At 64.6% G+C, this 44,809-nt stretch carries 44 protein-coding genes, 1 tRNA gene and 1 pseudogene (1 of these 46 running past the window's edge); 32 read left to right on the top strand and 14 right to left on the bottom strand.

The window, feature by feature from the left end:
- The 8 genes from AC5W54_RS13525 to cuyA all read right to left on the bottom strand — a co-directional run.
- Positions 1-244 carry the 5' end (the start) of a YeiH family protein gene (locus tag AC5W54_RS13525; RefSeq protein ID WP_495962607.1) on the bottom strand. It extends 812 nt beyond the left edge of the window, so the window shows 244 of its 1,056 coding nt (coding positions 1-244); the start codon lies at positions 242-244; its stop codon lies beyond the left edge, outside the window.
- A 126-nt stretch (positions 245-370) separates the two neighbouring features.
- The gene (cuyB, locus tag AC5W54_RS13530; RefSeq protein ID WP_495962608.1) at positions 371-1,123 is read right to left on the bottom strand and encodes a cysteate racemase; all 753 of its coding nucleotides are present in this window, start codon (positions 1,121-1,123) and stop codon (positions 371-373) included.
- 22 nt (positions 1,124-1,145) lie between these two features.
- Positions 1,146-2,429, bottom strand: coding sequence for a TRAP transporter large permease (locus AC5W54_RS13535; RefSeq protein ID WP_495962609.1), 1,284 nt, complete (start codon positions 2,427-2,429; stop codon positions 1,146-1,148).
- Positions 2,426-2,986, bottom strand: coding sequence for a TRAP transporter small permease (locus tag AC5W54_RS13540; RefSeq protein WP_495962610.1), 561 nt, complete (start codon positions 2,984-2,986; stop codon positions 2,426-2,428). The genes AC5W54_RS13535 and AC5W54_RS13540 overlap by 4 nt, the downstream gene beginning before the upstream one ends.
- 68 nt (positions 2,987-3,054) lie before the next feature.
- The gene (locus AC5W54_RS13545; RefSeq protein WP_495962611.1) at positions 3,055-4,038 is read right to left on the bottom strand and encodes a TRAP transporter substrate-binding protein; all 984 of its coding nucleotides are present in this window, start codon (positions 4,036-4,038) and stop codon (positions 3,055-3,057) included.
- A gap of 39 nt (positions 4,039-4,077) precedes the next feature.
- Positions 4,078-5,277, bottom strand: a complete 1,200-nt coding sequence (locus AC5W54_RS13550; RefSeq protein ID WP_495962612.1) for a DegT/DnrJ/EryC1/StrS family aminotransferase — start codon at positions 5,275-5,277, stop codon at positions 4,078-4,080.
- A gap of 10 nt (positions 5,278-5,287) precedes the next feature.
- Positions 5,288-6,604, bottom strand: a complete 1,317-nt coding sequence (hisD, locus tag AC5W54_RS13555) for a histidinol dehydrogenase (RefSeq protein ID WP_495962613.1) — start codon at positions 6,602-6,604, stop codon at positions 5,288-5,290.
- Positions 6,605-6,671: 67 nt separating this feature from the next.
- Complete coding sequence (gene cuyA / locus AC5W54_RS13560) at positions 6,672-7,715, bottom strand: D-cysteate sulfo-lyase (RefSeq protein WP_495962614.1); 1,044 nt, start codon at positions 7,713-7,715, stop codon at positions 6,672-6,674.
- Positions 7,716-7,903: 188 nt separating this feature from the next.
- On the opposite strand from cuyA, the gene AC5W54_RS13565 reads away from it, so the two are divergent.
- The gene (locus AC5W54_RS13565) at positions 7,904-8,809 is read left to right on the top strand and encodes a LysR family transcriptional regulator (protein WP_495962615.1); all 906 of its coding nucleotides are present in this window, start codon (positions 7,904-7,906) and stop codon (positions 8,807-8,809) included.
- A gap of 216 nt (positions 8,810-9,025) precedes the next feature.
- The gene (locus AC5W54_RS13570; RefSeq protein ID WP_495962616.1) at positions 9,026-9,478 is read left to right on the top strand and encodes a universal stress protein; all 453 of its coding nucleotides are present in this window, start codon (positions 9,026-9,028) and stop codon (positions 9,476-9,478) included.
- Between the two features lie 59 nt (positions 9,479-9,537).
- On the opposite strand, the gene AC5W54_RS13575 is transcribed toward AC5W54_RS13570, so the two are convergent.
- Together AC5W54_RS13575 and ispB are read right to left on the bottom strand one after the other, a co-directional pair.
- Positions 9,538-9,614, bottom strand: a tRNA-Pro gene (locus AC5W54_RS13575).
- A 92-nt stretch (positions 9,615-9,706) separates the two neighbouring features.
- Entirely contained in the window at positions 9,707-10,708 is a 1,002-nt protein-coding gene (gene ispB / locus AC5W54_RS13580; protein WP_495962617.1) for an octaprenyl diphosphate synthase, read from the bottom strand.
- 257 nt (positions 10,709-10,965) lie between these two features.
- Here ispB and rplU point away from each other — a divergent pair, with 257 nt between their 5' ends.
- The 21 genes and pseudogenes from rplU to AC5W54_RS13685 all read left to right on the top strand — a co-directional run bounded on the left by rplU (position 10,966) and on the right by AC5W54_RS13685 (position 29,087).
- Positions 10,966-11,277, top strand: a complete 312-nt coding sequence (gene rplU, locus AC5W54_RS13585) for a 50S ribosomal protein L21 (RefSeq protein WP_102626716.1) — start codon at positions 10,966-10,968, stop codon at positions 11,275-11,277.
- 34 nt (positions 11,278-11,311) lie between these two features.
- Complete coding sequence (gene rpmA, locus AC5W54_RS13590) at positions 11,312-11,569, top strand: 50S ribosomal protein L27 (RefSeq protein WP_110285334.1); 258 nt, start codon at positions 11,312-11,314, stop codon at positions 11,567-11,569.
- Positions 11,570-11,655: 86 nt separating this feature from the next.
- Positions 11,656-12,843: an Obg family GTPase CgtA gene (gene cgtA / locus AC5W54_RS13595; protein ID WP_495962618.1), complete on the top strand. Its 1,188-nt coding sequence runs from the start codon at positions 11,656-11,658 to the stop codon at positions 12,841-12,843.
- Between the two features lie 193 nt (positions 12,844-13,036).
- Positions 13,037-14,176 (top strand): glutamate 5-kinase, encoded by a 1,140-nt coding sequence (gene proB, locus AC5W54_RS13600; protein ID WP_495962619.1) that lies wholly within the window; start codon positions 13,037-13,039, stop codon positions 14,174-14,176.
- A 249-nt stretch (positions 14,177-14,425) separates the two neighbouring features.
- Entirely contained in the window at positions 14,426-14,692 is a 267-nt protein-coding gene (gene rpsT / locus AC5W54_RS13605; protein WP_495962620.1) for a 30S ribosomal protein S20, read from the top strand.
- A 180-nt stretch (positions 14,693-14,872) separates the two neighbouring features.
- Positions 14,873-16,444: a murein biosynthesis integral membrane protein MurJ gene (murJ, locus tag AC5W54_RS13610; protein WP_495962647.1), complete on the top strand. Its 1,572-nt coding sequence runs from the start codon at positions 14,873-14,875 to the stop codon at positions 16,442-16,444.
- Positions 16,445-16,514: 70 nt separating this feature from the next.
- Positions 16,515-17,126, top strand: coding sequence for a LemA family protein (locus AC5W54_RS13615; RefSeq protein WP_495962621.1), 612 nt, complete (start codon positions 16,515-16,517; stop codon positions 17,124-17,126).
- Between the two features lie 2 nt (positions 17,127-17,128).
- On the top strand, positions 17,129-18,196 hold the full coding sequence (locus AC5W54_RS13620; protein WP_495962622.1) for a TPM domain-containing protein: 1,068 nt from the start codon (positions 17,129-17,131) through the stop codon (positions 18,194-18,196).
- Positions 18,197-18,304: 108 nt separating this feature from the next.
- Complete coding sequence (gene ribF, locus AC5W54_RS13625; protein WP_495962623.1) at positions 18,305-19,432, top strand: bifunctional riboflavin kinase/FAD synthetase; 1,128 nt, start codon at positions 18,305-18,307, stop codon at positions 19,430-19,432.
- A 9-nt stretch (positions 19,433-19,441) separates the two neighbouring features.
- A complete protein-coding gene (gene ileS, locus AC5W54_RS13630) occupies positions 19,442-22,276 on the top strand; it encodes an isoleucine--tRNA ligase (protein WP_495962624.1) in 2,835 nt (944 codons plus the stop codon).
- Positions 22,277-22,355: 79 nt separating this feature from the next.
- Positions 22,356-22,853 carry a signal peptidase II gene (lspA, locus tag AC5W54_RS13635; RefSeq protein WP_495962648.1) on the top strand — a complete coding sequence of 166 codons (498 nt, stop codon included), beginning with the start codon at positions 22,356-22,358 and terminating at the stop codon, positions 22,851-22,853.
- Positions 22,854-22,932: 79 nt separating this feature from the next.
- Positions 22,933-23,394, top strand: a complete 462-nt coding sequence (fkpB, locus tag AC5W54_RS13640) for an FKBP-type peptidyl-prolyl cis-trans isomerase (RefSeq protein ID WP_495962625.1) — start codon at positions 22,933-22,935, stop codon at positions 23,392-23,394.
- A gap of 245 nt (positions 23,395-23,639) precedes the next feature.
- Positions 23,640-24,608 carry a 4-hydroxy-3-methylbut-2-enyl diphosphate reductase gene (gene ispH, locus AC5W54_RS13645; RefSeq protein WP_495962626.1) on the top strand — a complete coding sequence of 323 codons (969 nt, stop codon included), beginning with the start codon at positions 23,640-23,642 and terminating at the stop codon, positions 24,606-24,608.
- An 83-nt stretch (positions 24,609-24,691) separates the two neighbouring features.
- Entirely contained in the window at positions 24,692-24,967 is a 276-nt protein-coding gene (locus AC5W54_RS13650) for a BrnT family toxin (protein ID WP_495962627.1), read from the top strand.
- A complete protein-coding gene (locus tag AC5W54_RS13655; RefSeq protein ID WP_495962628.1) occupies positions 24,945-25,214 on the top strand; it encodes a BrnA antitoxin family protein in 270 nt (89 codons plus the stop codon). Before AC5W54_RS13650 ends, AC5W54_RS13655 begins: the two co-directional genes overlap by 23 nt.
- Positions 25,214-25,408 (top strand): annotated as a pseudogene (gene ispH, locus AC5W54_RS13660) (4-hydroxy-3-methylbut-2-enyl diphosphate reductase); the annotation flags it as partial. The gene AC5W54_RS13655 and the pseudogene ispH (AC5W54_RS13660), both read left to right, overlap by 1 nt.
- Positions 25,409-25,715: 307 nt before the next feature.
- Positions 25,716-26,135: a type IV pilin protein gene (locus tag AC5W54_RS13665; RefSeq protein WP_495962629.1), complete on the top strand. Its 420-nt coding sequence runs from the start codon at positions 25,716-25,718 to the stop codon at positions 26,133-26,135.
- The gene (locus AC5W54_RS13670) at positions 26,122-26,601 is read left to right on the top strand and encodes a GspH/FimT family pseudopilin (protein WP_495962630.1); all 480 of its coding nucleotides are present in this window, start codon (positions 26,122-26,124) and stop codon (positions 26,599-26,601) included. The genes AC5W54_RS13665 and AC5W54_RS13670 overlap by 14 nt, the downstream gene beginning before the upstream one ends.
- 7 nt (positions 26,602-26,608) lie before the next feature.
- Positions 26,609-27,061, top strand: coding sequence for a type IV pilus modification protein PilV (gene pilV, locus AC5W54_RS13675; RefSeq protein ID WP_495962631.1), 453 nt, complete (start codon positions 26,609-26,611; stop codon positions 27,059-27,061).
- Positions 27,058-27,600 carry a PilW family protein gene (locus tag AC5W54_RS13680; protein ID WP_495962632.1) on the top strand — a complete coding sequence of 181 codons (543 nt, stop codon included), beginning with the start codon at positions 27,058-27,060 and terminating at the stop codon, positions 27,598-27,600. Before pilV ends, AC5W54_RS13680 begins: the two co-directional genes overlap by 4 nt.
- Positions 27,601-27,638: 38 nt before the next feature.
- Positions 27,639-29,087, top strand: a complete 1,449-nt coding sequence (locus AC5W54_RS13685) for a PilX N-terminal domain-containing pilus assembly protein (RefSeq protein ID WP_495962633.1) — start codon at positions 27,639-27,641, stop codon at positions 29,085-29,087.
- A 14-nt stretch (positions 29,088-29,101) separates the two neighbouring features.
- Here the strand turns inward: AC5W54_RS13685 and AC5W54_RS13690 are convergent, their stop codons facing one another.
- Entirely contained in the window at positions 29,102-29,668 is a 567-nt protein-coding gene (locus tag AC5W54_RS13690) for a GspH/FimT family pseudopilin (RefSeq protein ID WP_495962634.1), read from the bottom strand.
- A gap of 80 nt (positions 29,669-29,748) precedes the next feature.
- Here AC5W54_RS13690 and thiO point away from each other — a divergent pair, with 80 nt between their 5' ends.
- A complete protein-coding gene (thiO, locus tag AC5W54_RS13695; protein WP_495962635.1) occupies positions 29,749-30,834 on the top strand; it encodes a glycine oxidase ThiO in 1,086 nt (361 codons plus the stop codon).
- 25 nt (positions 30,835-30,859) lie between these two features.
- Here the strand turns inward: thiO and AC5W54_RS13700 are convergent, their stop codons facing one another.
- Positions 30,860-31,126: a PP0621 family protein gene (locus AC5W54_RS13700; protein ID WP_495962636.1), complete on the bottom strand. Its 267-nt coding sequence runs from the start codon at positions 31,124-31,126 to the stop codon at positions 30,860-30,862.
- Positions 31,127-31,227: 101 nt separating this feature from the next.
- Here AC5W54_RS13700 and AC5W54_RS13705 point away from each other — a divergent pair, with 101 nt between their 5' ends.
- Positions 31,228-32,859: an NAD+ synthase gene (locus tag AC5W54_RS13705; RefSeq protein ID WP_495962637.1), complete on the top strand. Its 1,632-nt coding sequence runs from the start codon at positions 31,228-31,230 to the stop codon at positions 32,857-32,859.
- 88 nt (positions 32,860-32,947) lie between these two features.
- Here the strand turns inward: AC5W54_RS13705 and AC5W54_RS13710 are convergent, their stop codons facing one another.
- Positions 32,948-33,769 carry an outer membrane protein assembly factor BamD gene (locus AC5W54_RS13710; protein WP_495962638.1) on the bottom strand — a complete coding sequence of 274 codons (822 nt, stop codon included), beginning with the start codon at positions 33,767-33,769 and terminating at the stop codon, positions 32,948-32,950.
- A gap of 155 nt (positions 33,770-33,924) precedes the next feature.
- Here AC5W54_RS13710 and rluD point away from each other — a divergent pair, with 155 nt between their 5' ends.
- The 5 genes from rluD to ilvN all read left to right on the top strand — a co-directional run bounded on the left by rluD (position 33,925) and on the right by ilvN (position 41,217).
- Entirely contained in the window at positions 33,925-34,884 is a 960-nt protein-coding gene (gene rluD / locus AC5W54_RS13715) for a 23S rRNA pseudouridine(1911/1915/1917) synthase RluD (protein ID WP_495962639.1), read from the top strand.
- Between the two features lie 10 nt (positions 34,885-34,894).
- On the top strand, positions 34,895-35,650 hold the full coding sequence (pgeF, locus tag AC5W54_RS13720; RefSeq protein ID WP_495962640.1) for a peptidoglycan editing factor PgeF: 756 nt from the start codon (positions 34,895-34,897) through the stop codon (positions 35,648-35,650).
- 198 nt (positions 35,651-35,848) lie between these two features.
- A complete protein-coding gene (clpB, locus tag AC5W54_RS13725) occupies positions 35,849-38,446 on the top strand; it encodes an ATP-dependent chaperone ClpB (protein ID WP_495962641.1) in 2,598 nt (865 codons plus the stop codon).
- Between the two features lie 555 nt (positions 38,447-39,001).
- Positions 39,002-40,726, top strand: a complete 1,725-nt coding sequence (locus tag AC5W54_RS13730; protein WP_495962642.1) for an acetolactate synthase 3 large subunit — start codon at positions 39,002-39,004, stop codon at positions 40,724-40,726.
- Complete coding sequence (ilvN, locus tag AC5W54_RS13735) at positions 40,726-41,217, top strand: acetolactate synthase small subunit (RefSeq protein ID WP_495962643.1); 492 nt, start codon at positions 40,726-40,728, stop codon at positions 41,215-41,217. The genes AC5W54_RS13730 and ilvN overlap by 1 nt, the downstream gene beginning before the upstream one ends.
- Positions 41,218-41,293: 76 nt before the next feature.
- Here ilvN and ilvY read toward each other — a convergent pair whose 3' ends face one another.
- Complete coding sequence (ilvY, locus tag AC5W54_RS13740) at positions 41,294-42,184, bottom strand: HTH-type transcriptional activator IlvY (RefSeq protein WP_495962644.1); 891 nt, start codon at positions 42,182-42,184, stop codon at positions 41,294-41,296.
- A 175-nt stretch (positions 42,185-42,359) separates the two neighbouring features.
- On the opposite strand from ilvY, the gene ilvC reads away from it, so the two are divergent.
- Together ilvC and pssA are read left to right on the top strand one after the other, a co-directional pair.
- The gene (gene ilvC / locus AC5W54_RS13745; RefSeq protein ID WP_495962645.1) at positions 42,360-43,376 is read left to right on the top strand and encodes a ketol-acid reductoisomerase; all 1,017 of its coding nucleotides are present in this window, start codon (positions 42,360-42,362) and stop codon (positions 43,374-43,376) included.
- Positions 43,377-43,528: 152 nt separating this feature from the next.
- The gene (gene pssA / locus AC5W54_RS13750) at positions 43,529-44,422 is read left to right on the top strand and encodes a CDP-diacylglycerol--serine O-phosphatidyltransferase (RefSeq protein ID WP_495962646.1); all 894 of its coding nucleotides are present in this window, start codon (positions 43,529-43,531) and stop codon (positions 44,420-44,422) included.
- The last annotated feature ends 387 nt before the right edge of the window (positions 44,423-44,809 follow it).

A 44,809-nucleotide genomic window follows, 5' to 3' on the forward strand; every position in this document is an offset into this window, starting at 1 on the left:
TACGCGCCGCGAATTCGATCCCCTCTCGGCAACGCCCTTCCTCGCTCAGGAAATGCAGCGACATGCCGAACAGCAACGCATAGAGCAGTGTCGGCCCTCCATAGTGGTCGGCAATGAACGTGGTGGCCAGGGCGATGGTGATGCACACCAGCAGGCCGCGACCGATGGCACGATAATACCCGAGCGAGCCATGAAGGAGCGCCCGCAAGGTCGCAAGCCGAGCGGAAAAGGTACGTGGTTTCATCGATGAGTCTCCGGTCGCATCCCTTGATGCCGCGCGAACGATGCCATGGCTCGGCAGCAGCCGAACCAGGCAGACATGCGTGAAGGGAAAATGGACAAGACGGGCGGGTGATAACCGCGCCGAGGGTCACGGTGATCGGAAGGCGTCAGCGTTGGCTGCCGCGACGACGTCATCGGCCAGCACTTGCAGGGTATCGACCACGGGGATGGCCGCCTCCAGCTCATCCCCGATCACGGAAAGCTCGGTGCAAGCCAGCACCAGGACATCTGCCTGTTGCTCAGCAAGCTCGGCGCCCGCTCGGGCAAACGCCGCCAGCGTGTCGGGGGCACGCCCTTGGCCGCGCTTGACCGCACGAATCACCTCGAGCACCGACGCCTCATCATCGGGATAAAGCAGTGACAGGCCACGCGTTCCGGCAAACCCCTCGTATAGCCCAATCTTGCGCAAGGCGGGCGAGCACAGCATGCCAACCCGAGCGCCGGGTAAGCGCCGTACGATGGCGTCCAATGTCCGCTCGACGATATGCCACACGGGAATGCTCACCGCGTCCTGCGCATCCCGCCAGTAATAGTGTGCGGTGTTGCATGGCATCACCAGGAAGTCGGCGCCAGCCTTTTCGAGTCGCTGCGCCATGGCGGCAATCGCGGGACCCGGATTTTCGCCGTCACCATCGATCAGCGCCTTGATCCGAGAGGGCACTTTCGGGTTGTTATCCACTAGCAGATGCACGTGATCGATGTCGTCCTGTGCGGGGGTGGCGTCGATGACTCGCTGCATGAATGCCACCGTGGCGTCGGGGCCCATGCCGCCCAGCACCCCGACAATGACATGGCTGTCTATGGTGGACGGGATAGTGGCGTCGCTTTTATGTGTCGTCATCGGTTTTCCTGTCAATTCGTTTTCAGAAGCCCATCAGTCGCGGCAGCCACAGCGTAATCTGAGGGAAGAATGCCAGCAGGAGTGCAATCACTATCATGGAACCGACCAGTGGCAGGGCCCTTACTGAAATGCGCTCAATGGATACATTGGCAATGCTAGAGCTTATGAACATGTTCTCGCCCAGTGGAGGGGTCGAGAATCCGATGCCGAGGCTGACTACCAGGACGATACCAAAGTGAATGGGGTCGACGCCAAGCTCAACCATTACTGGCAAAAGAACAGGAGTTACGATCATGATGACAGCAAGGATTTCGATAAACATGCCGACGAAAAGCAAAAACATGATGACCAATATCCACACCATCCAAAGGTTGGTGGTGATGTCGAGGATGCCCTGGGCAATCATGGCCGGTATATGATTTTCCACCAGTACGCGGCCGAAGGCAGTCGCTGTAAACATGATGATCAAGACGCGGCCAGTCAGCCAGGTAGCACTCTCGAATGAACTGCCTATTCCCCGTAAAGAGGATTCCTTGTGGATGAAGATGCCAACAAAAAGAGCATAAAAAATCGACACTACAGCGGCTTCAGTCGGTGTGAAGGTGCCAGAGTAAATGCCGCCAAGAATTACGACTGGAGCCATCAAGGACCAAAAGCCTTCTTTCAGTACTTTTAGAATGCGCCGCCAATCATAGCGATCTCCTTGCGTCTGGTAGCCATTGCGCTTGGCAACGATATAGTTGGCAAGCATCAAGCCCAAACCCAGGATGATTCCAGGTATGGCCCCGGCTAAAAAAAGCGCAGTTATGGATTGTCCGCCCGTAACACCATAAATTATCAACGGCATGCTTGGGGGTATGACAACACCTAAACCGCCAGCAGTCGCTGTGATCGCAGCGGGATAGCTTCGTCCATAACCTCTTTCGATCATGGCTGGAATGACTAACATCCCGACTGCAGCAGTGGTTGCCGGGCCAGACCCTGATATGGCCCCGAAAAACATGCAAGCTATAACTGCAGCGGCACCCAGGCCGCCAGCAGCGGGACCAGCAAGCTCTTCTGCAATTTTGATAAGTCGTCGTGCTATGCCAGAGTCACCCATCAGTGCCCCTGCGAGAATGAATGCAGGCAATGCCATCAAGGGGAATGAATTCAAGGCAGAAAAACCGAGCTCCACCATGGAGCTGATATCTCTGCCACTCAGTACATAGACCGACATCGATGAAATGCCTAGGGCTACTACAATAGGTGCTCCAAGCAAAAGCAAGCCACCAAAAACCGAGAACAAGAGGAGAGCCGCGGTCATGATTTTTCATCTCCCTTATTGTCTGAAGGCTTGCTGCTGCTTAGCTCGCCCTCGATCATCAAGTCCACTTGTTCCTGATCAACGTTTCCGATTTCAATGCCCTTGACAAGCTTCAGGTATTGTACTTGCAAGACACGAAAAGCCATCAGGACGAAAGCGGCCGGGAATACCATGTAAACGTATGCCAGTGACCAACCCATAGCAGGCGTGATGTAGGGGAACTGAATCAGAAGTTCAATGAGGGAAAGGCTCTTCCATGCCAGTGTCAAGCAGAATCCAACCCATATCAGGTCAACGAATAGCAACAAGCTGTTCGCAATGTGTTTGGGAAGAAGGTTGATGTGTACCTGCAAGCGGTTATGAGCACCCAGGTGCGCTGCATGTGCAGCACCCAGGAAGACAAACCAGACAAAGGAGTAGCGAGCCAATTCCTCTATCCATGCCATGCCTATGCCAAGTGTGGCTCGCATTACTACTTGAGCAAAAATCAGGACCACAAAAAGGCCAAGCAGGAAGCGGCAGGCATAATCTTCGATATTGTTGATAAATTTAAACACGAGCGCCACCCTATCAAGCCAAGAGTGCAGGTAAGGCCGGGAGGTAACAGCCCCCGGCCTAGCGCGGATCAGTAGCCCAGAATGGACAGCATCTCTTCGAAAGCTTCTTGGCCACCGATTTTGTCGTAGAATTCCGGCCACACTTGCTCCTGCACGATGCGAATCCACTCTTCCTCATCTTCCAGAGTCATCACTTCGACCCCCTCGGCCTCCATGGCGGCGCGAGCCTCGACAGCCCCTGTCAGCTGAAACTGAAGTGCATAGAGCTGTGCATCCTTTCCTGCTTTGTCAATGATCGCTCGCTCCTCTTCCGATAGTGCATCGTAAGTCCTCACTCCCATAACGAGAGGTTGAAGAGAGTATTGATGGTGAACTTCGGTCAGGTAATCCTGAACCTCGTGAAACTTCATGGTGTGATTGACAATGTAGGGATTGTCCTGGCCGTCGACCACACCCTGTTGAAGAGCAGTGAATACCTCTGGCCATGACATGCTGATAGGGTTGGCCCCCCATGCCTCATAGGTGGCCAGCATCATTTCATTTTGGGGTACGCGTACTTTCAGCCCTTGAAGATCGTCAAGGTTTCGTACCGGGCGGGCTGAGTTGGTCAGGAAGCGGAAGTTGGAGTACAACCAACTGACGATTTTTACACCAGCTTGTTCCTTTGCAATCTCGTCCCAGCGCTCAGCCAGAGGGCCAGTGGTTGCTTTGACGGCATCGGCATGGCTTCGCAATGAATAAGGCATGGTCAGTGCGCCAAGCCTGGATGCATAAGGCGTCAAGTTGCCGACACCAATAAATGCCATGTCAAGTGAGCCGATTCGGGTATCCTGGATCATCCCGGTTTCAGGACCAAGCTGGCCACCAGGAAACAGGTCAACGGTCATTTCACCATCGGAGTACTGCTCGACCAATTCGGCGAAGCGCTGTGCCAGGGCTCCCATATCAGAGTCCATCGGGTCGCCCATTCCCACCTGGAAGGTTCTGGCCTGAGCGGTGTGGGCAGTCAATGTAGCCAGGATAGCGGTTGCGATAAGTGTCTTCTTTAACATTGTTATTACTCCAGTCTGCTGAAAAGTGGTGCTGCTCGGTTATGCTTGATTCGTTGCCTGTTCCATGGCATCGCCCATCAGGTGGACAATGTCATCACACTCCTGCTCGTTAAATGTCAGAGGAAGCCGAAGGTCGCAGAGAGTAGCCAACACACGGTCCGCGTTCGGCAATGGTCGCGTGGCTGGGAGATAGCCCCAGCTGTCGTAGCGGCTGGTGTACTCTTCTGGTTGTGCTTTCCCGTACCACTTGAGGGGGATGCCGCGCGCTTCACAGCCAGAGATGAATTGCGCTATCTGGTCATGAGTCAACGATGGCAGACGGAACTGGATCGAACTGCCAACGAAATCTTCTTTCTCGTGACGGGGGATGGGTTGGACCAGCGCCATGTCAGCCAGGCGAGCCTCCAGGCGACGATAGAGCGCGTTCCAGCGTTCCTTGCGCGACGCGAGCTCGGCCAACTGCGGGCGCAGGATCGCCGCACGCAGGTTGTCCATGCGGCCACTCATATTGGGCGTCACCAGTCGCGTCTCGCTGAAGGACTCGGCCTCCGGCACCACCAGATGGCGGTCATAGAGCATGTAGGACCCCGACATGATCACCGCCCGGCGCATCACCTCGGGATCGTTCGTGGTCAGCAGGCCGCCCTCTCCCGAATTGAGATGCTTGTAGGTCTGGGTGCTGAAGCAACCTACCTTGCCGAAGGTGCCGCTTGGCTTTCCGGAATAACTGGCGCCCATGGTGTGGGCACAGTCTTCGATCAAGGTAATGTCATGCTCGTCACATACCGCCATGATGGCATCCATGTCACCGATGTGGCCGCGCATATGCGACAGCATGAAGAGGCGAGCCCCGGTTTCCTGCGCGGCTGCGGCCAGGTCATGGGGATCCACTGTGGTGTCATCCAGGATATCCACCAGCACGGCTTCACCACCGGCCGCGTGTATGCTGCCCGGCACAGGGGACAGGGTGAAGGCATTGCACAGCACCGGCTCACCCGGCGCGAGCCCGCAGGCGCGCAGTGCCAGTTGCAGGGCATAGCCCCCCGATGCGCAGGCAAGCGCATAGGGAACGCCCAGGCTGGCGGCGAACTCCCGCTCCAGCAGCGCGGTTTCACCCTGCTCCCCTTCGACCAGGTTGTAGCGATGCAGCCGCCCCGACCGCATCACCGCCACCGCTGCCTCGATCGAGGCCTCGGAGAGTGGCTCCTGCTGGGTGAAGGATTTCGAGAAACGACGCATGTCAGTTACCTCAATGGCGCTGCTGCTGGTAGACGGGGAATTCCCACTGCTCACCGGGGAAGTACTTGGTCAATCGCCAGTCACAGGCGCGGGCGTGTCCTTCCATGCCCTCGACGCGTGAAATCCGCGAGCCCACCGCGCTGAACGTGCGATTGGCTTCCTGACTGAGCTGCTGGGTGGTCAACACCTTCATGAACTTGTGCACATTGAGGCCGCCGCTGTAGCGGCCGGCACGCTTTGTCGGCAGGATGTGGTTGGTTCCCGAGCACTTGTCGCCGTGGGTGACGGTGCTGCCTTCGCCGAGGAACAGCGAGCCGTAGTTGCTCAGGTGCTCCTTCCACCAGTCGAGGTCCTCGCACAGGACCTGAAGGTGCTCGCAGGCGTATCGATCGCTGACGTCGACGATCTCTTCTCGGCTGTCACCCGCGATCACTTCACCGAAATCCCGCCATGCGGCATGAATCACCTCGGCGTTGGGCATGTCATCGGCAACCTTGGGCATCAACTCGATGACCTTCTGCGCCAGGCGTTCACTGGTAGTGAACAGCCATACCGGGGAGTTGGGGCCATGCTCTGCCTGAGAGGCCAGATCGACGGCGATGGTCATCGGATCAGCCGAGTCATCGGCGATGATGGCGGACTCGGTCGGCCCGGCGAAGACGTCGATACCGACCTGCCCGAACAGCAGCCGCTTGGCCTCGGCCACATAGGCATTGCCCGGCCCGACCAGGATATCGGCCTCGCGGCCGCCGAACAGGCCAAAGGCCATGCTGGCCATGGCGTGCACGCCCCCCATCTCCAGGATCACGTCCGCCCCGGCCACCTCGAGGGCATACGCCACCGCCGGATCGATGCTGTCTCCACGTGGTGGCGAACAGGCCACCACATGCGGCACCCCGGCCGCCTTGGCGGTGGCAACACTCATCAGTGCCGAAGCGACATGGGCGTAGCGACCGCCCGGTATGTAGCAGCCGGCGCATCCCACCGGCAGCACCCGCTGCCCAAGCACGACGCCGGGCTCGGTCTCGATCTCGAAGGAGACGAGGCTGTCGCGTTGGGCGTCGGCGAAGCGCCGGATCTGACGGTGAGCGAAGTCGATGTCGTCCTTGATGGATTGAGGCACCGTGGCGATGAGCCGCTGGCGCTTCTCGTCGCTGAGGATGAAATCTCCCGTCCAACCATCGAACTTCTCGGCATACTCTCGAACCGCGTGCTCACCCCGCGCCCGGATATCGTCGAGCATGGCTTGCACCGATGAGGTGATCCGCTGATCTTCGGCGGCAACCGTGTCGGCGGCCTCGGCCGACTTGAGGTGTCGAATTGTCATTGTGCTCTCCGCAGTGGTGCTGAATTCCTGAACCTGGCCGGGGGCGATCAGCCTGGCCCGGGCGTCGTCACGCCATGTAGTCGGGAAAATGGAAGGCCCCGGGGTAGCCGAACAGGGCGACGCTGCCACCGGTGTGCAGGAACACCACGTTCTCGCCTTCCTTGAAGTGACCCTTGCGAATCAGGTCGATCAGACCGGCCATGCCTTTGCCGGAATAGACCGGGTCGAGCAGGATGCCTTCATGGCGTGCCAGCAGGGTGACCGCTTCCACCATGCTCGGCGTGGGAATGCCATAGCCCTCGCCGACATAGTCGCAGTTGGCCACCACGTCCTCCCTGGCCACCACCCCCGACAGCCCCAGCTTGGCCTCGGTCTTCTGGGCCAGGGCGAACACGTTGGCTTCCTGCTTGTCCCTGGGCGCTCGCACGCCGATGCCGAGCACCGGAATGCCCGCATGGCAGGCGGCAAGCCCCGTTACCAGTCCTGCCTGAGTGCCGGCGCTGCCGGTGGCGTGCACGAGGTGGTCGACCTGCAGCCCCATGTCATTGGCCTGCGCCAGCAGTTCGAGGGCGGCATTGACGTAACCCAGTGCCCCTATCTCGTTGGAGCCCCCGCCGGGGATGATGTAGGGCCGCTTGCCATCTTCCTTCAGCCTGTCGGCCAGCAAGGCCATCTCGGCCGCCATATCGGCGCCACCGGCACGCTTGCTGACCGTTGCGCCGTGCAACTGGTCGAGGAACACATTGCCGTTGTAGTTGTAGGCGGGATCGTCACTGCCGGTGCGATCCTCGAGCAGGATGTGGCACTCGAGTCCCAGCTTGCAGGCCGCCGCAACGGTCTGGCGCGCATGGTTCGACTGGGTGGCACCCTGGGTGATGATGGTATCGGCCCCGTTCTCCAGGGCGTCGGCCATCAGAAACTCCAGTTTGCGCGTCTTGTTGCCACCCGTGGACAGGCCAGTGCAATCATCGCGCTTGATCCATAGGCGTGGTCCACCCAGCAGGCGGCTCAGGTTATCCATCGGCTCCAGCGGTGTCGGCAAATGGCCAAGACGGATGCGGGGGAAACGGGACAGATGCATGCGGGCCTCCAGGCGAGTAATTTTCTGCATGAGCGTGCTCTCTTGATGACCAGCGTCCAGGGAGCGGGCGGCGAACCACTGTCCGCCATTGCTAGGTCTGCTCGTAAAATTAGTGCCTACCGGCTTGCCCCGACTAATGCCAAGATACTGGCAAGCGATTAATTTTTTGCATACTTAGAGCTTGCGTCTACTTAACTCATGTTTTTTAGAGAGTCATCATGAAAATCGAGTGGATTGAGGATTTTCTTTCGCTCATCGAGGCGGGCACCTTTTCGCAGGCAGCAGAGCGCCGCCATGTCACCCAGCCCGCGTTCTCGCGCCGCATCCGTCAACTGGAGGACTGGCTGGGGGTGGAGCTGATCGACCGCCACTCGCCGCGCCTCGCACTCACGCCCCATGCGCAAGCCTATGAAGCCTCGCTGCGTGACTGGCTGGCGCACCTGTATGCCCTGAGAGGCCGCATCCGGGCGGATGCGGCGCACGGGCCCCGCGCCATCCTGACCACGCAGCACACCCTGACGGTCAGCTATCTGCCCCGCTTGCTGCGTCACTTTCGGTTTCATGCCCCACAGGCCAGGTTGCAGGTGCGATCCTCGGACCGCAGCGATTGCATCCGCGACTTCCAGCGGGGCGATGCGGACCTGCTGCTGTGCAGCGAGCTCGAGGGCTCGCCACTGCTGGTGGATCGCGCGGAAGTGGAGCGGGTGTTGCTGGGCAGTGAGCAGCTCGTCCCGGTGTGTGCCGCCGATCGACTCGGCCAACCGATCTTCGATCTGGAAAGCCAGACCCGGCTGCCGTTGATTGGCTACGACCCCAGCAGCTTTCTGGGCGGTGTGCTGGCTTCCCCATACCTGCTGGATCTGCAGCGCCGCTATGACGTCGAACTGGTGTGTGAAACCGCCTTCACGATAGGCATACGTGAGCTGTCGCTGGCGGGCCTGGGCATCGGCTGGTTACCACATGGCCTGATCGAAGCGGACCTGGAGTCGGGGAAGCTCGTCTCGCTGTTGGAGCAGCTGGGAGGCCCCATGCTGGTGGTGGCCTGTTACAGACAACCTGGTGACGGTGCTTCTGCGGCGGATCAATTATGGGCGCTGATCAATGATCGGCCACCCACTGTCTAGCGGGATGGCTGGCAGTTATTGGGTGCGAGCTGCTGTGGAGTCAGGGCCGGGGCGCTGGAGCCGAGCGGAGCGACGATCTTCGCCGTGGTCATGCTGCTCCCGGAGTTTGACTGAGGGGCTTGATCCAGGTCATTGCCTATCCGCGGGCAGCGGCTAGGCTTTGACTCAGGAGGGGCGCCCGATGGTGCCCCGTTTCGTCGCCGCAGGGTAGATACCATGTACCAGTCCATTCTCGTTCCCGTCGACGGTTCGACCCATGCCGAAAAGGCACTGGCCGTCGCCGCGCAGTTAGCTCGTGCGTCGTCCGCACGGTTGCACCTGGTGAGCGTCACCGAATTTCCGCCGGATAACATGGGCCTGTTTCTCGGGGGAACCGCCGAGCCCTTCTCCCAGGAGCAGCGCGACAAGTTGGCGAGCGAGATGAAGGAGGAGGGGCGGCAGGTGATCGAGAAGGCTCGCAGCTGCGTCGACCTCTCCGGGCTGGAAGTCGATGAACACATCTTCCAGGGGTGGCCGGCGAAGCGAATCGTCGACCATGCCGAATCGCTCGGGGTCGATGCCATCGTCATGGGCAGCCGTGGCGTGAGCGATGTGCGCGGCATGGTCTTCGGCAGCGTCTCCCACCGGGTCAGCCACACGGCCAAGTGCACCGTGATCACCGTGACCTGAGCGCACCACCGGCGGATACGACAAGGGCCCTGCGATCTCTCGCAGGGCCCTGGAATTCTTGGTCGGAGTAGCAGGATTCGAACCTACGACCTCTGCCTCCCGAAGGCAGCGCTCTACCAAGCTGAGCTATACTCCGATCTTTCGTCGCGAGGCGTGTCGCCCCTCCGACGGAAGCGCATTATACGCAAACGCCGCTGTCGTGCAAGCCCCCGGGCGGGTATCCCGTTGTCAGGCCTGGCGATCCACCGCCATGCGGGCGAGTTCGGCCATGCTGTCGCGGTAGGGGCTGGCCGGCAACCGTTCGAGCTGCTCCAGGGCCTTGGCGGCCATCTCCTCGGCGCGGGCGCGGGTATAGTCCAGGGCGCCGGTCTCGTGGACGATGGCCAGGACCTCGTCGAGGTGATCGAGCCCGCCCTTGCGGATCGCCTGGCGGACCAGGCGGGTCTGGTCGGGGGTGCCGGCGGCCATGGCCTGGATCAGCGGCAGGGTCGGCTTTCCTTCGGCCAGGTCGTCGCCGACGTTCTTGCCCATGGCCTCGGCATCGCCCTGATAGTCGAGCAGGTCGTCGATCAGTTGGAAGGCCAGCCCCAGGTAGCGACCGTAGTGCTGCAGGGCGGCTTCCTGTTCGGGGGTGGCCCCGGCGAGGATGGCGCCGCTGTGGGAGGCCGCCTCGAACAGCATGGCGGTCTTGCCCTGGATGGTCTCGAAGTAGGCGGTCTCGTCGGTGTCCGGGTTGCCCACGTTGGTGAGCTGTTGCACCTCGCCCTCGGCGATGGTGCAGGTGGCGCCCGACAGCACGGCCATGATCCGCATCGACCCCACGCCGACCATCATCTGGAAGGAGCGGGAGTAGAGGAAGTCACCCACCAGCACCGAGGGCGCATTGCCCCAGGCGTCGTTGGCGGTGGCCTTGCCGCGGCGCATGTGCGACTCGTCGACCACGTCGTCGTGCAGCAGGGTCGAGGTGTGCATGAATTCGATCAGGGTCGCCAGGGTAATGTGCTGGTCGCCCTCGTAGCCCAGCGAGCGGGCGGCCAGCAGCACCAGCAGCGGGCGCAGGCGCTTGCCGCCGCTCTCGATGATGTACTGGCCGATGGACTCGACCAGCGGCACCCGCGAGGCGAGCTGGGCCATGATGGTGCGGTCGACGGCGGCGAAGTCCTCGGCGACCACGGCATGGATGGGCGAGGGGGTGGCGGTGGTGGTGGGCGGCGAGGCGTTGGCAGGCATGTAGGCGATATCGCAGAGTAAAGGGGGGCCTTGGGTTGCCGGTCATGCTATGGGCCCCCCATGGGGGCGTCAAGGCGAAGCGTCACGGGCTCCGGCCGGCCATGGGGCGAGCTCGAGGGCAGGTTGTATGGCGCTGCGCACCTGGTTATAATACGCGGCCCACTCATCATGCTCCCTGTCAGATGGTTGCCGAAAGGGGCGCCACTCGAAGCAGGCCGATGAAGAGCCAACCCCCGATGAGTTCCGGAGAGAGAAGCATGTACGCAGTTATCAAGAGCGGTGGCAAGCAGTACCGCGTTCAGGAAGGCCAGACTCTCAAGCTCGAGAAGCTGGAAGTGCCGACCGGCGAAGCCGTCGAGTTCGACGAGGTGCTGCTGGTCGCCGATGGCGACGACGTCAAGGTCGGCGCGCCGCTGGTCGACGGTGCCAAGGTGGCGGCCGAGGTCGTCTCCCACGGTCGTGGCGACAAGGTGACCATCATCAAGTTCCGTCGCCGCAAGCACCACATGAAGCGTCAGGGCCACCGCCAGTGGTTCACTGAAGTCAAGATCACCGGGATCTCCGCCTAAGCGGTCACTCCCCTGAACGAGCGAGGTATTTGCAATGGCTCACAAGAAGGCAGCGGGCTCCACGCGTAACGGCCGCGATTCCGAATCCAAGCGCCTTGGCGTCAAGCTCTATGGTGGCCAGGCGGTGACCGCCGGCAACATCATCGTCCGCCAGCGCGGCACCAAGTTCCACGCCGGGACCGGCGTCGGCCTGGGTCGCGATCACACCCTGTTCGCCCTGAGCGACGGTGTGATCAAGTTCGAGACCAAGGGTCCGAAGAACCGCAAGTTCGTCAGCGTCGTCTCTGCCTGAGCGCGCGCGGAGTTGCAGCAGGAAGGCCCCGCCCAGGCGGGGCCTTCTTGTATCATGACGGCAGGTCGCCGTCTGGAGAGTGACAGATGCAGTTCGTCGACGAAGCCTCGATCATCGTGGAAGCCGGCAATGGCGGTAACGGCTGCCTCAGCTTCCGTCGTGAGAAGTACGTGCCCAGGGGTGGGCCCGACGGTGGCGATGGTGGCCATGGCGGCAGCGTCTACCTGATCGGTGACGATGCGCTCAATACCCTGATCGACTTCAAGTACCAGCGCTTCTACAAGGCCCGGAACGGCCAGCCCGGGATGGGGCGACAGATGAGCGGCAAGGCCGGCGAGGACCTGCACGTCAAGGTGCCGGTGGGCACCACGGTGATCGACGAGGACACCCTCGAGGTGATCGCCGACGTCACCGAGATCGGCCAGGTGGTGCTGGTGGCCCAGGGTGGTCGCCGGGGGCTCGGCAACATCCACTTCAAGTCGTCGACCAATCGCGCGCCGCGGCGCACCACGCCGGGCACCGAGGGCGAGCGCCGCAACCTGCGCTTCGAGATGAAGGTGATGGCCGACGTGGGCCTGCTCGGCATGCCCAACGCCGGCAAGTCGACGCTGATCCGCGCGGTCTCGGCGGCCAAGCCCAAGGTCGCCGACTATCCCTTCACTACCCTGGTGCCCAACCTGGGAGTGGTGAAGCTCGGCACCCACGAGCATTTCGTGATGGCCGATGTGCCCGGGCTGATCGAAGGGGCTTCCGACGGTGCCGGCCTGGGGCTGCGCTTCCTCAAGCACCTGACCCGTACCCGACTGCTCTTTCACGTTGTCGACGTGGCGCCCTTCGATGAGTCCGACCCGGTGGCGGCCGCCGAAGCGATCATCCACGAGTTGGGCCAGTTCTCGCCGGCCCTGGCCGAGCGGCCGCGCTGGCTGGTGATCAACAAGCTCGACCTGCTGCCGGCAGAGGAGCGCGAGGCACGGGTCGACGAGATGGTCCGTCGACTGGCCTGGGAGGGGCCGGTGTTTTGCATCTCGGCGATCTCGGGCGAAGGCACCGACGCCCTGGTGCAGGCCGCCCATCGCTGGCTCACCGAGCAGCGCCGGCTGGAGAACGAGGACGAGGAAGCCGCCGAGCGCGAGCGCGAGATGCGGGCGCGCATGGAGGACGAGGCGGTGGCCCGTGCCGAGGCGCGGCTGGGACGCCGGCGCAAGCGCGACGACGAGGATGACGACGACTTCGATGATGATGACTACGACGTCGAAGTCGAATACGCCCCCTAGTGGCAGGAACTGGCTGCGCTCGGCCATACGGCGTTAAAAATTGGCTCAAGATGCTCATTTGCAACAGCAAACTCCGCTCTTTCGCCAATTTTTGCCTTGTCTGGCCTTCGCTCGCTCAGTTCTCTACGTGAGGGGGCCTCGATACTGAGGCTGGCACTGAAAGAGCGGATATCACGTCAGGGTTGAGGGGCGAATGGAGCACAACGAGCAGGTGGTCGGCCGCGAGGCGCTGAGTGGCGCCCGCCGGGTGGTGGTGAAGATCGGCAGTGCGCTGCTGACCAACGACGGTCGCGGGCTCGATGAGCCCGCCATCGGCGGCTGGGTCGACCAGATCGCCGAGCTGCACCGGCGCGGCATCGAGGTGGTGCTGGTTTCCTCCGGCGCCGTGGCCGCCGGCATGGTGCGTCTCGGCTGGCAGGCCCGCCCCTCGGCAGTGCACGAGCTCCAGGCCGCGGCGGCGGTGGGGCAGAATGGCCTGACCCAGTGCTACGAGCACCACTTCGGTCGCCACGGCCTGCTCACCGCCCAGGTGCTGCTGACCCACGACGATCTCTCCAACCGCAAGCGCTACCTCAATGCCCGCTCGGCGTTGCGCACCCTGGTCGATCTGCGGGTGGTGCCGGTGGTCAACGAGAACGATACCGTGGTCACCGACGAGATCCGCTTCGGCGACAACGACACCCTGGGCGCCCTGGTCGCCAACCTGCTGGAGGCCGACGCCCTGGTCATCCTCACCGACCAGGAGGGGCTGTTCGATGCCGACCCGCGCCACGACCCCGAGGCCAGATTGATCCACGAGGGGCGCGCCGACGACCCGAGCCTGGCCGCGGTGGCCGGTGGCGGCGGGGCCCTGGGGCGCGGCGGCATGACCACCAAGGTTCGGGCGGCGCGGCTCGCGGCGCGCTCCGGCGCCTATACGGTGATCGCCAGTGGCCGCCAGCCGGAGGTACTCACTCGGTTGGCCGCGGGGGAGCGATTGGGCACCCTGCTCAGCCCGGAGCAGGCGCCGATGGCGGCGCGCAAGCGCTGGCTGGCCGGCCAGCTGCAGGTGCGCGGCACCCTGACCCTGGATGCCGGCGCGGTGCAGGTGCTGCGTGGCAGCGGCTCCAGCCTGCTGGCGGTCGGCGTCAAGGCGGTATCGGGCAGTTTCGTCCGCGGCGACATGGTGCTCTGTGTCGACGAGCAGGGGCATCGGGTCGCCAAGGGGCTGGTCAACTACGGCGCCGAGGATGCCTGTCGGATTCTCGGCAAGCCGAGCCACCAGATCGCGACGATCCTGGGCTTCATGGAGGCGCCGGAGCTGATCCATCGCGACAACCTGGTGGTGTTGTAGAGGATTGCGGTACCCGCTCGGGGCTGAGCCGTCGGCAGGCCTGTGCGGCAGTGGCAGCTATAGCAAGGGCGGCGCGGGCTGTGATAGGATACGCCATCCTCTCAGACACGGCCCGTGAGCGATCGCTGATGTCAAGCGGTCGGCCAGATGGCCAAGCCGGCGGAAGGGCGAAAGCCTTCCTGCCGGATCAATACGTTATCGAAGCCGCCAAGAAACCGGTGGCGACAGAATCTCCAAGGAGACAGTTCAGTGGCAAACAGCAAGCAAGCCCGCAAGCGTGCCCGTCAGGCGGAAGGTCGTCGTGTCCTGAAGGCGAGCCAGCGCTCCATGGTGCGGACCTACATCAAGCGCGTCATCAAGGCCATCAACGGTGGCGACCACGCCCAGGCCATGGCCGAGTTCAAGGACGCGCAGCCGGTCATCGATCGCATCGCCGACAAGGACGTGCTCTCCAAGAAGAAGGCCGCGCGCCTGAAGAGCCGCCTGAACAAGCGTATCAAGGCCCTGGCTGCCTGAGACGCGTCCGCTCCCGTCGGATGCAGGATGTCTCTGCTGGCCGGATAGGCACTTGAACAAGAAAACCGGCTGTGGCCGGTTTTTTTGTGTCCGTTTCCTCCAGGTCTCGCAAGGAAGAGAGCCGTGAGCGACCGCGAGCAGGATCGACACTCCCCCGTTCCGTCCCGCGACACCCCCCCCATGCCGGCCGACGACGACCGCGTCGTGGCGCCCAAGGGAGGCGGGCTGATGCGTTCGGGCCTGGTGGTCAGCGTCATGACCATGCTGTCGCGGGTCATGGGGCTGGTGCGCGACGTGGTGGTGGCCACCCTGCTGGGGGCCGGCAATGGCGCCGATGCCTTCTTCGTCGCCTTCAAGATTCCCAACTTCATGCGCCGGCTGTTCGCCGAGGGAGCCTTCAACCAGGCCTTCGTGCCGGTGCTCTCGGAGTACGCCACCCGCGGCAGCAAGCGTGAGGTGCGCGAACTGCTCGATGCGGTGGCCGGCAGCCTCTCCGCGGTGCTGGCGCTGATCACCGCCCTGGCCATACTCGCCGCTCCCTGGCTGGTGTGGCTGTTCGCCCCCGGCTTCGGCCGCGACCCGGCCAAGATCGCGCTCACCGCCGACATGCTGCAGCTGACCTTCCCCTACCTGCTGCTGGTGTCGCTGACCGCCTTCGCCGGCAGCGTGCTCAACACCTGGAACCGTTTCGCGGTGCCGGCCTTCACCCCGGTGCTGCTCAACCTCTCGCTGATCGGCGCGGCGCTGCTGCTCACCCCCTGGATGGACGAGCCGGCCATGGCGCTGGCCTGGGGGGTGCTGATCGCGGGGGGCGCCCAACTCGCCTTCCAGGTGCCGTTCCTGGTGCGCCTGGGGCTGATGCCCCGGCCCTGGCCCAATTTCGCCCACAGCGGGGTGAAGCGCATCCTGGTGTTGATGGCGCCGGCGCTGTTCGGCGTCTCGGTCTCCCAGATCAACCTGCTGCTGGACACCGTGCTGGCCTCGTTGCTGGCGCCGGGCAGCGTCTCCTGGCTCTATTACTCCGACCGCCTGGTGGAGCTGCCACTGGGGGTGTTCGGCATCGCCATTGGCACCGTGATCCTGCCGGCGCTCTCCAAGCGCCATGCCGAGCAGTCCGGCGAGCACTTCGCCGCCATGCTCGACTGGGCGATCCGCGCCGTGCTGCTGCTGGGCCTGCCCGCGGCGCTGGCGCTGGCGGTGCTCGCCGAGCCGCTGCTGATCTCGCTGTTCCACTACGGCGCCATGACCGAGCGCGACATCACCATGGCGGCCATGAGCCTACGGGCCTATGCCTTCGGCCTGGTCGCCTTCATGCTGATCAAGGTGCTGGCGCCGGGCTTCTTCGCCCGCCAGAACACCAGGACTCCGGTGAAGATCGGCATCATCGCCATGGTCGCCAACATGGTGCTCAACCTGATCCTGATCTGGCCGCTGGCCCACGCCGGCCTGGCGCTGGCCACGGCGCTGTCGGCCTTCCTCAACGCCGGCCTGCTCGGGTGGCTGCTGCACAAGGAGGGCGTGCTGGTGTTCCAGCCCGGTTGGGGACGCTATGCGGTGCAGCTGCTGGGCGGCTGTGTGGTGATGGGCGTGGGCCTCGCGTGGCTCTCGCCCGACTGGCAGCAGTGGCTCGGCTGGGGGGTGTGGACCCGGGTGCAGTGGCTGGCACTGCTGGTGGTGGCCGGTGCGGCGGTCTATTTCGCGTGGCTGGCGGCGCTCGGCGTGCGGGTCCGGCATTTCCGGATGAAGGGGTAGCTTCTGCAGGCGGGGTCGGCCGACGCTACTATCCTGGGATGGTACATCGCAAGGTTCGGGAGAGTCCGGCATGGACGCAGGGAGCGGGAAGCGCAGCATCGATGGCGGGGTCGTGCGGCTGTTGATCATCGTGCTGCTGGGGGTGGGGCTGATCAGCGTGCCCTGGTTGACCCACAACCGGCTGGTGGCGAGTGAAGAGGCCGTCGACGCGGCCTGGGCCGATGTCGAGAGCAACCTGCAGCGGCGCGCCGACCTGGTGCCCAACCTGGTGCGCAGCCTGCAGGAATACATGACGCACGAGAGCGAGACCCTGGTGCGTCTGGTCCGTGAGCGTGCCGCGGCGTTGAACGAGGCACTGGAGAGATCCCGCGAGATCGAGACCGCCAGGATAGCCGGGCTGGATGCGGCCCTGGCGCAGGACCTCGGCCGACTGATGCGGCACGCCGGCGAGCATCCCGAACTGCGCGCCGGCGACCAGTTCCTGCGTTTCCAGGCGCAGCTCGAGGGCAGCGAGAATCGCCTCAATGTGGCGCGCCTGCGCTACAACGAGGCGGTGCGTGAGTACAATGCCGGCCTGCGCGGTTTCATGGGCCGCTGGATCGCCGAGCCGATGGGGCTGCGGTCGCGGGACTACTTCGAGGCGAGTCCCGCCGCCACCGAGCCGTTTGCGGTGGAGTTCTAGGCGTGGCCGTCGCGCCGGTGGTCGGGGCGGCGCTGTTGTTCCTGGCGCTGCTGCTCGCCGGGCGAGGGTGGCGCTTTCCCTGGTGGGGGCCCCTGGGGCTGGCAGCACTGGTGCTGCTCGGCTCGCCCTGGTGGCCACGGGCCCCCGAGCTGGTGGAGGACCGGGTCGGGCTGCTGGCGGACGCCGAGCGCAAGCGTCTGAATGACTACCATGCGCTGCTGCGGGCCGATCACGGCATCGACTACCGGGTGGTGATCGGGCGCGAGCTCGGCGACCTGGACCGTTTCGCCGTCGACCATTTCCGACGCCACGAACTGGGCGCGGGTGGCAAGGCCGGCCGGGGCCTGTTGCTGGTGCTGGACGTGACGGCCGACGAGGTGCGCCTCGAGGTGGGGCATGGGCTGGAGGCGGTCTTCGTCGATGCCTTCGTCGCTTATGTCGAGGCACGGCAGATGACCGAGTTCTTCGCCGTGGGCCGGGTGGCCGACGGCATCCTGGCCAGTACGGAGCTGATCGTGGCGCAGGCCGAAACGGCCGAGGGCGAGGTGCTGCCGGCTCTTGCGGGAAGCGGCGGTGCCGGGGCGCGGCTGCCGGCGCGTCTGGGGGAGGGGAGCGCCGCCCCCAGTGACTCCCAGGTGGCGGCGCGAGACGGGGCATCGCCGCGTGAGGTGTTGGCGGCCTACCGCCGGGCCATGGCCGATCGCAACGACAACCCCGACCTGGCGATCTACAGCCACGAGACACGCGGCATGCTCGCCGACTGGGTGATGACCCCGGCGCAGATGGACAACATGGCACGTAGCCTGGCGGGCTGTCCGGTCGCCCGTGAGCTGACCGCCGCCGACGCCCGTCGCGTGGTGCTGCTCGCCCCGCTGGCCGAGCGCCGCTGCCCGCCGTACTTCTTCATTCGCGAGGGCGAGGCCTGGCGCCTGGATCTGGCCGGCATGATGCAGGCCGTGCGTTTCGGCCGCGACAATCGCTGGCGCCTGGAGGTCGGGGCCCTCGGCCCCTACGGGTTCGGTTTCGAGGGCATGGCGCTCGATGGCCACGGCTATCCGCACGCTCCCTGAGCCCTTGCGCGCCAAGGACCAACCGGCCGCGGCTGTCAAGGGGCCGGCTGTCCGGTATAATCCCACCCTTTACATGTTCCAACCTCTACGGGGCCCGTGGCGATTCCCATGCGAGTGATTCGAGGACTGCACAACCTGCGCGAGGAGCATCGCGGCTGCGTGGCCACCATCGGCAACTTCGATGGGGTGCACCGCGGTCACCAGGCGATCCTCGATCAGTGCCGCGAACAGGCCGCCGCGCTCGGCCTGCCGGTCACCGTGGTGGTCTTCGAGCCCCAGCCCCGCGAGTTCTTCGCCGGCGACCAGGCCCCGCCGCGGCTGACCCGGCTGCGCGAGAAGGTGCGCCTGCTGGTCGAGGCCGGCGTCGAGCGCATCCTCTGCCTGCCGTTCAACGACGCCCTGCGCAGCCTGACCGCCGAGGAGTTCATCGACCGGGTGCTGATCGACGGCCTGGGCGTGCGTCACCTGGTGGTGGGCGACGACTTCCGCTTCGGCTGCGATCGCCGTGGCGACTTCCACCTGCTCACCGAGGTGGGCGAGACGCGGGGCTTCAGCGTCGAGCACACGCGCACCTTCACCCTCGACGACGAGCGGGTCTCCAGCACCCGGGTGCGCACCCTGCTGGCCAGCGGCAACTTCGCGGCAGCCGCGCGCATGCTGGGGCGCCCCTACCGCCTGGGCGGCCGGGTGGTGCCCGACCGGCAACTCGGTCGTACCATCGGCGTGCCGACTGCCAACCTGCCGCTACTGCCGTTGCCGCTGGCGTTGCAGGGCGTCTATGCGGTGATCGGCGAGTTGCCCGACGGCCGCCGCCTGACCGGCGTGGCCAATATCGGCTGGCGCCCCACGGTGGGGAGCCCGCGTCCCGTGCTGGAGGTACACCTGTTCGATTTTGACGGTGACCTCTACGGCCAGCGACTGACGGTCTTCCCCTGTGCCAAGCTGCGCGGCGAGGTGAAGTTCGCGGATTTCGACGCCCTCAAGCGTCAGATCGGGGCCGACCAGCGGCGTGCGCGGCAGTACTTTCTGCAGCACCCCGCTGCCGGTGCCGTTCTGCAGCACCCCGCTGCCGGTGCCGTTCTGCAGCATCCCGCTGCCGGTGCCGCTCTGCAGCACCCCGCCACTGGGCAGGCCGTGACCGACGATTCTCTTCCTCTGGCATCGGCGCCGCTGGCGCGCGAGGCCGTGATTTCCGATTCCTCGGCGGACCTGCCCGCCGACCACGACGACGGCTGATCCTCGGATATGAGCGACTACAAGCACACGCTGAACCTGCCAGAAACCGACTTCCCCATGCGCGGCATGCTGCCCAAGCGCGAACCCGAGCGGCTGGCCCGGTGGGAGACGCTGGATCTCTACCATCGCCTGCGCGAGGAGCGTCGCGGCCGCGAGCTGTTCGTGCTGCACGACGGCCCTCCCTACGCCAACGGCAGCATCCACATCGGCCACGCCGTCAACAAGATCCTCAAGGACATCATCGTCAAGTCGAAGAACCTGGCCGGTTTCGATGCCCCCTATGTGCCCGGCTGGGACTGCCACGGCCTGCCCATCGAGCACAAGGTGGAGACCACCCACGGCAAGCACCTGCCCGCCGAGCAGGCCCGCGCGCTCTGTCGCGAGTATGCCGGCGAGCAGATCCAGGAGCAGCTGAAGGACTTCGTGCGCCTTGGGGTGGTCGGTGACTGGGGCAATCCCTACCGCTCCATGGACTTCGCCAACGAGGCCGGCGAGATCCGCGCGCTCGCCGACATGGTCGAGGGGGGCTATGTGTTCAAGGGGCTCAAGCCGGTGAACTGGTGCTTCGACTGCGGCTCGGCCTTGGCCGAGGCCGAGGTCGAGTACGCCGACAAGCAGTCCGACGCCATCGATGTGGCCTTTCCGGCCGCCGACGAGGCCGGGCTGGCCGCCGCCTTCGGCCTGGAGGCGCTGCCCAAGCCGGCCGCCATCGTCATCTGGACCACTACCCCCTGGACCGTGCCGGCCAACCAGGCGCTGAACGTCCACCCCGAGTTCACCTATGCCCTGGTCGATGCCGGCGAGCGGCTGCTGGTGCTGGCCGAGGAGCTGGTGGAGTCGTGCCTCGAGCGCTTCGGCCTCGAGGGCGAGATCATCGCCACCGCCACCGGCGAGCGGCTCGACGGCGTCACCTTCCACCACCCCCTCTACGACCGCCTGTCGCCGGTCTACCTGGCCGACTACGTCGAGTCCGAGGTCGGCAGCACCGGCATCGTCCACTCGGCCCCGGCCTACGGCGTCGATGACTTCGTCACCTGCCGCGCCCACGGCATGGCGTTCAGCGAGATCGAGAGCCCGGTGCAGGGCAACGGCGTCTACGCCGACGACCTGCCCTACTTCGGCGGCCAGATGATCTGGAAGGCCAATCCGCGGATCGTCGAGAAGCTCGCCGAGGTCGGGGCGCTGATGGCCCACAAGACCATCACCCACAGCTACATGCACTGCTGGCGCCACAAGACCCCGGTGATCTACCGCGCCACCGCCCAGTGGTTCGTGGGCATGGACATCGAGGGCAAGGACGGCAAGACGCTGCGTGACAAGGCGCTGGAAGGCATCGAGGCCACCACCTTCACGCCGGCCTGGGGCCAGGCGCGACTGCACGCCATGATCGCCAACCGCCCCGACTGGTGCATCTCCCGCCAGCGCAACTGGGGCGTGCCGATCCCCTTCTTCCTGCACAAGGCCAGCGGCGAGCTGCATCCGAACACCGTGGCGCTGATGGAGCAGGCCGCCCAGCGCGTCGAGGCCGAGGGCATCGACGCATGGTTCCGCCTCGACCCCGCCGAGCTGTTGGGCGACGAGGCCGCCGACTACGACAAGGTCACCGATACCCTCGACGTCTGGTTCGACTCCGGCACCACCCACCGCCACGTGCTGCGCGGCTCGCACCCCCACGGCCACGAGAGTGGCCCGCGCGCCGACCTCTACCTGGAGGGCTCCGACCAGCACCGCGGCTGGTTCCACTCCTCGCTGCTGACCGGCTGCGCCATCGACGGCCATCCGCCGTACCGTGGCCTGCTGACCCACGGCTTCACCGTGGACGCCCATGGCCGCAAGATGTCCAAGTCGGTGGGCAACGTGGTGGCCCCCCAGGAGGTGATGGACAAGCTCGGTGCCGACATCCTGCGCCTGTGGGTCGCCTCCACCGACTATGCCGGCGAGATGGCGGTCTCCGACGAGATCCTCAAGCGCACCGCCGACGTCTACCGCCGCATCCGCAACACCTCGCGCTTCCTGCTCGCCAACCTGCACGGCTTCGAGCCCGAGCGAGACGCCCTGGCCTTCGACGAGATGCTGGCCCTGGACCAGTGGGTGGTCGACCGTGCCGCCCAGCTGCAGGCGCGCATCCAGACCGCCTACCAGGAGTATCGCTTCCTCGACGTCTATCAACAGGTGCACGGCTTCTGTGCCCGCGAGCTGGGCGGCTTCTACCTGGACGTGATCAAGGATCGCCAGTACACCACCCAACGCGATTCCGTGGCGCGCCGCAGCGCCCAGACGGCGCTCTACCACGTGGTCGAGGCGCTGTCGCGCTGGGTGGCGCCGATCCTCAGCTTCACCGCCGAGGAGATCTTCGAGAACATCCCCGGCAAGCGCGGCGACAGCGTGCTGCTCGAGGAGTACTACCCGGGGCTTTCCACCCTGGCAGAGGACGCCGAGATGGGCCGCGACTTCTGGGAGCAGGTGCTCGAGGTCAAGCAGGCGGTGAACAAGTGCCTGGAGGACGCCCGCAATGCCAAGACCATCAAGGGCAGCCTGGCCGCCGAGGTCACCCTCTACGTGGATGACGCCCTGCAGGCGACGCTTGCCAAGCTGGGCGACGAGCTACGCTTCGTGATGCTGACCAGCGAGGTGGTACTCGAGCCGCTCGCCGAGGGCGGTGCGGCCGAGGCCACCGAGCTCGACGGTCTGAGGGTGGCTGTGGCGGCGAGCGAGCACACCAAGTGCGAACGCTGCTGGCACCATCGCGAGGATGTCGGGTCACACGACGGGCATCCCGACCTGTGTGGCCGCTGCGTGAGCAACCTGCCGGATGGCGCCGGCGAAGTCCGCCGCTTTGCATGAGTCGAGGGACATGGCCGAGAGAGCCGAGGTGAGCGTGAGCGAGAATCGAGAGTCCCGAAGCGGCACCCGGGTGGCGCCCATGCGCCGCCCCCTGCGCTGGCTGTGGCTGGCTGCGGCCGTGATCGTGCTCGACCTGGGCACCAAGGCGCTCGCCTCCGGCCTGCTGAGCTACGCCCAGCCGGTGGAGGTGTTGCCGTTCTTCAACCTGACGCTGCTGCACAATACCGGCGCGGCCTTCAGCTTCCTGGCCGGTCACCCCGGCTGGCAGCGCTGGTTCTTCGCCGTGATCGCCGTCGGTGCCAGCATCGGCCTGACGATCTGGATGACGCGGCTCAAGGCCGACGAGAGGCTGCTGGCGGCGTCGCTCGCGCTGATCATCGGCGGCGCCCTGGGCAACCTCCACGATCGTCTGGTGCACGGCTATGTGGTCGACTTCCTCTCCTTCCACGTCGCCGGCTGGTACTACCCGGCCTTCAACGTGGCGGACATCGGCATCACCCTGGGTGCCATCGGGCTGATCTGGGAGTCCACCATCGGCGAGCGCCGCCGGACACGGCATCGTCAGGGGAAGTCGTAAGCCTGAGCGAATTCATTCACGGTCGTGACGTCCCATGGGCATGGGCCGGCACTCGACCACCGCATTCCGAGAGAGCGCAATGAGCGACCAAGAGTCACAGGGACATCGTATCGACGAGGGCATGGAGGTGACCCTGCACTTCACCCTCAAGCTGGAAGACGGCACCGTGGTGGACTCCACCCGTGACAAGGCGCCCGCCACCTTCCAGGTCGGCGACGGCAACCTGCCGCCCGGTTTCGAGCACCCCCTCAAGGGGCTCGCCGCCGGCGAGAGCGGCCGTTACGAGATCACCCCGGAGCACGCCTTCGGCCAGCACAATCCGCAGAACATCCAGTTGCTCAAGCGCGACGACTTCGAGAGCGATGAACCGGAAGTGGGGATGGTGATGTCGTTCGCCGATGCCGCCGGCGGCGAACTGCCCGGCGTGATCAAGAGCGTCGACGACGAGCAGGTGGAAGTGGACTTCAATCACCCGCTGGCAGGGCGTACCCTGACCTTCGAGGTGGAAGTGATCGACGTCAAGCCCGCCACCACCCACTGAGCGGATGCCGAGTCGACCAGGCTCACTGTGGGAGCCCAGCTCCGCTGGGCGATTGGCGCCGACAGGCGCCTCGGAGGCCTCCACCCAACCTATCGCCTTTGGGGTCAGACCCCGGCGGAGTCGGTCAGGCTGGGTAAGTGGCACTGCGACAGACATGAGGATTCGGCTGGGGTCTGATCCCATAGGGGCCCTCCCCGGCGCCCGCAATTCGTTACCGGTGCGTTGAGCATCAAGGCAAGGCAACCATGCAAGCTACTTCTTTGCAGATCAGGCTGGCCAACCCCCGCGGCTTCTGCGCCGGCGTCGATCGCGCCATCGAGATCGTCAACCGCGCGCTGGACGTCTTCGGCCCGCCCATCTACGTGCGCCACGAGGTGGTCCACAACCGCTTCGTGGTGGACAGCCTGCGCGAGCGGGGCGCCATCTTCGTCGAGGAGCTCCATGAGGTGCCCGACGACGTCATCGTGATCTTCTCCGCCCATGGCGTCTCCCGTGCCGTGCAGGAAGAGGCCGACCGCCGCGGGCTGCGCGTCTTCGACGCGACCTGCCCACTGGTCACCAAGGTGCACATGGAGGTGCTGCGCTACGCCCGGCGTGGCCAGGAGTGCATCCTGATCGGCCACGCGGGCCACCCCGAGGTCGAGGGCACCATGGGCCGCTACGACACCGCCCATGGGGGCGAGATCTACCTGGTGGAAGACGAGGCCGACGTGGCGGCCCTCGAGGTCAAGGACCCGAGCCGGCTCGCCTTCGTCACCCAGACCACCCTCTCCATGGACGACACGGCCAGGGTGATCGATGCCCTGCGCGAGAAGTTCCCGGAGATCCAGGGGCCGCGCAAGGACGACATCTGCTACGCCACCCAGAACCGCCAGGATGCCGTGCGCGAGCTCGCTGCCGGCAGCGACCTGGTGCTGGTGGTGGGCAGCCCCAACAGCTCCAACTCCAACCGTCTGCGCGAACTCTCCGAGCGGGTCGGTACCCCGGCCTACCTGGTCGACAGTGCCGACCAGATCGATGCCGCCTGGCTCGACGGCGTGACGGCCGTGGGCGTGACCGCCGGGGCGAGTGCCCCCGAGGTGCTGGTGCAGGGCGTGATCGAACGGCTGCAGGCGCTGGGCGCCACGGCACCCGAGGAGCTCGATGGCCGCGCCGAGACCATCACCTTCTCGATGCCGCGCGAGCTGCGCGAGCGGGTGATCGCCAGCGACTAGTGACGCTCTCCACGATGAAAAACGGGTAACAACTGGCGCGAGGGAACTTCCCTACGCCCCTTTTTGTCCATACAATAAAATCTATGGTCATCGACTTCGATCCCGACAAGAGTGCTCGGAACGAACGGGAGCGTGGCTTACCCTTCACGACGGTAGAGCGCTTTGACTGGGAGGGCGCAGTCTTCTCGGAAGATAACCGTTTCGAGTACCCAGAGCGCCGGTTCATCGCCTTGGGCAAGATTGGTCAGCGCGTCCACGTGGTGTGCTTTACGCCGATCGAGGACGGGATTCGAGTCATCAGCCTGAGGAAGGCCAACCCACGGGAGGTACGCCGCTATGAAAATGCGACTCACGGATAAGGACGGGGAGGTTCGCGAGCTCACCGATGCCGATGTGAAGCGTATGCGCCCGATGTCGGAGGTCCTGCCTACCAACCTGCAGCGTTCCATTGGCCAGCGAGGCAAGCAGCGCTCACCAACGAAGGTGAAGACGTCGATTCGTCTATCCCAGGAAGTGATCGAGCACTTCAAAGCAGAGGGGGAAGGCTGGCAGCGCCGCATTGACCAAGCTCTGAAGCAGTACATCAGAGAGCATGGTCACGGTTGATTGATGCCGCCTGGCTGGAGGGAGTGGAGAGCGTGACCGCCGGGGCGAGTGCCCCCGAGGTGCTGGTGCAGGGCGTGATCGAACGGCTGCAGGCGCTGGGCGCCACGGCACCCGAGGAGCTCGATGGCCGCGCCGAGACCATCACCTTCTCGATGCCGCGCGAGCTGCGCGAGCGGGTGATCGCCAGCGACTAAGCTTTGTCCGAAAAGTCGTCGAGCGATGGTCAGACAAGGCAAAAATCGGCGAAAAGACGGAGTTTACGCGGTGTAAATGAGTACTTTGAGCCGATTTTTAACGCCGTATGACCGAGCGCAGGCAGTTTTCAGACAAGCGTAGCCGGATGCCTGCGAGCGGTTGCTAACCGGCAGCCATCGCGGAATCGGGACCGCAAGGCAACCAGGCCGGGCTTGTGCCCGGCTTTTTTGGCGGCGTACCCTATCGAGAACTAGATTCTTGATACATACTGAAACCAAATGTAACGACACGAGGGAGACGCGCCGCGTGACCGAGCAGAGCACCCGACGCCGGCCCCAGGGCCCTTCAGGCATCACCCGGCGAGCCGCCGGCTTCACGCTCATCGAACTGATGATTGCGGTAGCCGTGATCGCGATTCTCGCCTCGATCGCCTATCCCAGTTACACAGGGTATGTGGAGCGGGCGAGGGTCACGGACGGCCAGTCCGGTCTGATGCAGGCGGCTTCTGAAATGGAGCGTTGTTACACGGTATCCAGTACCTATCCAGACAGTGGCTGTCTGGTCACGACATCCTCGCCCGATGGGGTCTATGGGACCATCGAACTGACCCAGAATGGCACCACGTTTCGCGTGGAGGCCAAAAGCCCGACTCGAAGCGTGACGTCGGGCTGTGAAACCCTGTGGATCGAGAGTGACGGAGACCGTGGGCCGAATGCTTGCTGGTAAGCGCAGAAGCCAGAGTGGCTTCACCTTGATCGAGCTGCTGGTCACGCTCTCGGTTGCCGTCATCCTGGCCACCATCGCCGTTCCGGGGTTCCAGGGCATGATGGCGACCAACCGGCTGTCGGCCGACCATAACGAGATTCTCGCCGGGCTGAATTTCGCCAGGAGCGAAGCCGCCAAGCGGCGCGAGACCATCGTGTTCGAGATAGCCAATGAGTCGCCGTGGGAGTACGAGGTCTATCCCGCAGGAAGTACGAGCGATGTCCTGAGAACGCGAACGGCCAATGATGGCCGGGTCAGCGTCACAGCAGGCGCCGTGGCGTTCAACCCGCTGGGCAGGCGTGCGAACTGCTCCACCGATTGGAGCGGATGCACCCTCGCGGTGAGTTGGGGCGATGGCGATAGGGTCAGCGGGATCGAGATTGGCCCGACCGGGCGAGTCGGCAAGACGGATACCATTCCCGACTAGAGCGAGGATGAAAGTGGCTAAGGGGGCTTCCATAAGCAGGCTTTCGTCCCAGGGGTTTACCCTGCTCGAGGCGTTGATCGCGGTGCTGGTGCTGTCGCTCGGGCTGCTGGGCGTGGCGGCCATGCAGCTCAAGGCAATGCAGAGTGCCCATGTGGCCTATCAGCGCTCCGTGGCAACGCTGGCGGCCCAGGATGCGGTGGAACGGCTCTGGGTGGCATTAGGTGAGGATGCAGATGGAACCTGTCCGGTTGCAGGCGACATAAATGGTATCGACGACTTGAGTGATTGGCATGATGTATGGAGTGTCTACCTGGGGGGGGTGAATGCGTCCCCTGTCAGTTCGGATGGCTCCGATGCATGCAAATATACCGTAACGGTTGCTTGGGATGATGACCGTTTCAGCGAGGCGAATGTCTCGAATCTCGTCTATGTCGTTCGGCTGCCGGGAGCAGCGCCATGAAACAATGTGTTCCGGTGGGCAGGCGCAGTGCGGGCTTCACCCTGGTGGAGCTGATGGTGGCGCTGGCGATCGGGCTGATCATCGTGCTCGGCGCCGGCCAGCTTTTTTTGATGGGGAAGCAGTCCTACGACCGGGTGGCAGAGTTGGCGCTTCGCCAGGAATCGCTTCGCTATCTGGCAGACTTCGTTTCCCTCGATATCAGAACGGCCTCGGGCGTTGCCGCTGTCGGTTCGACACTGACTCTCGATTATGACCCTGGAGTGCGGCCCAATGATCCATACTGCTCCGGGAATGACTTGAGTCAAGTGGAATATACGCTTGATGGCTCTTCGATCATGATTCAGGTCCAGTGCTTGGGGGCAACGTCTCCTGGCCCCGAGGCATTGGTAGAGGGTGTCGTCGACTTGCGGTTCGGTTGGGGGAACCCCCTGTTCGTCGAAGTGGGGGTGGATTTCGAGACGATGAGGGGAGAGGCTGCGGAAAATGCGGTCTTCGATTTTGTGGTTGCCAGGCGTGAAGAGATTCTCTCTGGATTCTGAATCATTGCGCATGACGAGGCTCATGCGAGGAGGGGGCTATGAAGAGGCAGGGTAGGCAACGAGGGGCCGCACTCGTCGTGACGCTGGTGCTTCTGGTGGTGGCGCTGATGCTGGGACTGTCCAGCTTTCAGAATTCAAGGCTTGAGGAGTCGATGGCTGGTAATCAAAGGTCAGCTAATATTGCCTTGATGGCAGCTGAGTATGGTGCTTCCGAAGCCTGGTCTGAGATTGCGGGTATAAGTCTGGGTAATACATCAGAGTCCAGCTTTATTTCAGCCTTGGATAGCGCGGTAGGTTTGGGTTCCTGGAAGCAGGTTTCAGGCGGTAGTGATAGCCATCCGAATGTTTACTATCAAATATCTGTAGTATCGAATGGTGGGCTTGATATACCGATAAGTATAGAGGGGGGCGTGTTTTCGAATAGTGATAGAACCGATGAAGTGTCGTCGCGTGAAATTCGCTTCTTGGCAAGACTGGATGGATTGGGTGCAGGCAATCTTTCACCATTTAATGTCCCTGCCACCTTGGATAACTATAATGGGATTCGCTCTCAGGCCGACATGGAAGGGGAGGAGGATGAAGTCGATGGTACGCGAAACCCGGCGATTTCAGCGGCAAGTAGAGAAGATGCCAGAAGCATCGTGATGGATATCATCAATACCAGTACGATACCTTCTGAAGAAAATGATAAGTATACCTTTGTTCCGAATGATCCATCTAATGGCACTGCTTATAATCCCGAGGTCGACGGCACCTATTATGCCACCCCTACGGTGGTTGATGGAGTGTATACAGGAGATTACTCGAATTGCAATAGCGGGAACAACAGGATGTGTAATTATAAGGGAGGTGTGTCCACGAAGCCAAAAGATAGTATTCTTTCGGATGCCAATCTTTTTCATGATTTTGTTGCCGCCATCTTTGGTGATGCCTATCAGGATTCCAGTTCTGACTCTCTGAGTAGTAATATGTCAGGGTTCAATATTGTATCGAAGGGTGATCATTTGGATGCTGACGGGGAGTACTCTCCGACTCGGTATCATGATCCTGACAATGAGATTTGCGAAAGCGACACCTGCACCCCCGATCGTGAGGTGTTTACTGGAAGTGGAGGGTCAGCCGGCGATGGTGTTCTGGTGATAGATGGTAGCGTGGAGTTCAATGGTGACCCAGAGTTTCAGGGTATAATAATCGTGCTGGGTGATTATACAATAAATGGCGGCGGTGGCGGTGATATGGAGGGCGCGATCATTGCCGCTCCCTACAGTTGTTATGAGGGGGGTGATTGTGAGTTTGATAATGTGAGCATTGATGTCTCGGGTGGCGGGGGAAATGACTATCTGCATGTAAAGAGTGTGCTTGATGATGCCTGGGCCACCCTTGGCCAGAATGCCCCTAATGCCGCCAGGATGTGGCTTGAAGGTAACAACTCGGGTGGGCAGTTTACCTATATGGCATATGGCTGGAGAGAGGTGGCGGAGAACTGAAGTTGGGCTTTGGTTCAACACCCAAGACTGCCTTCCTCATTTCCTACTCGCACCCGTCCCATATTATTGACAATAACCTCTACACCTTCACCATCGCTCCCGCAGATGGTGAAGGTGCCGTTGTGTCCGCGTGACCAGCCGGTGGCCTGGTAGCGCACCGGCTGGTCGCGGTTGAAGGTGATGGCCGGGCCATCACTGCCCTCCAGCAGCTTGAGTAACATGGCGTCTGCCAAGTTGCCGCCGCTGGCCTGGCCCTCTACCACGGCCAGGGGCAACGACCAGTTCCCCGGCTCGCAATGGGTGGCATCAACGGCAGCCACCGGGCAGACGGCGATGGTGGTACGCCGCGTGATGGCGGTGTTGCGCGCCACGGCCAGGGCCGTCTTGAGGCGCAGGACCTCGGCGGCGACCTCGTTGCGGGCGGCGAAGCTCTGGAAGCCGGGGATGGCCCAGGTGACCAGGATGACGAGCACGGCGATGGCGACGATCAGCTCGATCAGCGTCAGGCCGTGCTGGCGGTGCTTTGCCAGCGGCGCTCGCTTGCCGGTAAGGTACGAGGCACGCGCGGTGACGGGGTGCATGACTCCCTCCTTCCCTGGGGTGGTCACTTCACCCTAGCCAAGCCACCGCGCCTCTCTGTAAGCCATTTCGGACAATGCCTGTGAGTGAATTCCTTGTCGTGGGTGGTGGCGTCATCGGCATGATGACGACGCTGCAACTGGCCGATGCCGGCCATTCGGTGACCCTGCTCGAGCGCGGCGACTGCGGCCGCGAGGCGTCGTGGGCCGGCGGCGGCATCGTCTCGCCGCTCTATCCCTGGCGCTACAGCGCGCCGATCTCGCGACTCTCCACCTGGTCGGAGGGGTTCTACCCCGAGTTGGCGCTGCGTCTGCTCGAAGAGACCGGGATCGACCCGGAGTACCGCCAGAAGGGGCTGCTCTACCTGCGGGTCGACGACGAAGCGCGGGCCATGGCCTGGGCACGGGAAGTCGGCAAGCCGCTCGAGCGGGTCGACGCGGATTTTCTCTATGCCAAGGAGCCTGAGGCGGCGCCGGGGCTGGCCGAGGCGCTGTGGATGCCGACCCTGGGCAGCCTCCGCAATCCGCGGCTGGTGCGTGCGCTGCGGGCGCGGCTGCTTGCCATGCCGAAGGTCACGTTGCGCGAGCGGTGCGAGGTCACCGGCTTCGAGCTCGCCGGCGGAAGGATTGCCGCGGTGCGCACCCCGGCCGGGGCGGTGGCGGGCGACCAGGTGATCGTCTGCGGTGGGGCCTGGGCGGCGGGCCTGCTCGAGCAGGTCGGTGTCCGGCTGCCGGTGCGTCCGGTGAAGGGGCAGATGATCCTGTTCAAGGCGCCGCCGGGGCTGGTGCGGCGTGTGGTGCTGATGGACGGGCGCTACGTGATTCCCCGGGCCGATGGCCGAGTGCTGGCCGGTTCCACCCTGGAGGAGACGGGGTTCGACCAGTCGACCTCTCGCGAGGCACGGGAATCGCTGTGGCAGAGCGCGGTGAGGATCATTCCGGCGCTGGCCGACTGCGAGGTGGAGCACCACTGGGCGGGGCTGCGTCCCGGGTCACCGGACGGGGTGCCCTTCATCGGCGCGGTGCCGGGGGTGGACAACCTGAGCGTGAATGCCGGGCACTATCGCAACGGCCTGGTGCTGGCCCCGGCGTCGACCCGGCTGCTGGTGGACCAGCTGCTGGGGCGCGAGCCGATCCTCGATCCGGCGCCCTATCGGGTGGGGCGGTGATGCCCACTGAGCGTGGGCGGCCCCCTCAGTCGTCGGACTTCTGCTCTTCCAGATACTTGTCGCGGTGGGCGCTGCAGCAGAACCACTCACCCTGCTGGCGCAGGGCCTCGGTTTCCGGTACATGCACCTTGCACCAGGTGCAGCGCACCATCTTGTTGCCGCCTTCCTGGCGCTCGTCGCTCTCCAGCAGTTCTTCGCGCTCGAGCTTCCATTCCCGGTACATGCGATAGAGCTTGAGGCCGGCGAAGAACAGCACGGCGAAGATGATCAGGCGAATGAGCAACAGGTTCATCCTTTGTGAGACTCCCTGGTGAGGGTCGGCCGCCTTTGCCACTCGGCCGCCCTTGCGGGACAATGAGGGTATCCACGGATTCTCGAGAGATTTCTACGCCCATGCAAGACCTGACGCTGGTGATGGCTCAGTTGGACCCGCTGGTCGGGGACATTCCCGGCAATACCGATCGTGCGATCGAGGCGGTGCGCGAGGCTCGCATCGAGCATGGTGCCGACATCGTGGTGCTGCCCGAGCTGTTCCTGACCGGCTACCCGCCGGAAGACCTGCTGCTGCGGCCCGCCATGGAGAGCCGGCTGCGCCATGCCCGCACCCGCATGGCCGAGAAGGTGGTGCGCGACGTATTGGTGATCGTCGGTTACCCCGGTCGCCGTGAGGGGCAGACCTGGAACCTGGCCGGCGTGCTCTACAACGGTGAGTGGCTCGGCGAATACGCCAAGCAGGCACTGCCCAACTACCAGGTGTTCGACGAGCAGCGCTACTTCGCCGCGGGCACCCAGCCGCTGGTGATCGACCACCAGGGGGCGAAGCTGGGCATCCTGATCTGTGAGGACATCTGGGAGGAGGCGCCGGTGCGCCAGGCCCGCGATGCCGGTGCCGATATCCTGATCAGCCTCAACGCCTCGCCCTTCCATCAGGACAAGCCCGAGGAACGCCTGCGCCTGCTCAAGGAGCGCGCCGCCGAGGCGGCGCGGCCGCTGGTCTACGTCAACATGATCGGTGGCCAGGACGAACTGGTGTTCGATGGCGGTTCGGCCTGCGTGGATGCCGCGGGCGAGCTGTGCGTACAGGCGCCCCACTGGGCGGTGGGCCTGATGCCGGTGCAGTTCGTGCGCCAGAAGGGCGAGTGGGTGCCCCGCACCGGCGAGCTCGATCCCGAGGTGGAGCCGGAGGAGAACCTCTACTGTGCGCTGGTCACGGGGCTTCGCGACTACGTCAACAAGAGCGGCTTCAAGGGGGTGGTGCTGGGGCTGTCGGGCGGGATCGACTCGGCCCTGTCGCTGGCCATCGCCGTGGATGCCCTGGGCCCGCAGCGCGTGCAGGCGGTGATGATGCCCTACCGCTACACCGCCGACATCTCGAAGGAGGATGCCGCCGAGCAGGCGAAGCTGCTCGGTGTCGGCTACGAGGTGCTGCCCATCGAGCCCATGGTCGATGCCTTCATGACGACCCTGGCCGACACCTTCGCCGGTACCGAGCGCGACACCACCGAGGAGAACCTGCAGTCGCGCTGTCGCGGCGTGCTGCTGATGGCGATCTCCAACAAGAAGGGCCTGATGGTGCTGACCACCGGCAACAAGAGCGAGATGGCGGTGGGCTATGCCACCCTCTACGGCGACATGGTGGGGGGCTACAACGCCATCAAGGACGTCTACAAGACCTGGGTCTACCGCCTGGCGCGCTGGCGCAACGCCCAGTCGCCGGCGATCCCCGAGCGGGTCATCGAGCGGCCCCCCTCCGCGGAGCTGGCCCCGGACCAGAAGGACAGCGATTCGCTGCCGGGCTACGACGTGCTCGATGCCATCCTGGTGCGCTACATCGAGGGCGACATGAGCGCCGAGGCGATCATCGAGGCCGGGTTCGAGCGCGACGACGTCTACCAGGTGGTCAGGCTGGTCGATCGCTGCGAGTACAAGCGCCGCCAGGCCCCGGTGGGCGTGCGCGTCACCCCGCGGGGCTTCGGCCGCGACCGCCGCTATCCCATCGTCAACGGCTGGCAGCCGGGGGAATGAGAGCGGGAAGCCTGAAGCCGTAAGCTTGAAGAAAAAAACCGGCGCCGCCCTTTGGGGCGGCGCCGGTCGTTTTCGTGGTTGCCAGCGATCAGGCCGAGAGGGTCTGCGTTCTGACATGCTTCGGCGCGAAGGTGCGGCCGCGCAGCTGCTCGTGGCGGGGCGCGTTCTCGAGCAGCACGCCGAGCACCTCGCGGGCGCGGTCGCGCATCTCCAGGCCCAGGTAGCCTTCCACCATCACCGCCAGGGCGTCGCGGGTGGCCTCGGTCTCCGGGTAGTTCTCGACCACCCAGCGGCCGCGCTCCACGGCGGCCAGGTAGGCGCCCTTGCGCAGGTAGAAGTCGGCCACGTGCAGCTCGTGACGGGCCATCAGATTGCGCAGGTAGACGATGCGCTGCTCGGCATCCGGGGCGTATTCGCTGTCGGGATAGAGATTGACCAGCTCGCGGAAGTCGGTATAGGCGTCCCGCGAGGCGCCGAGGTCGCGCTTGGAGATGTCGATCAGGCGCAGCCGCTCGAGACTGAAGCGGCCGGCCTGCCAGGCGGCCAGGCCGCGCATGTAGAGGGCGTAGTCGGCCTGGGGGTGGCTCGGGTGCAGGCGAATGAAGCGGCTGGCGGCGGCCCGGGTGGCCTCCCAGTCGCTGCTCTCGTAATAGGCGTAGATCAGCTCCAGCTGGGCCTGTTCGGCGTGGTTGCCGAATGGGTAGCGGGTGTCGAGTGCCTCGAGCTGGGTGATGGCTGCCGTGTAGCGGCCGCGATCCAGGGATTCACGGGCCTGTTCGTAGAGTTCGCGCTCGGCGACGCCGGCAAATTCGTCCTCTTCTTCCTGGGAGCCGTTGCTGGCACAGCCCGCCAGCAGGACGGTGGCCAACACCAGGGCCGCAAGGCGTGCAGGGGGGGTGAAAACGCGCATCGTGATCCTCGTATCAAACAACCCGGATCGGCCGTGCTAGAATCGGCCGCAAACTCGCTCACTATAAAGCACCGCGCGGCAAAACGCAGTCATCCTGCGCCACGGCGCCGCCGGTAACCCCCACCGACACCTGCATACGGGCCCCTCTCTCGCACATGTCCCAGACCCTGGAAGCACAGCAACGCGTTCCCGACGCCATGGCCGGCCTGCGCCTGGACCAGGCCGCCGCCGAACTGTTCGCCGATTTTTCCCGGGAGCGTCTCAAGGGCTGGATCAAGTCCGGGGACTTGACCGTCGACGGCAGCCCCGCCAAGCCGAAGGACAAGGTCTACGGCGGCGAGCGGCTGCACCTGTGTGCCGAGATCGAGGACGATACCCGCTTCGAGCCCGAGGAGATCCCGCTGGACGTGGTCTTCGAGGACGACGAGGTGCTGGTGATCGACAAGCCGGCGGGGCTGGTGGTTCACCCGGCCGCCGGCAACCCCGACGGCACCCTGCTCAATGCGCTGCTGCACCACTGCCCCGCGCTGGCCGGCGTGCCGCGGGCCGGCATCGTCCATCGCCTCGACAAGGCCACCACCGGGTTGATGGTGGTGGCCAAGACCCTGGCGGCCCAGGTCGCGCTGGTCGAGCAGCTCCAGGCGCGCAGCGTCTCCCGGGAGTACGATGCGGTGTCGGTCGGGGTGATGACCGCCGGTGGCACCCTGGACGCGCCCATCGGCCGCCATCCGCGCGACCGCAAGCGCCAGGCGGTGAATGCCGCCGGCAAGCCGGCGGTGACCCACTACCGGGTGGTGGAACGCTTCCGTGCCCATACCCATGTGCGCTGTCGCCTCGAGACCGGCCGCACCCACCAGATCCGGGTGCATCTGGCGCATCTTCGCTTTCCGCTGGTGGGCGATCCCGTCTATGGCGGCCGGCTCAAGCTGCCGGCGGGGGCCTCCGAGGAGCTCAAGGCCCTGCTGCGCGAGTTTCCCCGCCAGGCACTGCATGCCCGCAAGCTGGCCTTCGTCCATCCCGGCTCCGGCGAAACCCTGACCTTCCGTGCGCCGCTGCCGGATGACATGCTGATGCTGCTCGACTACCTCCGCCACGACGTCGAGACCATGCGTTGAGGACCCTGCAATGAGCGATGCCCCGGACCTACGCCCGACCCTGATCCTGCCCGACTGGCCGGCCCCCGCCACCGTGGGGGCCTTCGTCACCACCCGCGAGACCGGTCCCAGCCAGGGGGACTTCGCCGCCTTCAACCCGGCCGAGCACGTCGACGACAACCCAGCCCACGTGGCCCTGTGCCGGCGCCTGCTACAGAAGGAGATCATGGACGAGCGGCCGCTGCTGTGGCTGAACCAGGTCCACGGTGCCCGGGTGCAGCAATGCTTCTCGGCCGAGCCGCCCGAGGCCGATGCCGCGGTGGCCTTCGATCAGGGCCACGCCTGCGTGGTGCTCACCGCCGACTGCCTGCCGGTGTTCTTCTGTGATCGCCGCGGGCAGCGCGTGGGGGTGGCCCATGCCGGCTGGCGCGGGTTGGCCGGTGGCGTGCTGGAGGCCGCGGTGGCCGCCCTCGGCGTGTCGCCGGGCGAGGTGCTGGCCTGGTTGGGGCCGGCCATCTCCAACGCCCAGTTCGAGGTCGGTCCCGAGGTGCAGCAGGCCTTCATCGGCGTGCACCCCGAGACGGCCGCGGCGTTCGATCCCAGTCCCTATCGGCTGGGCCACTACATGGCGGACCTCTACAAGCTGGCCCGTCTACGCCTCGAGCGCCTGGGGGTGTCGCATATCAGCGGGGGCCACTTCTGCACCGCCTGCGAATCGCGCTTCTACTCCCACCGTCGCGACGACGGCCATACCGGGCGCATGGCCAGCGTGATCTGGCTAAGATAGGCCAAGGTGGTAGTGATCGAAGACGCGGCTTTCCCGGCGACGCGCTCTCATACTGAACTTGACTCACGTCAACCCGTACCCTCTTTCCTGACCGCCGACTTGAAAGCGGCCCAGCCTGACTCCATTGAACCTGTCAAGACGAATTGACAGGGCCGGGCGGTGGGGCCGAACGCGCCGCCCCCCGATGGAGGAAAGCGCATGCGTTTCGACAAGTTCACCGCCAAGCTGCAGAACGCCGTGGCCGACGCCCAGTCCCTGGCCGTGGGCCGCGGCCACAACCAGCTCGAGCCGGGCCATTTGCTGCTGGCACTGCTGGATGCCCGCGACACCGGGGTGAAGGCGCTGGTGCAGAAGGCCGGCGGCGATGCCTCGCGACTGCGTGACGGCCTGGTGGGCCATCTCGACGACCTGCCCAAGGTCGCCCAGTTCGACGGTGAGGTGCAGCCCTCCCGCGACCTGGTCAAGCTGTTCAACCTCACCGATCGCGAGGCCCAGAAGCGTGGCGACCAGTACATCGCCAGCGAGCTGGTGCTGTTGGCGGCGCTGGAGATGGGCCATGCGGTGACCAAGTTGCTGACCCAGGCCGGGGTCACTCGCCAGGCGCTGGAAACCGCCATCGACAGCGTGCGAGGCGGCGAACGGGTCGACGACCCCAATGCCGAGGATCAGCGCGAGGCGCTGGAGAAGTACACCCTCGATCTCAACGAGCGGGCGGCCAGTGGCAAGCTCGACCCGGTGATCGGCCGCGACGACGAGATCCGCCGTACCATCCAGGTACTGCAGCGGCGCACCAAGAACAACCCGGTGCTCATCGGCGAACCCGGCGTAGGCAAGACCGCCATCGTCGAGGGGCTGGCCCAGCGGATCGTCGACGGCGAGGTGCCGGAAGGGCTCAAGGACAAGCGCGTGCTGTCGCTGGACATGGGCGCGCTGCTGGCCGGGGCCAAGTTCCGCGGCGAGTTCGAGGAGCGCCTGAAGTCGGTGCTCAAGGAGCTGGCCCAGGAGGAGGGCCGGGTGATCCTGTTCATCGACGAGCTGCACACCATGGTCGGCGCCGGCAAGGCCGAGGGCGCCATGGACGCCGGCAACATGCTCAAGCCGGCGCTGGCCCGCGGCGAACTGCACTGCGTGGGGGCCACCACTCTCGACGAGTATCGCCGCTACATCGAGAAGGATGCCGCGCTCGAGCGCCGCTTCCAGAAGGTGCTGGTCGACGAGCCCACCGAGGAGGACACCGTGGCGATCCTGCGCGGCCTCAAGGAGCGCTACGAGGTACACCACGGGGTCGACATCACCGACGGCGCCATCATCGCCGCGGCCAAGCTCTCGACCCGCTACATCACCGACCGCCAGCTTCCCGACAAGGCCATCGACCTGATCGACGAGGCGTCGTCGCGCATCCGCATGGAGCTCGACTCCAAGCCCGAGGAGATGGACCGCCTCGACCGCCGGCTGATCCAGCTCAAGATGGAGCGCGAGCACCTCAAGAAGGAGACCGACGAGGCGTCGAAGAAGCGCCTCGAGAGCCTCGAGGAGCAGATCGGCGAACTCGAGCGCGAGTACGCAGACCTCGACGAGATCTGGAAGGCCGAGAAGGCCAGCATCCAGGGGGCGGCGCAGTTCAAGGACGAGCTCGATCGCGCCCGCATCGACCTGGAGCAGGCCCGCCGCCAGGGCGATCTCGGACGCATGTCCGAGCTACAGTACGGGGTGATTCCCGCGCTGGAGAAGAAGATCGCCGAGGCCGGTGAGGCCGAGGCCGACACCTCCGGCCACAAGCTGCTGCGCTCCAATGTCACCGAGGAGGAGATCGCCGAGGTGGTGTCGCGCTGGACCGGTATCCCGGTGGCCAAGATGCTCGAGGGCGAGCGCGACAAGCTGCTGCGCATGGAGGAGGCGCTGCACGAGCGGGTGATCGGCCAGGACGAGGCGGTCACCGCCGTGGCCAACGCCGTACGCCGCTCCCGTGCCGGGCTCGCCGACCCGAATCGGCCCAACGGCTCCTTCCTGTTCCTCGGCCCGACCGGGGTGGGCAAGACGGAGCTCTGCAAGTCGCTGGCCAACTTCCTCTTCGACACCGAGGAGGCGATGGTGCGCATCGACATGTCGGAGTTCATGGAGAAGCACTCGGTGGCACGGCTGATCGGTGCGCCCCCCGGCTATGTCGGCTACGAGGAGGGCGGCTACCTGACCGAGGCAGTGCGCCGCAAGCCCTACTCGGTGCTGCTGCTCGATGAGGTGGAGAAGGCTCACTCCGATGTCTTCAACATCCTGCTGCAGGTGCTTGAGGACGGCCGCCTGACCGACGGCCAGGGCCGCACCGTGGACTTCCGCAACACCGTGATCGTCATGACCTCCAACATGGGCTCGGACATCATCCAGCGCATGGGGGCCAGCGAGGACGACAGCGAGCAGGGATATGCGCAGATGAAGGAGATGGTGATGGCGACGGTCGCCGATCACTTCCGCCCCGAGCTGATCAACCGCATCGACGAGGTGGTGGTGTTCCATGCCCTCGGCCAGGAGCAGATCCAGGCCATCGCCGGCATCCAGCTCGACCGCCTGCGCACACGGCTGGCCGAGCACGACCTCCAGCTTTCGGTCAGCGACGAGGCCCTGGCCCAGCTCGCCGTGGTCGGCTTCGACCCGGTCTATGGGGCGCGGCCGCTCAAGCGGGCGATCCAGAGCCGCATCGAGAACCCGCTGGCCCAGGACCTGCTGGCCGGCAAGTTCTCGCCCGGTGATGTCATCCGGGTCGAGGTGGAGGAGGATCACCTGGTGTTCCGCGGGCAGTGAGCCTCCGGGCACGAGGCCCTGGTCCGGCGCGTTGTTCACAAGGCGTTACGTTGTCGCCCGGTCCCGCGGGGGACGACTGACTACACTGAAATCAGGTTGCGTCCTGTAACCGCTTGCCCGCCGGTTCCCCATGCCGGCGGGCTCTTTTATGCCGCTTGCCAGGCACCTTTCGGGCCCAGGCAGCTTGCCGAATCCGCGATCATGGGCTACCGGGGCGTTCGCGGTGGTTGACACCCTCGTGGCGCTAATGGAATCTTGACCGTTCCTGATTGCGGGCGCGGACTCCTGTGGGTGACCCCCCGATACCACCGCGCGAAGGGTAGGCCACCAGGCCTCTACCCGCCGAAGGACTTCCGGGTCCGGGCCAACCGCCCGGCCTGGCCAACGCCCCGACGCGGCGATCCGCCGTGATGAGAGTGCAGGCCCCAACAGGGCTATTTGCCAGGGTTTGGCATCAGGTGCCGGCGTGTCCGGCAGCGGCATACCGCCGCACTCGACCCCGTGCCTTGCACATGGGCACGGATCGCACTCGAGACCTCCAGGGGAGATACACAAGTGGAACTGCTTTCCGGCGCGGACATGATTGCCCGCTTCTTGCAGGATGAGGGCGTCGAATACATCTATGGCTATCCCGGCGGGGCGGCGCTGCACATCTACGACGCCCTGTTTCGCCAGGACAAGGTCAAGCACATCCTGGTGCGCCACGAACAGGCGGCGACCCACGCCGCCGATGGCTATGCCCGGGCCTCGGGCAAGCCGGGCACGGTGCTGGTGACCTCGGGACCCGGCGCCACCAACGCGGTCACCGGCATCGCCACCGCCTACATGGACTCGATCCCGATGGTGGTGCTGTGCGGTCAGGTGATGAGTCACCTGATCGGTGACGATGCCTTCCAGGAAACCGACATCATCGGCGTGACTCGCCCGATCGTGAAGCACAGCTTCTCGATCAAGCATCCGACCGAGATTCCGGAAGTCCTCAAGAAGGCCTACTACCTGGCCGCAACCGGGCGTCCCGGCCCGGTGGTGGTGGACATCCCCAAGGACATGACCGCCCCCACCGAGCGCTACGAGTACGTCTATCCGAAGAAGGTCCGGCTGCGCTCCTACAACCCGGTCACCCGCGGTCATACCGGCCAGATCAAGAAGGCCGTGGAGCTGATGCTCAAGGCCAAGCGACCGGTATTCTACACCGGTGGCGGCGTGGTCACCGGCCGGGCCAGCGAGGGGCTGACCGACCTGGTCAAGCGGCTGGGCTTCCCGATCACCACCACCCTGATGGGGATCGGTTCCTACCCGCAGAGCGACCGCCAGTGCCTCGGCTGGCTCGGCATGCACGGCTCCTATGAGTCGAACATGGCGATGCACCATGCCGACCTGATCATTGCCATCGGCGCGCGCTTCGACGACCGGGTGACCAATAACACCTCCAAGTTCTGTCCCACGGCCAAGATCGTCCATGTGGACATCGACCCCAGCTCGGTCTCCAAGACGGTGCGCGCCGACGTGCCCATCGTCGGCCCCGCGGCCAGCGTGATCGACGAGATGATCAGCCTGCTGCAGGGCAAGGAGATCGCCAATCCCGAGGCCCTGGCCGAATGGTGGCAGAAGATCGACGGCTGGCGCGAGGAGCGCCACGGCAAGCTCTACGAGCCGTCCCAGGCCGGCGAGGCGATCAAGCCCCAGGAGGTGATCGAGGCGCTGTGTCGGGTGACCCGCGGCGAGGCCTACGTGACCACCGACGTGGGTCAGCACCAGATGTTCGCGGCCCAGTACTACAAGTTCGACAAGCCCAACCGCTTCATCACCTCCGGGGGGCTCGGCACCATGGGCTTCGGCTTCCCGGCGGCCATGGGCATCAAGCAGAATTTCCCCGACGAGCAGGTGATCTGCGTCACCGGCGAGGGCAGCTTCCAGATGATGATGCAGGAGTTGTCGACCTGTAAGCAGTTCGGTGGCGGCGTGAAGATCGTCAACCTGAACAACGCCTCGCTGGGCATGGTACGCCAGTGGCAGGACCTCAACTACAAGTCGCGCCATGCGCACTCCTACATGGAGTCGCTGCCCGACTTCCAGAAGCTGATCGAGTCGTATGGCTTCACCGCCCTGAAGGTCGAGACCCTCGAGGAGCTCGAGCCGGCATTGGAGCGAACCTTTGCCGACAAGCACGAGCTGATCTTCCTCGATGTCCTCGTCGACCCCCACGAGCACGTCTATCCGATGCAGGTGCCCCTGGGCTCCATGCGTGACATGCTGCTTTCCAAGACGGAGCGGACCTGATGCGCCATATCATCTCGATTCTGATGGAAAACGAACCGGGCGCCCTGTCTCGTGTGGTGGGGCTGTTCTCCCAGCGCAACTTCAACATCGAAACGCTGAACGTGGCGCCGACCGAGGACGAGACCCTGTCGCGACTCACCGTTACCACCGTGGGCGACGACCGGGTGATCGAGCAGATCACCAAGCATCTCAACAAGCTGATCGATGTGGTCAAGCTGGTCGATCTGACCGAGGGCAACCACATCGAGCGCGAGCTGATGCTGGTGAAGGTCAAGGCGCTGGGGGCGACACGCGACGAGGTGAAGCGCACCGTGGATATCTTCCGCGCGCAGATCGTCGATGTCTCGCCGAGCCTCTACACCGTGCAGATCACCGGGGACGCCGGCAAGCTGGATGCCTTCCTGCAGGCCATGGGGCCGGTGGGCGTCCTCGAGGTGGCGCGTACGGGGGTGTCCGGCATTGCTCGCGGCGATAAAGTGCTTTCGCTCTGAGTGACTGGCTCGCTCGATCGATCGACAGGCCGCCTCTCGGGGCGGCCTTTTCATGCTCGGTGCGCCCGGGGCCGACTCAGTGGCGTTCGGCGACCTCGTCCCACAACGCCTGGATCAGCGGGCTCTTCAGGCGTCGCTCGAGGACACAGAGGCCAACGTCGTAATGGGGGAGTTCCGGCTTGACCGGCAGGGTCCGTACCCGCTCCAGCAGCGGGCTGTTGTCGAGCACGATCCTGGGGACCACCCCGACGCCGAACCCCAGCCCGACCATGCTGACGATCGCCTCATGGCCCGCGACCTGGGCGTAGATCCGCGGGGCGATCCCCAGCGCCTTGAACCAGGTGTTGCTGTACTCCCGTGACAGCCCCGACTCGGAGAGGATCATCGGCACCTCGCGCCACTGCTCGGCGGAGGGCGACTCGGGGGTAGACGGTATCCAGTCGTGGTTGTCATGGGGGACGATGAACACCAGCGGTGAACGGGTCAGCGACTTGAAGGCCAGTGCCTCGGGCACCTGGCGGGGACGCGGCGTGATCGCCATGTCCTCGTCGCCGGTCAGCACTCGCGTCATGGACTCGGCCGGGTCGCCGGTGTGCAGCTTGAGCTCGATACCGGGGTGGCGGCGGCGGAACTCGCTGAGCAGCTCGTAGAGGAAGCTGTAGCTGGCCGTCACCGAGCAATAGATGCTGAGCTCGCCGGTCAGCTCCTGGGCCGCGCTCATCAGCGACAGCCGCAGTTGTTCCCACTGCGCGAGGGTCTCGCGGGCATAGTGCTGGAAGGTCTCGCCGTGGGATGTCAGGGCCACGTGGCGATTGTCGCGTTCGAACAGCCGCACGCCCAGGCTCTCTTCCAGCTGGCGAATCGAACGGGAGAGGGTCGAGGGGCTGACGTGGCAGGCATCGCTGGCGCGGCCGAAGTGCAGGTTCTCGGCCAGGGCCAGGAAGTGTTTCAGGGGGCGCATGTCCATTCGGGCATTATTGCATATCCTGGCATGTTGTGTTGCAAATATCGCGTTTTACGCAACGGGATGGCTGGCGTAAGGTGTCGGCATCGGTCAACGGAATCCCAGCGCCGCAATCAGACGGCGCGGGTGGCCATCAACGCTGACATCGTTTTCAACCCCTTCCGTTCAGGAGCACATCATGCGCGTTTATTACGACAAGGACTGCGACCTCTCCCTCATCCAGGGCAAGAAGGTCACCATCGTGGGCTACGGCTCCCAGGGCCACGCCCACGCCAACAACCTCAAGGAGTCCGGCGTCGATGTCACCGTCGCCCTGCGCGCCGGTTCCTCCTCCGCCGCCAAGGCCGAGGCCGCCGGCCTCAAGGTCGCCAGCGTGCCGGAAGCGTGCCAGACTGCCGACGTGGTGATGATCCTGGCCCCCGACGAGAATCAGAAGGCGATCTACGAGCAGGAAGTCGAGCCGAACCTGAAGCAAGGTGCCACCCTGGCCTTTGCCCACGGTTTCAACATCCATTACAACCAGATCGAGCCGCGCAAGGATCTGGACGTGATCATGATCGCACCCAAGGCCCCGGGACATACCGTGCGCTCCGAGTTCGTCAAGGGCGGCGGCATTCCCGACCTGATCGCCATCCATCAGGACGCCTCCGGCACCGCCAAGGAGCTCGCGCTCTCCTACGCCGCCGGTGTCGGCGGTGGTCGCAGCGGCATCATCGAGACCACCTTCAAGGACGAGACCGAGACCGACCTGTTCGGCGAGCAGGCCGTGCTGTGTGGGGGGGCCGTCGAGCTGGTCAAGGCCGGCTTCGAAACCCTGACCGAGGCCGGCTATGCCCCGGAGATGGCCTACTTCGAGTGCCTGCACGAGCTCAAGCTGATCGTCGACCTGATGTACGAGGGCGGCATCGCCAACATGAACTACTCCATCTCCAACAACGCGGAGTACGGCGAGTACGTGACCGGCACCGAGGTGATCAACGAGCAATCGCGCGCCGCCATGCGCAATGCGCTCAAGCGTATCCAGACCGGTGAATACGCCAAGATGTTCATCAACGAAGGCAACAGCAACTACCCGTCGATGACCGCGCGTCGCCGCCTGAACGCTGAACACGAGATCGAGATCGTGGGCGCCAAGCTGCGCGGCATGATGCCCTGGATCGCCGCCAACCAACTGGTCGACAAGTCCAAGAACTGAGATGCCGGGCTTGTTCGGATGACGTCAAGGGCGCGGATTTCCGCGCCCTTGGTGTATCTGGCTGATATCCACAGCGCTTTTCGCTTCGGTGTCACCGTGTAGAATGAGGGAATCACCCATGAGTGATCCCATTCTGGCAACGGACGAGGCGAATGAGTCAGGATCCCCGCAATACCGAGCATGACGCCCACCGGCATGGTGCCGCGCAGGGCCGGCCCGAGTCCGGCTCCGTGGAGCACGAGACGGTTCCGCCCGCCGAGGAGGACCTGGCCGCCACCTTCGTGCGCGAGACGGAGGTCATCGAGGAATCCATCGAGGATGGCAAGAAGGTGCGACGCAAGGGCATCTACCTGTTGCCCAACCTCTTTACCACCTCGGCGCTGTTTGCCGGTTTCTTCTCCGTAGTCGCCGGCATCAACGGTGACTTCACCGCCGCGGCGGTAGCGATCTTCATCGCCATGGTGCTCGACGGCCTGGATGGCCGGGTGGCAAGGATGACCAATACCCAGAGTGCCTTCGGCGCCGAGTACGACAGCCTCTCCGACATGCTCTCCTTCGGTGTGGCACCCGCTCTGGTCGCCTTCACCTGGATACTGCAGGACATCGGCAAGACCGGCTGGGTAGTGGCCTTCCTCTACGTGGCCTGTGCCGCACTGCGCCTCGCGCGCTTCAACGTGCAGATCGGCAGCGTCGACAAGAAGTGGTTCATCGGCCTGCCGAGCCCATCGGCCGCGGCCTTTGTCGCCGCCAGCGTCTGGACCTTCCACAGCTTCGATGCCGACGCGGTCGGCTTCAAGCTGTTGATGCTGCTGGTCGTCGCCGCTGCGGGGGTGCTGATGGTCAGCAACATCCGCTACTACAGCTTCAAGGAGATCGATCTCAAGGGCCCGGTGCCCTTCGTGGTACTGCTGGCCATCGTGCTGGGCTTCGTGGTGATCTCGGTGGAGCCCTCGGTGATGCTGCTGCTGCTGTTCGGTGCCTACGTGGCCTCGGGGCCGGTGATGGCGATAATGCGCAAGATGCAGCATTCCCCCCCTGCAGGTTGAGGCGGCTCCCCCTTCGACAGCGCCCGCCTTGAGCGGGCGCTGTCACCTCTCGGGCAGTGGCTGGCTTGTCCACAGGGGGCTGCCTGAGCTGCCTGTGGATGACGACGGCGCGCCGGCCTGGAATTTTTTTACCGGAAGGGCTTGTCGAGGTCCGGGGAAATCCGTAAAGTACGCATCCGCTGCCGGCGACGGGCAACGTGGCCAGCGGTGATGAGTGGCAGAAGTGATTGTTCTGCTTGAGGTTTTTCGAGGTTTCGAAAAAGTTCTCGCTTGACAGGCACGGCGGATTCGCTAGAATGCGCACCACTTCCTGCAGACCCGCTGCGGGCTCTCTACGGAGTTCCCGGCAAGGGTTTGATCGGCAGCCGCTGCGGCGGTGGGTCGGGT

Source organism: Halomonas sp. LMYGS-3, assembly GCF_059509875.1.

What these genes read in the sequence shown, in the direction of transcription:
- cuyB (WP_495962608.1), bottom strand. Translation starts at nt 1,123, where the DNA reads ATGACGACACATAAAAGCGACGCCACTATCCCGTCCACCATAGACAGC.
- AC5W54_RS13535 (WP_495962609.1), bottom strand. Translation starts at nt 2,429, where the DNA reads ATGACCGCGGCTCTCCTCTTGTTCTCGGTTTTTGGTGGCTTGCTTTTG.
- AC5W54_RS13545 (WP_495962611.1), bottom strand. Translation starts at nt 4,038, where the DNA reads ATGTTAAAGAAGACACTTATCGCAACCGCTATCCTGGCTACATTGACT.
- AC5W54_RS13550 (WP_495962612.1), bottom strand. Translation starts at nt 5,277, where the DNA reads ATGCGTCGTTTCTCGAAATCCTTCACCCAGCAGGAGCCACTCTCCGAG.
- hisD (WP_495962613.1), bottom strand. Translation starts at nt 6,604, where the DNA reads ATGACAATTCGACACCTCAAGTCGGCCGAGGCCGCCGACACGGTTGCC.
- cuyA (WP_495962614.1), bottom strand. Translation starts at nt 7,715, where the DNA reads ATGCAGAAAATTACTCGCCTGGAGGCCCGCATGCATCTGTCCCGTTTC.
- AC5W54_RS13565 (WP_495962615.1), top strand. Translation starts at nt 7,904, where the DNA reads ATGAAAATCGAGTGGATTGAGGATTTTCTTTCGCTCATCGAGGCGGGC.
- AC5W54_RS13570 (WP_495962616.1), top strand. Translation starts at nt 9,026, where the DNA reads ATGTACCAGTCCATTCTCGTTCCCGTCGACGGTTCGACCCATGCCGAA.
- ispB (WP_495962617.1), bottom strand. Translation starts at nt 10,708, where the DNA reads ATGCCTGCCAACGCCTCGCCGCCCACCACCACCGCCACCCCCTCGCCC.
- rplU (WP_102626716.1), top strand. Translation starts at nt 10,966, where the DNA reads ATGTACGCAGTTATCAAGAGCGGTGGCAAGCAGTACCGCGTTCAGGAA.
- rpmA (WP_110285334.1), top strand. Translation starts at nt 11,312, where the DNA reads ATGGCTCACAAGAAGGCAGCGGGCTCCACGCGTAACGGCCGCGATTCC.
- cgtA (WP_495962618.1), top strand. Translation starts at nt 11,656, where the DNA reads ATGCAGTTCGTCGACGAAGCCTCGATCATCGTGGAAGCCGGCAATGGC.
- proB (WP_495962619.1), top strand. Translation starts at nt 13,037, where the DNA reads ATGGAGCACAACGAGCAGGTGGTCGGCCGCGAGGCGCTGAGTGGCGCC.
- murJ (WP_495962647.1), top strand. Translation starts at nt 14,873, where the DNA reads ATGCCGGCCGACGACGACCGCGTCGTGGCGCCCAAGGGAGGCGGGCTG.
- AC5W54_RS13615 (WP_495962621.1), top strand. Translation starts at nt 16,515, where the DNA reads ATGGACGCAGGGAGCGGGAAGCGCAGCATCGATGGCGGGGTCGTGCGG.
- ribF (WP_495962623.1), top strand. Translation starts at nt 18,305, where the DNA reads ATGCGAGTGATTCGAGGACTGCACAACCTGCGCGAGGAGCATCGCGGC.
- ileS (WP_495962624.1), top strand. Translation starts at nt 19,442, where the DNA reads ATGAGCGACTACAAGCACACGCTGAACCTGCCAGAAACCGACTTCCCC.
- lspA (WP_495962648.1), top strand. Translation starts at nt 22,356, where the DNA reads ATGCGCCGCCCCCTGCGCTGGCTGTGGCTGGCTGCGGCCGTGATCGTG.
- fkpB (WP_495962625.1), top strand. Translation starts at nt 22,933, where the DNA reads ATGAGCGACCAAGAGTCACAGGGACATCGTATCGACGAGGGCATGGAG.
- ispH (WP_495962626.1), top strand. Translation starts at nt 23,640, where the DNA reads ATGCAAGCTACTTCTTTGCAGATCAGGCTGGCCAACCCCCGCGGCTTC.
- AC5W54_RS13650 (WP_495962627.1), top strand. Translation starts at nt 24,692, where the DNA reads ATGGTCATCGACTTCGATCCCGACAAGAGTGCTCGGAACGAACGGGAG.
- AC5W54_RS13655 (WP_495962628.1), top strand. Translation starts at nt 24,945, where the DNA reads ATGAAAATGCGACTCACGGATAAGGACGGGGAGGTTCGCGAGCTCACC.
- AC5W54_RS13670 (WP_495962630.1), top strand. Translation starts at nt 26,122, where the DNA reads ATGCTTGCTGGTAAGCGCAGAAGCCAGAGTGGCTTCACCTTGATCGAG.
- pilV (WP_495962631.1), top strand. Translation starts at nt 26,609, where the DNA reads ATGAAAGTGGCTAAGGGGGCTTCCATAAGCAGGCTTTCGTCCCAGGGG.
- AC5W54_RS13680 (WP_495962632.1), top strand. Translation starts at nt 27,058, where the DNA reads ATGAAACAATGTGTTCCGGTGGGCAGGCGCAGTGCGGGCTTCACCCTG.
- AC5W54_RS13685 (WP_495962633.1), top strand. Translation starts at nt 27,639, where the DNA reads ATGAAGAGGCAGGGTAGGCAACGAGGGGCCGCACTCGTCGTGACGCTG.
- AC5W54_RS13690 (WP_495962634.1), bottom strand. Translation starts at nt 29,668, where the DNA reads ATGCACCCCGTCACCGCGCGTGCCTCGTACCTTACCGGCAAGCGAGCG.
- AC5W54_RS13700 (WP_495962636.1), bottom strand. Translation starts at nt 31,126, where the DNA reads ATGAACCTGTTGCTCATTCGCCTGATCATCTTCGCCGTGCTGTTCTTC.
- AC5W54_RS13705 (WP_495962637.1), top strand. Translation starts at nt 31,228, where the DNA reads ATGCAAGACCTGACGCTGGTGATGGCTCAGTTGGACCCGCTGGTCGGG.
- AC5W54_RS13710 (WP_495962638.1), bottom strand. Translation starts at nt 33,769, where the DNA reads ATGCGCGTTTTCACCCCCCCTGCACGCCTTGCGGCCCTGGTGTTGGCC.
- rluD (WP_495962639.1), top strand. Translation starts at nt 33,925, where the DNA reads ATGTCCCAGACCCTGGAAGCACAGCAACGCGTTCCCGACGCCATGGCC.
- pgeF (WP_495962640.1), top strand. Translation starts at nt 34,895, where the DNA reads ATGAGCGATGCCCCGGACCTACGCCCGACCCTGATCCTGCCCGACTGG.
- clpB (WP_495962641.1), top strand. Translation starts at nt 35,849, where the DNA reads ATGCGTTTCGACAAGTTCACCGCCAAGCTGCAGAACGCCGTGGCCGAC.
- ilvN (WP_495962643.1), top strand. Translation starts at nt 40,726, where the DNA reads ATGCGCCATATCATCTCGATTCTGATGGAAAACGAACCGGGCGCCCTG.
- ilvY (WP_495962644.1), bottom strand. Translation starts at nt 42,184, where the DNA reads ATGGACATGCGCCCCCTGAAACACTTCCTGGCCCTGGCCGAGAACCTG.
- ilvC (WP_495962645.1), top strand. Translation starts at nt 42,360, where the DNA reads ATGCGCGTTTATTACGACAAGGACTGCGACCTCTCCCTCATCCAGGGC.
- pssA (WP_495962646.1), top strand. Translation starts at nt 43,529, where the DNA reads ATGAGTCAGGATCCCCGCAATACCGAGCATGACGCCCACCGGCATGGT.